47 protein-coding genes and 2 pseudogenes are annotated in these 57,671 nt (G+C 58.5%); 22 read left to right on the top strand and 27 right to left on the bottom strand.

The annotated features are described in order from the left end of the window. Window positions 1–104 precede the first annotated feature (104 nt). A complete protein-coding gene (locus tag GJ699_RS06300; RefSeq protein WP_154374245.1) occupies window positions 105–1,163 on the bottom strand; it encodes a hypothetical protein in 1,059 nt (352 codons plus the stop codon). 493 nt (window positions 1,164–1,656) lie between these two features. Between GJ699_RS06300 and GJ699_RS06295 the strand changes: the two genes are divergently transcribed. The 4 genes from GJ699_RS06295 to GJ699_RS06280 all read left to right on the top strand — a co-directional run bounded on the left by GJ699_RS06295 (window position 1,657) and on the right by GJ699_RS06280 (window position 6,113). Then, a complete protein-coding gene (locus GJ699_RS06295; protein WP_154374243.1) occupies window positions 1,657–3,258 on the top strand; it encodes an ABC-F family ATPase in 1,602 nt (533 codons plus the stop codon). Between the two features lie 6 nt (window positions 3,259–3,264). Continuing rightward, window positions 3,265–4,419 carry a quinolinate synthase NadA gene (nadA, locus tag GJ699_RS06290; RefSeq protein ID WP_154374241.1) on the top strand — a complete coding sequence of 385 codons (1,155 nt, stop codon included), beginning with the start codon at window positions 3,265–3,267 and terminating at the stop codon, window positions 4,417–4,419. After that, entirely contained in the window at window positions 4,416–5,282 is an 867-nt protein-coding gene (nadC, locus tag GJ699_RS06285; RefSeq protein WP_154374239.1) for a carboxylating nicotinate-nucleotide diphosphorylase, read from the top strand. Before nadA ends, nadC begins: the two co-directional genes overlap by 4 nt. Before the next feature lie 108 nt (window positions 5,283–5,390). Then, window positions 5,391–6,113, top strand: coding sequence for a substrate-binding periplasmic protein (locus GJ699_RS06280; protein WP_195763472.1), 723 nt, complete (start codon window positions 5,391–5,393; stop codon window positions 6,111–6,113). On the opposite strand, the gene GJ699_RS06275 is transcribed toward GJ699_RS06280, so the two are convergent. Together GJ699_RS06275 and nadB are read right to left on the bottom strand one after the other, a co-directional pair. Next, a complete protein-coding gene (locus tag GJ699_RS06275) occupies window positions 6,100–6,639 on the bottom strand; it encodes a GNAT family N-acetyltransferase (RefSeq protein ID WP_154374235.1) in 540 nt (179 codons plus the stop codon). The two genes, GJ699_RS06280 and GJ699_RS06275, sit on opposite strands and share 14 nt — an antisense overlap. Then, window positions 6,636–8,249, bottom strand: a complete 1,614-nt coding sequence (gene nadB, locus GJ699_RS06270) for an L-aspartate oxidase (RefSeq protein ID WP_154374233.1) — start codon at window positions 8,247–8,249, stop codon at window positions 6,636–6,638. Before nadB ends, GJ699_RS06275 begins: the two co-directional genes overlap by 4 nt. A gap of 205 nt (window positions 8,250–8,454) precedes the next feature. Here nadB and GJ699_RS06265 point away from each other — a divergent pair, with 205 nt between their 5' ends. Next, window positions 8,455–9,165, top strand: coding sequence for a hypothetical protein (locus tag GJ699_RS06265; RefSeq protein ID WP_195763471.1), 711 nt, complete (start codon window positions 8,455–8,457; stop codon window positions 9,163–9,165). Here the strand turns inward: GJ699_RS06265 and GJ699_RS06260 are convergent. From GJ699_RS06260 to GJ699_RS06210, 11 genes are all read right to left on the bottom strand, one after another. After that, the gene (locus GJ699_RS06260; protein WP_229261970.1) at window positions 9,162–9,989 is read right to left on the bottom strand and encodes a P-loop NTPase family protein; all 828 of its coding nucleotides are present in this window, start codon (window positions 9,987–9,989) and stop codon (window positions 9,162–9,164) included. The genes GJ699_RS06265 and GJ699_RS06260 overlap by 4 nt on opposite strands. Before the next feature lie 84 nt (window positions 9,990–10,073). Continuing rightward, a complete protein-coding gene (locus tag GJ699_RS06255; protein WP_154374232.1) occupies window positions 10,074–10,982 on the bottom strand; it encodes a LysR family transcriptional regulator in 909 nt (302 codons plus the stop codon). A gap of 71 nt (window positions 10,983–11,053) precedes the next feature. Next, window positions 11,054–11,470, bottom strand: coding sequence for a hypothetical protein (locus GJ699_RS06250; RefSeq protein WP_154374230.1), 417 nt, complete (start codon window positions 11,468–11,470; stop codon window positions 11,054–11,056). A gap of 355 nt (window positions 11,471–11,825) precedes the next feature. Next, window positions 11,826–12,209, bottom strand: coding sequence for an Hpt domain-containing protein (locus GJ699_RS06245; RefSeq protein WP_154374229.1), 384 nt, complete (start codon window positions 12,207–12,209; stop codon window positions 11,826–11,828). 56 nt (window positions 12,210–12,265) lie between these two features. After that, window positions 12,266–13,141, bottom strand: coding sequence for a proteasome-type protease (locus tag GJ699_RS06240; RefSeq protein ID WP_154374227.1), 876 nt, complete (start codon window positions 13,139–13,141; stop codon window positions 12,266–12,268). 42 nt (window positions 13,142–13,183) lie between these two features. Then, window positions 13,184–13,984, bottom strand: coding sequence for a transglutaminase family protein (locus GJ699_RS06235; RefSeq protein ID WP_154374225.1), 801 nt, complete (start codon window positions 13,982–13,984; stop codon window positions 13,184–13,186). Window positions 13,985–13,997: 13 nt separating this feature from the next. Then, window positions 13,998–14,945 (bottom strand): alpha-E domain-containing protein, encoded by a 948-nt coding sequence (locus GJ699_RS06230; protein ID WP_154374223.1) that lies wholly within the window; start codon window positions 14,943–14,945, stop codon window positions 13,998–14,000. Between the two features lie 2 nt (window positions 14,946–14,947). Beyond that, window positions 14,948–16,378, bottom strand: coding sequence for a circularly permuted type 2 ATP-grasp protein (locus GJ699_RS06225; RefSeq protein ID WP_154374221.1), 1,431 nt, complete (start codon window positions 16,376–16,378; stop codon window positions 14,948–14,950). A gap of 75 nt (window positions 16,379–16,453) precedes the next feature. Then, window positions 16,454–17,185 carry a transporter substrate-binding domain-containing protein gene (locus GJ699_RS06220; protein WP_154374220.1) on the bottom strand — a complete coding sequence of 244 codons (732 nt, stop codon included), beginning with the start codon at window positions 17,183–17,185 and terminating at the stop codon, window positions 16,454–16,456. Between the two features lie 44 nt (window positions 17,186–17,229). Then, entirely contained in the window at window positions 17,230–18,291 is a 1,062-nt protein-coding gene (locus GJ699_RS06215; protein ID WP_154374218.1) for an ABC transporter substrate-binding protein, read from the bottom strand. Window positions 18,292–18,400: 109 nt separating this feature from the next. Then, complete coding sequence (locus tag GJ699_RS06210) at window positions 18,401–18,934, bottom strand: PRC-barrel domain-containing protein (protein ID WP_154374216.1); 534 nt, start codon at window positions 18,932–18,934, stop codon at window positions 18,401–18,403. A gap of 186 nt (window positions 18,935–19,120) precedes the next feature. Between GJ699_RS06210 and GJ699_RS06205 the strand changes: the two genes are divergently transcribed. Next, window positions 19,121–19,915 (top strand): ferritin-like domain-containing protein, encoded by a 795-nt coding sequence (locus GJ699_RS06205; RefSeq protein ID WP_154374214.1) that lies wholly within the window; start codon window positions 19,121–19,123, stop codon window positions 19,913–19,915. Here GJ699_RS06205 and GJ699_RS06200 read toward each other — a convergent pair whose 3' ends face one another. From GJ699_RS06200 to GJ699_RS06180, 5 genes are all read right to left on the bottom strand, one after another. After that, entirely contained in the window at window positions 19,916–20,845 is a 930-nt protein-coding gene (locus GJ699_RS06200; RefSeq protein ID WP_154374212.1) for an alpha/beta hydrolase, read from the bottom strand. Continuing rightward, window positions 20,845–23,259, bottom strand: coding sequence for a TonB-dependent receptor (locus tag GJ699_RS06195; RefSeq protein WP_154374210.1), 2,415 nt, complete (start codon window positions 23,257–23,259; stop codon window positions 20,845–20,847). The genes GJ699_RS06200 and GJ699_RS06195 overlap by 1 nt, the downstream gene beginning before the upstream one ends. Before the next feature lie 91 nt (window positions 23,260–23,350). Next, window positions 23,351–24,334, bottom strand: coding sequence for a FecR family protein (locus GJ699_RS06190; protein WP_154374208.1), 984 nt, complete (start codon window positions 24,332–24,334; stop codon window positions 23,351–23,353). Then, window positions 24,325–24,831 (bottom strand): sigma-70 family RNA polymerase sigma factor, encoded by a 507-nt coding sequence (locus tag GJ699_RS06185; protein WP_308495504.1) that lies wholly within the window; start codon window positions 24,829–24,831, stop codon window positions 24,325–24,327. Before GJ699_RS06185 ends, GJ699_RS06190 begins: the two co-directional genes overlap by 10 nt. A gap of 82 nt (window positions 24,832–24,913) precedes the next feature. Continuing rightward, window positions 24,914–27,280, bottom strand: a complete 2,367-nt coding sequence (locus GJ699_RS06180) for an acyl-CoA dehydrogenase (RefSeq protein WP_154374205.1) — start codon at window positions 27,278–27,280, stop codon at window positions 24,914–24,916. Between the two features lie 131 nt (window positions 27,281–27,411). Between GJ699_RS06180 and GJ699_RS06175 the strand changes: the two genes are divergently transcribed. Next, window positions 27,412–27,618, top strand: a complete 207-nt coding sequence (locus GJ699_RS06175) for a ParD-like family protein (RefSeq protein ID WP_154375061.1) — start codon at window positions 27,412–27,414, stop codon at window positions 27,616–27,618. A 1-nt stretch (window position 27,619) separates the two neighbouring features. Further along, on the top strand, window positions 27,620–28,387 hold the full coding sequence (gene map, locus GJ699_RS06170) for a type I methionyl aminopeptidase (protein WP_154374203.1): 768 nt from the start codon (window positions 27,620–27,622) through the stop codon (window positions 28,385–28,387). 20 nt (window positions 28,388–28,407) lie between these two features. Here map and GJ699_RS06165 read toward each other — a convergent pair whose 3' ends face one another. From GJ699_RS06165 to GJ699_RS06150, 4 genes are all read right to left on the bottom strand, one after another. Beyond that, complete coding sequence (locus GJ699_RS06165) at window positions 28,408–28,767, bottom strand: hypothetical protein (protein ID WP_154374201.1); 360 nt, start codon at window positions 28,765–28,767, stop codon at window positions 28,408–28,410. Between the two features lie 33 nt (window positions 28,768–28,800). Further along, the gene (locus GJ699_RS06160) at window positions 28,801–30,825 is read right to left on the bottom strand and encodes a M13 family metallopeptidase (RefSeq protein WP_154374199.1); all 2,025 of its coding nucleotides are present in this window, start codon (window positions 30,823–30,825) and stop codon (window positions 28,801–28,803) included. A gap of 95 nt (window positions 30,826–30,920) precedes the next feature. Continuing rightward, window positions 30,921–31,916 (bottom strand): hypothetical protein, encoded by a 996-nt coding sequence (locus tag GJ699_RS06155; RefSeq protein ID WP_154374197.1) that lies wholly within the window; start codon window positions 31,914–31,916, stop codon window positions 30,921–30,923. 85 nt (window positions 31,917–32,001) lie between these two features. After that, window positions 32,002–35,280, bottom strand: a complete 3,279-nt coding sequence (locus tag GJ699_RS06150; RefSeq protein WP_195763470.1) for a DUF8487 domain-containing protein — start codon at window positions 35,278–35,280, stop codon at window positions 32,002–32,004. A 568-nt stretch (window positions 35,281–35,848) separates the two neighbouring features. Between GJ699_RS06150 and GJ699_RS06145 the strand changes: the two genes are divergently transcribed. The 5 genes from GJ699_RS06145 to GJ699_RS06125 all read left to right on the top strand — a co-directional run bounded on the left by GJ699_RS06145 (window position 35,849) and on the right by GJ699_RS06125 (window position 44,216). Further along, window positions 35,849–36,661: an N-formylglutamate amidohydrolase gene (locus GJ699_RS06145; RefSeq protein WP_154374194.1), complete on the top strand. Its 813-nt coding sequence runs from the start codon at window positions 35,849–35,851 to the stop codon at window positions 36,659–36,661. A 101-nt stretch (window positions 36,662–36,762) separates the two neighbouring features. Then, window positions 36,763–38,718, top strand: a complete 1,956-nt coding sequence (locus GJ699_RS06140; RefSeq protein WP_154374192.1) for a C2 family cysteine protease — start codon at window positions 36,763–36,765, stop codon at window positions 38,716–38,718. Window positions 38,719–38,933: 215 nt separating this feature from the next. Further along, window positions 38,934–41,891, top strand: coding sequence for a phosphatidylinositol-specific phospholipase C domain-containing protein (locus GJ699_RS06135; RefSeq protein WP_154374190.1), 2,958 nt, complete (start codon window positions 38,934–38,936; stop codon window positions 41,889–41,891). A gap of 61 nt (window positions 41,892–41,952) precedes the next feature. Then, the gene (locus GJ699_RS06130; protein ID WP_195763469.1) at window positions 41,953–43,185 is read left to right on the top strand and encodes a ComEC/Rec2 family competence protein; all 1,233 of its coding nucleotides are present in this window, start codon (window positions 41,953–41,955) and stop codon (window positions 43,183–43,185) included. Window positions 43,186–43,430: 245 nt separating this feature from the next. Then, a complete protein-coding gene (locus GJ699_RS06125) occupies window positions 43,431–44,216 on the top strand; it encodes a hypothetical protein (protein WP_154374186.1) in 786 nt (261 codons plus the stop codon). Between the two features lie 60 nt (window positions 44,217–44,276). Here the strand turns inward: GJ699_RS06125 and GJ699_RS06120 are convergent. Then, a pseudogene (locus GJ699_RS06120) lies at window positions 44,277–44,708 on the bottom strand (DDE-type integrase/transposase/recombinase); the annotation flags it as partial. 56 nt (window positions 44,709–44,764) lie between these two features. Here GJ699_RS06120 and GJ699_RS06115 point away from each other — a divergent pair. The 6 genes and pseudogenes from GJ699_RS06115 to GJ699_RS06090 all read left to right on the top strand — a co-directional run. Continuing rightward, window positions 44,765–45,106: a hypothetical protein gene (locus GJ699_RS06115; RefSeq protein ID WP_154374184.1), complete on the top strand. Its 342-nt coding sequence runs from the start codon at window positions 44,765–44,767 to the stop codon at window positions 45,104–45,106. 985 nt (window positions 45,107–46,091) lie between these two features. Then, window positions 46,092–46,691, top strand: a complete 600-nt coding sequence (locus tag GJ699_RS06110; protein WP_154374182.1) for a hypothetical protein — start codon at window positions 46,092–46,094, stop codon at window positions 46,689–46,691. 2,137 nt (window positions 46,692–48,828) lie between these two features. Further along, window positions 48,829–50,445 carry a hypothetical protein gene (locus GJ699_RS06105; RefSeq protein ID WP_154374181.1) on the top strand — a complete coding sequence of 539 codons (1,617 nt, stop codon included), beginning with the start codon at window positions 48,829–48,831 and terminating at the stop codon, window positions 50,443–50,445. Further along, entirely contained in the window at window positions 50,445–51,011 is a 567-nt protein-coding gene (locus tag GJ699_RS06100) for a hypothetical protein (protein ID WP_154374179.1), read from the top strand. Before GJ699_RS06105 ends, GJ699_RS06100 begins: the two co-directional genes overlap by 1 nt. Before the next feature lie 33 nt (window positions 51,012–51,044). Next, window positions 51,045–51,416: a hypothetical protein gene (locus GJ699_RS06095; protein WP_154374178.1), complete on the top strand. Its 372-nt coding sequence runs from the start codon at window positions 51,045–51,047 to the stop codon at window positions 51,414–51,416. A 156-nt stretch (window positions 51,417–51,572) separates the two neighbouring features. Then, a pseudogene (locus tag GJ699_RS06090) lies at window positions 51,573–51,903 on the top strand (DDE-type integrase/transposase/recombinase); the annotation flags it as partial. Here the strand turns inward: GJ699_RS06090 and GJ699_RS06085 are convergent. After that, window positions 51,904–52,110, bottom strand: a complete 207-nt coding sequence (locus GJ699_RS06085) for a hypothetical protein (RefSeq protein WP_154374176.1) — start codon at window positions 52,108–52,110, stop codon at window positions 51,904–51,906. It lies immediately after the preceding pseudogene. Beyond that, window positions 52,107–52,793, bottom strand: coding sequence for a hypothetical protein (locus GJ699_RS06080; protein WP_154374174.1), 687 nt, complete (start codon window positions 52,791–52,793; stop codon window positions 52,107–52,109). Before GJ699_RS06080 ends, GJ699_RS06085 begins: the two co-directional genes overlap by 4 nt. Before the next feature lie 543 nt (window positions 52,794–53,336). Here GJ699_RS06080 and GJ699_RS06075 point away from each other — a divergent pair. The 3 genes from GJ699_RS06075 to GJ699_RS06065 all read left to right on the top strand — a co-directional run bounded on the left by GJ699_RS06075 (window position 53,337) and on the right by GJ699_RS06065 (window position 55,292). Further along, window positions 53,337–54,086: a DEAD/DEAH box helicase gene (locus GJ699_RS06075; RefSeq protein WP_154374172.1), complete on the top strand. Its 750-nt coding sequence runs from the start codon at window positions 53,337–53,339 to the stop codon at window positions 54,084–54,086. 162 nt (window positions 54,087–54,248) lie between these two features. Then, window positions 54,249–54,884, top strand: a complete 636-nt coding sequence (locus GJ699_RS06070; RefSeq protein WP_154374170.1) for a hypothetical protein — start codon at window positions 54,249–54,251, stop codon at window positions 54,882–54,884. Between the two features lie 24 nt (window positions 54,885–54,908). Further along, window positions 54,909–55,292: a hypothetical protein gene (locus tag GJ699_RS06065; RefSeq protein WP_154374168.1), complete on the top strand. Its 384-nt coding sequence runs from the start codon at window positions 54,909–54,911 to the stop codon at window positions 55,290–55,292. Between the two features lie 226 nt (window positions 55,293–55,518). Here the strand turns inward: GJ699_RS06065 and GJ699_RS06060 are convergent, their stop codons facing one another. Continuing rightward, on the bottom strand, window positions 55,519–57,522 hold the full coding sequence (locus GJ699_RS06060) for a DUF4238 domain-containing protein (RefSeq protein ID WP_371867498.1): 2,004 nt from the start codon (window positions 57,520–57,522) through the stop codon (window positions 55,519–55,521). Between the last annotated feature and the right edge of the window lie 149 nt (window positions 57,523–57,671).

Here is a 57,671-nt window from a genome sequence, read left to right as displayed (position 1 = left end):
TTGAGGTGGCTCAAACATCTCGCGTGATCCTTGTAAGGCGTTGTCGGAGTTGCAGACGCGAGCCACCTCAGGGGTTTACCATTATTTGTAAAATATCGAAATCATTAGGATGAAGGCGGCGGTTTCGTTTCTTTAGTTTCCTTGGTTTCTTTGTATCTAAGACCTTTTCCCTTTTTATAGTCGTTGTACTTTTTCATTTTTCTTCTGAGTGCATCATCTTTGGCCTTCACAGTAGGTAAGCCGAATTGTTCATTAAATTCGTCTCGCGTTCGTACTACATACTTCTCATTCGCCGGCTCTACAAAGTCAGAAATATGAGCGTCGCCAACCTTCCAGACCCCAGCTTGAGGAGGCAGGGATGCTGCACTTTGTTCCATATGAATAGATCTTTCATACGCGATATCATTTTTATTTCGGCGTTTTAGTTCCTCGTCTAATCCAGCAACTGCCGTTCTGAATTTTTCTGATGTGGATGCGGATGTGATAGTGTCGTTAATCACCTCCGATACAATGTCTCTTATATTGCAGACAAAGTAAGATAATTTTAATTTTGGCCCCACATCGTGCATGTTTCCATAAGAATGGTAAAAATCTACGCTGTGCTGTACTATTTCCTTAAGTATTTTTATGTTACTCTCAACTAAAATCATCTGTTGCCCAGAAACTCGCTCTTCAAGCTTAGCTTCGATAAATGCGGAGTACCTACGACAGATCTTAAGCATGAAGGCAGCGAATTGATCAACAAGTAGCGCTGGTGAATCTCCTCGAGTGCGCTTGTCGTCATAACAACAAATTGTAATACAATTGCGAAGATCCTCTCCCAAAACATCCCCTTCCTGCCAATAGCCACCGCCGACGTGCTCGGCGCAAATCTCCCTCTCTAATTCGCGACGAGCATCTGATTCACCATGCTCTTCTCCAACCACATTCAGTTTACCTGCGACCAAAGCCCTGAGTTGAACTGGCGTAATGGTGGGGGTGAAATTTTCAGATTTTTTAGCAATAAAACTCTTAGTTCGCATTAATTGCTTTGACTGCGGGCTGTTGTCTGCCAGAGCTTGAAGCGCGCGCAGATGCCCGTACCCCGTTGCCGTGTGTTGAGGGCGGAATTCCCGCTCATTTCCATTTTGTGAATCTTTGACTTTTTTATCAAAGGACTTCATTGTTCACCTATGAAATTCGTTTTACTCTCAGGTTGCACTTGATTATTGCAGTGAGCAGACTTGATTGAAAGTTCCGTTTGTAGCACAAACGTGTTACATGGCACTTCTTCGAGCGGTCCAACGAGCGCTGGCTGGCCGGCCTGCACGTCAGCGCGGCGCACGAAGACCGCACCGAGCGGCTGGAGCGCTGCGGTGATCTGTACGTCGCACCATCTGTTCGAAATGGATGTACAATGTAACAACACCCTTCACAAGGCATCGTTCTACCTCAGCGTTTGGGTAGAACGGGGCGCGCTAGTTTTCTCTCCAAAAAACGTGGGCCAAATTTGGGCGAAAATCTGGACCAAACGAGGCTTTTCCAGAGAGCCCAGCGAAATGCCAATACGGCAATTGGCCTTGTCTCATGCGGTCTGCGACGGTCTAGAAATTCTATCTAGGCATTGCTGTATAATTTCGCCTTTCCGCTATACCTAATCTGCAAAGCCCAACACACATGCTCTCTACAGCAAACATCACGATGCAATTCGGCGCCAAGCCGCTGTTTGAAAACATCTCCGTCAAGTTCGGCGATGGCAACCGCTATGGCCTGATCGGCGCCAACGGTTGCGGTAAGTCGACCTTCATGAAAATCCTCGGCGGCGATCTTGATCCGTCGGGTGGTAACGTGATGCTGGACGTGAACGAGCGCCTGGGTAAGCTGCGTCAGGATCAGTTTGCGTACGAAGAGATGCGTGTGCTGGACGTGGTGATGATGGGCCACACCGAGATGTGGGCCGCGATCTCCGAACGCGACGCCATCTACGCCAATCCAGAAGCCACCGACGACGATTACATGAAAGCCGCCGAACTGGAAGGCAAAGTGTCCGAGTACGACGGCTACACCGCTGAATCGCGCGCTGGTGAACTGCTGCTGGGCGTGGGTATCAGCATCGATCTGCACCAAGGCCCGATGAGCGCCGTGTCGCCAGGCTGGAAGCTGCGCGTGCTGCTGGCGCAGGCGCTGTTCTCGAATCCGGACATCCTGCTGCTCGACGAACCGACCAATAACCTGGACATCAACACCATCCGCTGGCTGGAAGATGTGCTCAATGAGCGCAACTCCACCATGATCATTATCTCCCACGATCGCCACTTCCTGAATCAGGTGTGCACCCACGTGGCCGATATGGATTACGGCACGCTGAAGATCTACCCAGGTAACTACGACGACTACATGCTGGCGTCGACTCAGGCCCGCAATCAGCAGCTGGCCAACAACGCCAAGGCGAAAGAGAAGGTCGCCGAGCTGCAGGACTTCGTGCGTCGCTTCTCGGCCAACAAGTCCAAGGCCCGTCAGGCGACTTCGCGCGCCAAGATGATCGACAAGATCAAGGTTGAGGACATCAAGCCATCGTCGCGCGCCTATCCGTTCGTGCGCTTCGAAGGCGAGAAGAAGCTGCACCGCCTGGCGGTGGAGGCTGAAAACCTCAGCAAGAAATACGACCGTCAGCTGTTCAACAATTTCAGCATCATGGTGGAAGCGGGCGAGCGCATTGCGATCATCGGCGCCAACGGCGCGGGCAAGACCACCATGCTGCGTTGTATCGGCGGTGACGACATCGCCGGCCTGCACGCCGATCACGGTATGGTCAAGTGGGCTGAAAACGCCAACGTCGGCTACATGCCGCAAGATCCGACCGAGGACTTCGCGACCGATATCAACCTGACCGACTGGATGGGCAAGTGGACCAAGGAAGGCGACGACGATCAAGCCGTGCGTTCGATCCTGGGCCGTCTGCTGTTCGGCGGCGACGAGGTGAAGAAGTCGGTGCGCGTGCTGTCCGGTGGTGAAAAGGGCCGCATGATGTACGGTAAGCTGATGCTGGGCCGTCACAACGTGCTGCTGCTAGATGAACCGACCAACCACATGGACATGGAATCGATCGAGTCGCTGAACATCGCGCTGGACAAGTACGCCGGCACCCTGATCTTCGTCTCGCACGACCGTGAATTCGTGTCGTCGCTGGCCAACCGCATCATCGAGATCAAGGACAACGAAGTGGTCGACTTCCGTGGCGGCTACGAAGAATATCTGACCAGCCAAGGTATCGCTTAAACCATCATGCAAGCCATCGAGATCAAACCCGTCGAGTACGAGCATCCACAAGACGGCGCCAGCTGCGTAGCCCATGCGTGGGCGCGTACGCCAGCCACTCCCAGCGCCGAGCAGCGCGTGGAGCTCAAGGAGCGCATCAAGCGCCTGTTGAAGGAAAAGCAGGCGGTGCTGGTGTCGCATTATTATGTGGACGCCGATCTGCAGGATCTGGCCGAGGAAACCGGCGGCTGCGTCTCCGATTCGTTGGAGATGGCGCGCTTCGGTCGCGATCACGCCGCCAAGACGCTGATTGTGGCGGGCGTGCGCTTCATGGGCGAAACCGCCAAGATCCTGAGCCCGGAAAAACGCATTCTGATGCCGGACCTGGACGCGACCTGCTCGCTGGACCTGGGTTGCCCGGCCGATGAATTCACCGCTTTCTGCGATCAGCATCCGGACCGTACGGTTGTGGTGTATGCCAACACCAGCGCCGCCGTCAAAGCGCGCGCGGACTGGATGGTGACCTCGTCGATCGGGTTGGATATCGTCAAGCACCTGCACGAGCAGGGCAAGAAGATCCTGTGGGCGCCGGATAAACATCTGGGTTCCTATATTCAGAAGCAGACTGGCGCCGACATGCTGCTGTGGCAGGGCTCTTGCCTGGTGCATGATGAATTCAAGGGCGTGGAGCTGGAGCTGTTGAAGGCCGAGTACCCGCACGCGAAAATCCTGGTGCACCCGGAGTCGCCGGCCAATGTGGTGGCGCTGGCCGACGTGGTGGGTTCGACCACGCAGATCATCAACGCCGCCGTTGAATCGGATAGCGATACCTTCATCGTCGCCACCGACAACGGCATCCTGCACAAAATGCAGGCCGCGGCGCCGAACAAGCGCTTCATCGTCGCACCAACCGCCGGCAACAGCGCCACCTGCAAGAGCTGCGCGCACTGCCCGTGGATGGCGATGAACGGTCTGCAGAATCTGGCCGATCTGCTGGAGAACATCGATAGCCCGGCAATCAGCGCCGCGCACGAGATCTTCGTCGATGCTGCCATTGGCAAGCAGGCGGTGACTTCGATCACGCGCATGCTGGACTTTGCGGCGGCCAAGAAGGCCAAGGTGCAGCCAGGTCCGGATCTGGCAGAAGAAGCTAAACTGTTTTCGGGAATCGGCCCTGCATGAGTACTCTGATCAACAAATTTGCGCCGTTCGACGATGCGTTGAAGTCGGCGTTTGAAGCGAATCTGTTGTCCGCGTTGCTGGAAGACGTGGGCAGCGGCGACCTGACTGGCCTGCTGGTGCCGGAAGGTGGCCGCGCGCAGGCGCGCGTGATCGTGCGCGAAGACGCGGTGCTGTGCGGCGCGTCCTGGTTTGAAGGCATCATGAACTGCATGCAGGCCGGGATCGAAATCGACTGGAAGTACGCGGAAGGCGATTTGATGAAGGCCGACAGTGTGGTTTGCACTATCGAAGGTCCGGCGCGCGCGCTGCTGACTGCGGAACGCGGCGCGCTGAATTTCATGCAGCTGCTGTCCGGCGTGGCCACCGCCACCCGCAAATACGTGGACGTGATCGCCGGCACCCGTGCCGCGATTCTCGATACCCGCAAAACTTTGCCTGGCCTGCGGCTGGCGCAGAAGTACGCGGTACGTGTGGGCGGCGGTCAGAATCAACGCCTGGCGCTGTACGACGGTATTCTGATCAAGGAAAACCATATCGCGGCGGCGGGCGGCATCACCAATGCGGTGGCGGCGGCCAAGGCGCTGAACAAGGGTGTCAGCATTCAGGTGGAAGTGGAATCGCTGGCCGAACTGCGTGAAGCGCTGGACGCGGGCGCGGTGTCGATCCTGCTGGATAACTTCGACACTGGCATGATGCGCGAAGCGGTGACCATCAACGCCGGCCGCGCGCTGCTGGAGGCGTCGGGCGGCATCAACTTCGATACCGTGCGCGCCATCGCCGAAACGGGTGTGGACCGCATCTCGATCGGTAGCCTGACCAAGGATGTGCGGGCCACCGATTATTCTTTGCGTATCGTCGGCTAATCCGCGTAGAATAAATCGCAGGAGGCCGGAAATCCGGCAGGGGAGACCCGCTTGCGGCAGGCACGTAGACATTGTCTTACTAGCTTGTGCGGCGCGGCGCTAAGCGCTGTGCCGTTGCTTTCATGGGCGCGGCCACCGGCCGTGCGCGAACTGGTGGCCGCCGGCACCCGCAATGAGGCCATCTTCGAGCGCCTGCCCAATGGCCAGTTCACCGGCTTAGGCACGGATCTGGTGCGCTTGCTGGCGCAACGTCACGGCTACCAGGTTCGTTTCGAGATTTATCCCTGGCGGCGCGCGTTGGAGGTGGTCAGCGGCGCCAATTCCGACATGCTGGTCGCCGCCTACCGCTCCGCCGAGCGTCAGCGCGTGATGCGCTTCAGCGAGCAGCCATTTTTCCGTGACGATGTCGTGTTTTACGTGCGTGCCGACAGCATGCCGGTGTGGGAAGGCGACTATGCGCTACTCAAGGGGCGCCGCATCGTGGTGATCAACGGCTGGCATTATGGCGTCGCCTTTGCCAAGGCGCTGCCCCAGCTGCGCGTCAGCGTCACCAATACGGTGGAAAATGGCTTGCGCATGCTGGCCTACGGCCACGTCGAACTGTTTGCCACCAACCGCCGCGATACCGAGCCGGTGGTGAAGACGCTGGGCTTGCAGGACAAGGTGCTGCCGCTGGCGCCGATGATCGACATGCAGGATGCTTACTTCGCCTATCCGCTCAAGCCGCGCTATCCGGAGCTGTCGGCGCAGATGGACCGCATGCTGCTGGAGTTGAAGCGCAACGGCGAGCTGCAGAAACTGGCGCGCCGTTACGGCGTTACGCTGCCTTGATCTGCTTGCGCATTTTCGCCAGTGGCACTAGCACTTCGCCCGGCAGCGTGATCTCGATCGGCTCCACAATCTCGAAGCCGCACGCCTGATACAAAGGCACGCCCGGCATGGTGGCCGCCAGTTCCAGCGTATTGAAGCCGCCGGCCGCCGCCGCGTCGGAGCAGTACTGCAGCAGCATGCGGCCTAGCCCCTGGCGCGCCGCCGATGGATCGACGAAGAAGGCGCGAATGCGCGCCGGTTCGGTGCTCGGGTCCAGCAGCGGATCGGCGCCTTGCTTGGTGCGGTCGGCGCCGAACAGGGTGCTGCGCTTGCTCCAGCCGCCGCATGCCGCCAGACTGCCATCCTTCTCGATAACGAAATAGGTTTGATCCGCCACCAGCTGCGTATCCACGCCGAACACATGGCGCGTGACGGCTTGCGCCTGTTCGGGCGTGTAAAACCCTGCGCTCAGCTCTATGCCGGAACGTGCGATCAGCGCTTCCATGGCGGGGATGTCGGCTTGCGTGGCGTGGCGGACTTGTATCATTTGCGTCGCGGTGGGGTCAGGATGGTGGGCAGGGCTTTGGCCAGCGTCTCCGGATAGTCACGGCTGAAGTGCAGGCCGCGGCTTTCACGGCGCAGCAGCGCGCTGTTGACGATCAGGCTCGCCACCTCGACCAGGTTACGCAGTTCCAGCAGGTCGTGGGTGACGCGGAAGTTCTGGTAGTACTCGTCGATTTCTTCCTTCAGCAGCGCGATACGGTGCTGGGCGCGCTCCAGGCGCTTGCTGGTGCGGACAATGCCGACGTAGTTCCACATGAAGCGGCGCAGCTCGTCCCAGTTATGGGAGATGACCACTTCCTCATCGGCGTCGCCGACGCGGCTTTCATCCCAATCCGGCAGATACGGCACTTCGCCTTTTTCCTTGGCGGTGATGTCAAGCGCGCAGGCGCGGCCGATTACCACGCATTCCAGCAGCGAGTTGCTGGCCAGGCGGTTGGCGCCGTGCAGGCCGGTGCAGGCGGTTTCGCCGACCGCGTACAGGCCGGGCAGGTCGGTGCGGCCGTGCATGTCGGTGACCACGCCGCCGCAGGTGTAGTGGGCGGCCGGCACCACCGGGATAGGTTCCTTGGTGATGTCGATGCCCAGCTCCATGCAGCGTGCATAGATGGTCGGGAAGTGCTCGATCAGGAATTCGGGCGATTTGTGGCTGATGTCCAGATGGACGTAATCCAGGCCGCGTTTCTTGATCTCGAAGTCGATGGCGCGCGCCACCACGTCGCGCGGCGCCAGTTCGGCGCGCTCGTCGTGGGCCAGCATGAAGCGCTGGCCGGCGGCGGTGCCGGCTTCCGGCGGCAATTTCAGCAGACCGCCTTCGCCGCGGATCGCTTCCGTGATCAGGAAGGATTTGGCGTAGGGGTGATACAAACAGGTCGGGTGGAACTGGATGAATTCCATGTTGGCCACGCGGCAGCCAGCACGCCATGCCATGGCGATGCCATCGCCGCTGGCGGTGTCTGGGTTGGTGGTGTACAGGTACACTTTGCCAGCCCCACCGGTACACATCACCGTGTGTTCCGCCGCGCAGGTATGGACTTGACCGGTATGCTCATCCTGGACGTACAGGCCGTAGCACTTCGGTTGTGCGCTGCCTTTTTTGTAAGGGTCCAGCTTGTCGGAGGTAATCAGGTCGATCGCGCAGTGGTGTTCGAACAGCGTGATGTTCGGATGCGCGCGTACTTTCTGTTCCAGCGTGGTCTGCACCGCGTTGCCGGTGGCGTCGGCGGCGTGGATGATGCGGCGCTGGCTGTGGCCGCCTTCGCGCGTCAGGTGGAAGCCCAGTTCCGCCGATTCGTCTTTGGTGAACGGCACGCCCTGTTCAATCAGCCATTCGATCGCTTCGCGGCCATGTTCGACGATGTAGCGGGTGGCGCCTTCGTCACACAGGCCGGCGCCGGCGATCAGGGTGTCGTCGATGTGCTGGGTGTGGCTATCGCCGGAATCGAGCACTGCGGCAATGCCGCCCTGGGCCCAGTTGCTGGCGCCGTCCAACAGCGCGCGTTTGGAAATAATGGCGACGGTACGGGTTTCGGCCAGGTGCAGCGCGACAGACAGGCCGGCCAGTCCGCTGCCGACAATTGCAACATCAAATTTCATGATTACACGGGTGGAATGCACTAAAGAACCATGACTATAGACTATTTGTCATAGTCGCGTCACAAATAGCCCTTTTAACGTGGGGGATTGCGCGACGATTGTGGGCGCTCAAAACGGCTGGCTTCGGGCTTACGCATGATGAAAGTTCCGTCGGGAGCGTGCCATGATCAGGATCTTTCATCACTATGTATCGAAAATAGCTTTTATGCTGTTGTTATTGGAGTTGTCGATACTGCTGGCGGCGGCCGTTGCCAGCGCGCCATTGTGGTTGTCCCATCCGGGCCAGCAGTACTGGCCGGCGCTGGCGTTTGCGCTGGTGATGGTGTTCTGCATGGGCACTCTGGGCATGTACCAGCACGATCAGTCGCGCGAAGATATTAAAAGCATCTTTTTGCGGATTACGCCGTCCTTCATGCTGGGATTTGGCTTGATGCATTTGCTGGCGATCCTGCTGCCGGCGATGCAATTCGGGCGTTCGGTCAGCATGGTGTTCCTGCTGGGGGGCGGCGCGGTGCTGCTGGCGCGGTTGGTGGTGTTCACGTCGGCGCAATCGAGCATGTTGGAGCAGCGTTTGATTATCGTTGGCGATGGTGCGATCGCGCGCGAGTGTCTGGAGCTGGCGGCCAGCAGCATCGGTTTTCATCCGTTTCGCGTGGTGGGCTTTGTGCCGGTGTCCGGCGAGATGCGCGCAGTGCCGGCGGCGATGCTGCTGCCGGCCGATCTGCCTTTGCTGGCATTGGCGCGGCGTTATGCGGCGGATGAAATCGTGGTGACGGTAGGCGATCGGCGCAACGGCGCTTTTCCGGTGCGTCAACTGCTGGAGTGTGCGCTGGGTGGTGTGCCGGTCACCGACGCGGCGACTTTTTTTGAGCGCGAGGCGTGCCAGATCCGGGTCGATTCACTGCAACCGAGCTAGAGGAACTCGCGCTTGACCTTGAGGATTTCGATCATTTCCAGCACGCCCCGGCTGGCCGCATACACGGTGCCGGACCACGACCACGCGCGCGGATCGCCTTCGTCGCCGTATTCCGCCACCCGCGACAGGTCGACCGAGCCGACCAGATCGGCAATGTCGGCGGTGTTGGGGTCGTGTGGCGCATAGGTGCCGATGGCGCTGCGGCCGGCCTCGGAGACGAAAATGCGCTCGACCGGCATGCGCAGGAAGTCGCCATCCAGCTCCCGCTCCAGCCGCGCCCGGCAATGCGGACACAGTTCACCCGCCGCGTCGACGCCATAACTGTCGCGGAAACCGGCGCGCAAGGTGTGCGGCACCAGATGCAACGGCGACTCGCGCACCGGGCAGCCGGCGATGCCGTACATGGCGCCTGCCTCGGTGTAGCTGTATTCTTCCAGTCCGCGCTTGAGGCGGATCACCAGCGTCGACTTGCCACCGGATGGCGGTCCCAGCAGCAACAACAGGCGGCGACCGACTTCCGAGCCGGCCGCTGCCGCCTTGAAGTAATCCGCTACGCGAGCCAGCGCGTGGTCGATGCCGAACAGCTCATCGGCAAACAGGCTGCAGCGCAGCTTGCCGTCGTCGCTGGCCTGGCCGCTCCAGCGCAGCATGTCCCAGATGTATTGGTGCGAGCTGCGCGCGAACTGGGCCGGCGCGGCGGACAATACCTGCTCCAGAAATTCAGTAAAGCTGCCGCTCCAGTGACCGGCCCGGTGCTGGCGCGTGAAGGCGCGCAACTGGTCCCGAAACTGTTCCTGAGATTGGGTCTGCTCCGCGTTTTCCATCGTCGCCTTCCTCCACAAGATGGGGAGTATCGGCGCTGGCGGCGTAAGTCCGGGTGATCTGCGTCAAACGAGAAAACGGAACTTTTAGCCTTCCGCGTCCCACGGCGCGCCAGCCAGCTCCTGCGCCAGGAAATCGATCATCACCCGCACCTTGGCGCTGAGGTGGCGGCGGCTGGGGTAGACGGCCAGCACATCCATGTCCGGCAGACGGTAATCCGGCAGCACCCGTTGCAGGCGGCCGGCGCGCAAATCGTCGCCGATCAAAAAGGTCGGCTGCCAGATGATGCACATGCCGCCCAACGCGGCGGCGCGCGCGGTGTCGCCGTTATTGGTGTGCATCACGCAGCGCACCTTGACTACTTGCGGCTGGCCTTGCTGGTCCAGCATCTGCCATTCGTCGGCGTTGGCGGCGTAGCTGTAGCCGATACAAGCGTGATCCAGCAGATCGGCCGGCGTGAGCGGCATGCCGTGCTGCTGCAGATAGGCCGGCGCCGCGCACAGCACGTTGCGCGAGGTGGCCAGCTTGCGCGCCACGTTGGAGGCCGAACCGGAGCGCGAGATGCGCACCGCCATGTCATAACCTTCGTCGACGATGTCGACCACGCGGTCGATCAGTGAGACATCCAGCTGCACCTCGGGATACAGACGCATGAACCTGGCCCACAGCGGTGCCAGGTGCAGCACGCCAAAGCTGAGCGGAGCATTGATGCGCAGCACGCCATGCGGCTGCAACGCGGCCGCGCCGACGATGGCTTCCGCCTCGGCCACATCATCGAGAATGCTGCGCGCGCGTTCGTATAGCGCCTCGCCGCTGGAAGTCAGCGACATCTTGCGCGAGCTGCGGTTCAGCAGCCGGGTTTGCAGATGCGCTTCCAGATCGCTGATATAGCGCGTGACGTTGGCGGGCGAGGTATCCAGCGCGGCGGCGGCGCGGGCAAAGCCGTCGCGCTTCACCACTTCCACAAATACTTCCAGCGCGCGCAGCCTGTCCATTCCTCACTCCCAAGAAAAAAGCCGCGACACCATGGGGTGGGCGGCTTGTGGTCTTAATCCGGGTTTAAAACTCAGTGGGCAATATAGTTGGCGGTCGCAGCTTCCTTGATGACGCGGCCGGCGCTGAGCGCGCCAGCACTGCCACCACCGGGACTGCGGTCATGCGCCATGCCGATCAAACCGACGGCGGCCTGCGCATCGCCGGCGCTGGCGGCACGTTCAAACAGTTGCATCGCTTCGCCACGTCTTTCCGGTTGCGACAGATAACGCAAGGCCAGCTCCCGCTGCGCCACCGGCGACCCCTGTTCAGCCCATTCCTGCAGGCGGCGCTCGGCGGCCGGCTGGCCATTCGGCCCGATCTGCATAGCGGCGGCTTCAATCACGGACGAGGAAGGAATCGCATCTTCCTGAGCCTGGCAGGCAATCAAAGCGCCAATACTGACCAGCACCGCAGACACCAACACACCAGACTTGTTGAATAATTCCATAAATTAAATACCCTTGATTAAAGCTACAGCGCGAAAGCCAGCATAAACTCGATGCATCGCACCATTATACTTGCGCCTTGGCAAATTATCAATTACGCAATAAGTCACGCAACAAAGAATCGCATCCGGATTCTACAAAGTCAGCGTAACTCACGGCGCACGCTCAGCTTTTAGATCTGAACGGCAATTGATGGCGATATTAGCATGAAGGGTTTTTACAACTTGTAGAGAGATGCGCCGAGCCGGTAAAAAATGTAACCATTCGTTAACCGCGCAAAAACGGCAGGCGGCGCAATTCCCGCTGTGCAGTGCAGCAAAGTGGAAACTTCAGTAAAAATGAACGATTGAAATCCGCTTAAGCGGGAGGGGGATTCAGCTGCAGCCAGTCGTCGGCGTGGCGCAGCACCAGTTGGTATTCGGCTTCCAGGCTGGCAAACAGCGCTGGAATGGCGGCGCTGTCCTGCGCGGCAATGGCGCGCTCCAGCGCCAGCGACGCCGTCACCAGGCGCTTGGTGCCCAGCGTGCCGATCGACCCGCGCAGGCTGTGCAGGATTTTGCCGGCGTCGTGCAGACGCTGTTCGCGCAGGGCGGTACCAGCCTGTTCCAGCGGCGCCATCCGTGGCGCGCAGGCGTCACGGACGATTTTGGCGACGATGCCACGGGCTTTGTCGTCATTCCCCATGTATTTGATCAGGGTATCGACGGTGAAGATGGACTCTTCGGATTGCGCTGCGCTCATGCTTGCTCCAGAACAGGTTGCTTTTATCCTATCACAGGTGTCCTGGACACGGCGTCTTACTGCTGCCCATCGTGGAACTGTTGCGACAGCGTTTGCAACGGTGCACTGGACACCACGGGCGCGCCGACACTAGCCGGCGGCGCCACCCGCACCGGCTTGCTGCCAGTGTTGGTTGAATGCAACACTGTGCCCGGTGTTTCCGGCGCGGCGTTCCACACCGGCGCTTCCAGCCCCTCGAATACGCTCTTCAGCTGGTGGCCCCAGGTGCTGCGGATCATCTGGAAGTACTCGTTGCGTTCATCAATTGTTACAAAATGAGTGACTGCGAGGCGGTCAGCTTCATAAACCAGCAAATCTAATGGCAGACCAACCGAGACATTGGAGCGCAGCGTCGAGTCCATCGAAATCAGCGCGCACTTGGCGGCGTCGTCCAGCGAGGTGGCCGGCGTCACCACGCGGTCGATGATGGGCTTGCCGTATTTGGCTTCGCCGATCTGGAAATAAGTGTTTTCATCGTGCGATTCGATGAAATTGCCGGCCGAGTAAATCTGGAACAAGCGGCAACGCTCGCCCTTGATCTGGCCGCCAAAGATGATGCTGACATTGAACTCGATGCCGAACGCCGACAGCGCCTCGGCATCACGCACGTGCACCTGGCGCACCGCCTCGCCCAGGATGCGCGCCGCCTCATGCATATTGGGCGCGGTCCAGATGCTGTGCCCGGCTTCGGTCTTGAGATCGGCGGCCATCTGGCGGATCGATTGCGAGATCGACAGATTACCGGCCGTCATCATGACCATCATGCGGTCGCCGGGGACTTCAAACACACTCATCTTACGGAACGTTCCAACCTGGTCCACGCCCGCATTGGTCCGCGAATCGGATAAAAAAACCAGCCCGGCATCAAGGCGCATGCCCACACAATAGGTCATCGTTGCAAATTATTGATTTAAAGTATCGTTATTTTACACCGCTCACTGTGGCACGATCTGTACGTCCACGCTCATAGACTCGGTGCCGCCGCCGCGCCGCATGCCGCGCACTGGTGCCGCGCTGTCGTAATCGCGGCCGATGGCGAGCCGGCAATAGGCATCCGTCATTAGGCGCGCATGGGTGACGTCGATGCTGACCCAGCCGATGTAATCCTTGTCCTCGACCCAGGCGTCAACCCAGGCGTGGCTGGCGGCATGGCCGGTATTTTCCGGATCGATATAGCCGGACACGTAGCGCGCCGGGATGCCATGCGCATGGCAACACGACAGGAACAGGTGCGCATGGTCCTGACACACACCCTGGCCCAGCGCCAACGCGTCGCTGGCCGTGGTGCTGACCTCGGTCGCACCGCTTTGGTATCTGACCGCACCAAATATGTGCTCTGCCAGGCACATGACATCGCGTGTTTGCGCCTTGCCGTCCGGCAAGCACGACGCCGCCAGTTCCAGAATGCCGGGCGTGGCCGCCGTCAAGCGGGTCGGCACCGTGAAGATCAGCGGCGACAACGCGTCGGCAATGATGCGGCCACGGTCCGGCGCCACCGTTTCCACCACGCCGCTGGCCACCAGCGACAGCGCCTGGTGCGGCATGTCCATGGTCAGCATGTGCGACAGGTTGCCGTAGGCGTCGGTGTAGGCATGCACATGGCCGGGCGTGGACAGCTGCCAGGTCAGCACATGCTGCTGCGGCTCGACCCGTGGCGTCAGGTGCATCTGCTGGATGGTGTAGGCCGCCGGCAGGGTGTAGGTATATTTGGTTTCGTGCCGTATGGTCAGTTGCATGGAAAACCTTTCGCTATGCCGCCAGCGGCACCAGGAAGTCGCGGCTGACGCGGTTGCCCAGCTCGTAAATGTCGGCCAGGAAGCGGGTCAGCGTATCGTGCAGGCCGGCTTTCAGGATGTCGTCGATCTTGCCGAACTGTAGTTCGGCGCGCAGCCGGCCGGCGAAACGTTCGGTATCGGCGGAGACGTCGTTGCGCACCTCGTGCAGATTCTGCACCACTTCGTCCATGCAGGCCAGCAAGGAACGCGGCATGTCGCCGCGCAACATCAGCAACTCGGCAATCCGCGCCGGCGTGATGACGTCACGATACACCTTGCGGTAGATCTCGAAACCGGACACCGAGCGCAGCATCGCGCCCCAGTAGTAGAAATCGCGCTGGCTCATGCCTTCCTGCGCCTCGGGTGCGCCGCCGTGGTATTTGACGTCCAGAATCCGCGCGGTGTTGTCCGCGCGCTCCAGGAAGGTGCCGAGGCGGATGAAATGGACCGCCTCATCGCGCAACATGGTGCCCAGCGTGACGCCACGTGACAAATGGGAACGATACTTGACCCATTCGAAAAATTTGCTGGGATCGGTTTCCAGCAGATCGCTTTTCAGGCGGCGCTGCATGTCCAGCCAGGTCTGGTTCTGGATTTCCCACACTTCGGTGGTCAGCGTGCCGCGCACGGCGCGGGCGTTCTCGCGCGCAGCCGTCAAACAGGCCACGATCGACGATGAATTGCCGGGGTCGCGCACCATGAAATCGATGACTTCACGGCCTTCCAGCGACTGGTATTTCTGGTCAAACGCGTATTGCAGCTCGGAGATGCCGAGCAGGGCGCGCCAGCCCTGGGCGTTTTCCGCGTCCGACTGCGGCAGCATCGAGGTTTGCACATTGACGTCCAGCATGCGCGCGGTATTTTCGGCGCGCTCGGTGTAGCGGGCCATCCAGAACAGGTGATCGGCGGTACGGCTCAGCATGATTATTTCTCCAGTATCCAGGTATCTTTGGTGCCGCCGCCTTGCGACGAGTTCACCACCAGCGAGCCTTCCTGCAGCGCCACGCGGGTCAGGCCGCCCGGCACCATGGAAATCGTCTTGCCGGACAGCACAAATGGCCGCAGGTCGATGTGGCGCGGCGCGATGCCGTTTTCGACGTAGGTCGGGCAGGCCGACAGGGCCAGAGTCGGCTGGGCGATATAGCCGTCCGGCTTGGCGATCAGGCGGCGGCGGAAATCTTCGATCTGCGCCTTGGTTGAAGCCGGGCCGACCAGCATGCCGTAGCCGCCGGCGCCGTGCACTTCCTTGACCACCAGGTCCGGCAGGTTGGACAGTGTGTATTCCAGATCCTCTTTCTTGCGGCACTGGTAGGTCGGTACATTGTTCAGCACCGGTTCTTCCGATAAATAGAACTTGATCATGTCCGGCACATACGGATAGATCGATTTGTCGTCCGCCACGCCGGTGCCAATGGCGTTGGCCAGCGTGACACGGCCGGCGCGGTAGACCGACAGCAGGCCCGGCACGCCCAGCGAGGAATCCGGGCGGAACGCCAGCGGATCGAGGAAATCGTCGTCCAGCCGGCGGTAGATCACGTCCACCCGTTTCGGCCCGCGCGTGGTGCGCATGAATACCGTGTTGTCGCTGACGAACAAGTCCTTGCCCTCGACCAGTTCCACGCCCATCTGCTGGGCCAGGAAGGCGTGTTCGAAGTAGGCCGAGTTGTACATACCCGGCGTCATCACCACCACGGTTGGATCGTTGATGCCCATCGGCGCCACCGAGCGCAGGTTATCCAGCAGCATGTCGGGATAATGGTCGACCGGGGCGATCTTGTTGCGGGCGAACAGTTCAGGGAACAGCCGCATCATCATCTTGCGGTCTTCCAGCATGTAGGAAACGCCGGATGGCACCCGCAGATTATCTTCCAGCACGTAAAACTCGCCCTGGCCGGCGCGCACAATATCGACCCCGGCGATGTGGGCGTAGATGTCGGAGACCACGTTAATGCCCTGCATCTCAGGCCGGTACTGGGCGTTCTGGTAGATTTGCTCGGCCGGGATGATGCCGGCCTTGATGATGTTCTGCTCGTGATAAATATCGTGAATGAACATGTTCAGCGCCTTGACGCGCTGGACCAGGCCGGTCTGCAACTGTTTCCATTCAGCCGCCGGAATAATGCGCGGGATGGTATCGAAAGGAATCAGCCGTTCGGTGCCGGCGTCGTCACCATACACGGCAAACGTAATGCCGACGCGGCGGAAGGTCAGATCGGCCTCGGCGCGCTTGCGTTCGATGGTTTCCGCGGACTGGCGCTGCAGCCAGCCGCAGAACTCGCGGTAGTGTTCACGAATTTCAGTACTGGCAGTGTGTGCCAGACCGTCTGCGGTCATTTCATTGAAGAATTTTGCCATATCGAACATTCCCAGTTGAGCACGTTTAATGTTCTATCAAGAAACGTGCCAGAGGTTTTGCCCGATTTTGGTGCGCTATTCCTTCAACGCTTGCTGGCGATAGCGTTCAATAACGCCGCTTTCGCGCATCTTTTTCAGTACCGCAGCCAGACGCGGCGCCAGCTCGGCGTGCTTTTCGTTCAGATACGCGTGGATCGGCCCGCGCTCCAACACCGCCGCCTGATGGATGCCACGGAATTCGGGCCGACTCAGGAACACGTCGACGGTGTCGGCCATGTCGACGTAAATATCGGAGCGGCCCAACAGCAGTTTGCGCAGGCCGGTCTCGGCATTGCGCACGCCGCCCAGCCGATCGGCCGGCACCACCGCCGCCAGTTTGCGACCGATCACCGGATAGCCCTGGCGGAATTCAACGCGATAGCGGGTGTCACGCAGACTGTCCCAGCCGGGCTTCAGGCGGATCTGCTCGTCCTTGGTATAAGCGACGGTGTTGGCGATAAAAGTGGGTTCGGGGACGCGAATCAGCTTGGGCTGGACGGCGCCATACTCCTGACTGCGCCCCAGCTCGCCGTCGACGTGGCCGGCGGCTGCCTCGGCGCTGGCGCGCGCCGCTGGCATTACCTGGATTTCCAGGGTGAGGCCGAGTTGAGAAAAAGCATCGTTATAAATCAATTCCAACCAACGGGCGGTAAAACCTTCCTCGGTGCTGACCAGGCTGGCCATGACGATACGATTTGGTTCTGCCGCCTGCAGTCGCCCGGCAAGCGCTGACAAAGCAATGCCGGTGACAAATTCCCTGCGCCGCATAGCGGCTCCTGTACTGAGTCTGTGACGCGTCCAGTATAACAAGTTTATTTAGTCATATCGATTTGCCAAAACCCGTTGCCGACCTCGGTCTTGCGCGCGGCCAGCGCCGGCGGCAACGTCACCTGCAACGCTTCCAGCCGCGCCGGGTCGACCATCACCGTTGGCGCCTGCTGGCGCAGGATGGGCAGCACGTCCGGTTTGGTGTGGCGCTTGAGGATTTTGGCGGCCTGGGTGCCAGCCAACTGGCCGACCTGGCGGAAATCGGCGCCCACGTACAGTGCCGCGCCGGGCACGCGCACCATGGCCAGGGTCACCACCGGCAGCTTGTGTTCGATGCCGAAGTCACCCAGATCCATCGACGCTTCGTAGCGATGCAGGCCGTAATAAGTGTCCAGCGGCACCGCGAACATTTGCACCCCGTCCGCGTACAACTCTTTCAGCGCTGGTGCGATATGCTGGTTTTTGTCGATCAGGCGGGCGCGCACGTCCAGCGCCAGCGGCTTGCCTTCGGTGACCGCAGCCGCGACGTTGGCGACACCGTTTTCATCATCGCTGTGGATCATGCCGATGCGGCGCACCGCCGGGAATACATCGCGCACCAGCCGCAACGAATCGCCCATATCGGTGTACAGCGTGGAACCGGTGGCGCCTTCGCCGCCGTCCACCAGCGACACGCAGCCGGCGTCCTTGGGATCGGCCACGGCGGTGAACACCAGCGGAATGTGGGCGTCGGCCATCATGCCGCGCGCGTATTTGGTGGCCGGGGTGCCGATGGTCAGCACCAGGTCCGGGCGCGCTTCCACGATGCGGCCGGCCTCCTGGCGAATCCGCAGCAGCACGCCCAGCTTGCTCCAGAAGCCACCATTTTCGACATCGAAGTCGATCACGGCCTGATGTACGTTGAGGTTTTTTCCTTCGACCAGACCGCTGGCGCGCAGCGAGGCGATAAAACCGGTGAGGGCGTCGCGATAGGGTTCGATATCGGTCACCTGCAGTACCTCGACCCGGAACACGCGGGTGTCGTCCATGGTTTCCGGCGGCAGGGGTTCAAAGGCGGAGACGGGAAGGGCTAGCGCCAGTAGCAGCGCGGCGAAGGTTTTGTGCATGGCTGGTGGTATCGCTATCGATGCAGCGATTAAACCAGAACGGCCCGCCAGGCATGCCGTTTATCGCATGCCTTGGCGAGCCAATGTGTGCGCCGGACGGGCCAGCGGCTTAGTAGCTGTCGCTGCGCGAGCCGGTGGTATTGCCAGCGCCGCCGCCGACGCTGCTGCCATAACCCGGATCGCTCTGCAGGCTACCGGTGCCGGTGCCCATCACGCTGCCGCTGGCGGTGACGCCGCCGGGCACGTTCTGGCGGGTGCCGTAGAAGCTGTGCAGTTCGGTATTGAACTCGATGCTGGCCATGTCGGGCCAGTCATCCTTATCGAAGCCAGGGGCGTTTTTCAGGTGTTCCTTGGATACATCCAGCAGGAAACGCTTGTTGTCGGTATCCAGTTGCAGCGCCTGCCAAGGCACGGCGAACAGTTTGTCGCCCATGCCCAGCCAGCCGCCGAAGGACAGTACCGCGTAGGCGACCTGGCCATTGCGCATGTCGAGCATGATTTCCTTGATATCGCCCAGATCTTCGTCCTGGCGGTTATAGACATCTTCGCCGATCAGCGTGTCGGCGCCCATCAGGCGCGGGCCGGGGCCGGTGTCCTCATCGCTGCGATAGATGCCATAGGTGTCGCGGTCTAGGTAGCTCATGGTGGTCTCCAAATGGTTAGTGAAGTCCCGCGCCCGCTGGCACGGTGACAGCAGTCATCATGGCGCTCAGCCGTCGCCTCAGGTATCGGTGCACGCGCAATGCGGATGTAGGAGAGGGATGAGTTCCTGAGGAACCATGGCGCCGGATTTGTTACACTACCGCCCTCGCAATTTGGAACAAGACTGATGGAACTCCGCGCCCGCGCCCTGCAATGCCTGACTGAGACCGATCCCGCCGCCAAGGTGGCCGCCGTGTATGCGATGGCGGACGCCTCGGCGCTGGGCGCCTGTGCGCCCGATCCGCAGGCGGAATTGGCTGCGGACGCCGCCATTCCCGGCCGCCCGGCCCAGCCGGAGCTGGTGTCGCCGCGCTTGCTGGGCCGGCGTGGGATGAATACGGCGGAAGGCCGGGCGATGCTGATCCACGCGCTGGCGCATATCGAGTTCAACGCCATCAATCTGGCGCTGGATGCGGTGTGGCGTTTCCCCGGCATGCCGCTGGCGTACTACACCGACTGGCTGCAAGTGGCCAAGGAAGAGGCTTACCATTTTTCGTTGCTGGCGGAGCATCTGCAGACGCTGGGCTACCGTTACGGCGACTTCAATGGCCATGACAGCCTGTGGGAGATGGTCGAAAAGACTTCGGACGACGTGCTGGCCCGTATGGCGCTGGTGCCGCGCACCATGGAAGCACGCGGGCTGGATGCCAATCCGCCATTGCGCGCCAAGCTGGCCCAGGCCGGCGACATGGCGGCCGCCGGTATTCTGGACATCATTCTGCGCGATGAGATCGGTCACGTGGAGATCGGCAACCGCTGGTACGGTTTTCTGTGCCGCCAGCGCGGTCTGGAACTGCGCGCCGCCTATGCCGACCTGGCGGCGCGCTATCATGCGCCGACGCTGCGCGGACCATTCAACCTTGAAGCGCGCCGACAAGCCGGCTTTACCGAGGAAGAGCTGGAAGCGCTGCAGCGCGGCTGATCACTCCAGGAAGAACTCCATCCCCCGCGACAGCGCAGGGAACAGCGCCGAGCCGTGATTTTCGCGCGGCAGTTCGATTGAGCGGACCCGTTCCAGGCCATATTCCTGCCGATGTGCCTCCAGCTGCGCCGCCAGATCTCGTACTTCATCCACCATGCGCTTTTGGGCCAGTACGGCGGCGCGGTCAGTGGGCTTGGCGGTCGGCGGCGCGGCCGCCTGCTCCAGCTCGCCAACTGTTAGCAGTACGCTGGCGGGCAGCGTGCGCGCGGTCTTCAGCCCTGCCATTTCGCTCAGGATGTAGCGCTCCGCATACCAGATCGACGGACTGGCGGCGATCCAGGTCTGGAACGCGGCTGGGCGGGTGAACAGCGCGTGCAGGGTCAGCAAGCCGCCATAGGAGTGGCCGAACAGCGCCTGGCGCTGCGGGTTGACCGGTGCTGTGGACTGAATCAGCGGTTTCAGCTCCAGTTCGATGAAGTCGAGGAACAGGTCGGCGCCACCTTCGCCTTTGCCGGCCTTGCCGCCAGCCACCGGCGTGTAGTCGCGGGCACGGGCGACGCTATCGTAATCCTCGCCGCTGGCATAGCCGATGCCAACCACCACCGGCGCCGCGCGTCCGGTGACTTTGCTGCGCCGCGCGGCGGTGCGGGCCATCAGCGCAATGCTGGGAAAGGCGGCGTTGGCGTCCAGGACGTAGATCACCGGATGGCCACCGGGCGGCGGTGCGGTCTCCGGCACGCTGAGGAAGATGCGGTAACGCTGCCCTGTACGGGCCGACGCCAGGTCAAGCCGACGCACCTGCGGCAGCACCACCGGCTGCCAGTCGCTGCCCGAAGCCGCAGCGGCTGCGGCGGCTGGCTCGACGGCGCGCGCTGGCAGCGCGGCACCGGCCAATGCGCCAGCGACGGTCGCAAGGAAGGCGCGCCGCATCAGAAGTCCACCGATGCCGACAGTTTGAACGTACGGCCAGCACCCTGCGTCACATAACCATCGTTGAACGAACCTGCCCAGTAGCTCTTGTCCGCCACATTCTCGACGTTGGCGCGCAGCTGCACCGGGTGCCCCTGCACGCGCAGGCCGTAACGCGCGCCGACATCCAACCGCGTCCAACTGTCGATCATCTGCGTGTTCGCGCTGTTGACGTACTGGCTGCCGGTGTAGATCACGCGTGCGTTCAGCACCAGTCCATCCGCGCCTGGAACGCTCCAGTCGCCGCCCAGGTTGGCCTTCCACTTCGGCGTGCCGTAGATGGTTTTACCGGTCAGCGCGGCGGTGGCGGCGCGGGTCATTTTCGCGTCGGTGTAGGTAACGCCGCCCAGCAAGCGCAGTTGGCCGCCGAGCTGGCCGAAGGTATTCCACTCCACACCGCGATTGCGCTGCTGGCCATCGTCGGTGTAGGTATTGGTGGCGGTGTCCTTGATCATGCTCGGACGCTCGATGCGGAACACGCTGAAGGTGTTACCGTATTCGCCCTGATCCCATTTGACGCCGCCTTCCAGCTGCTTGCTTTTATACGGCGCGAACACCGTGCCGTAGTTGGCGGCGGTGGTATCAGTCACCGAGCCGCCCTGGCTCAGACCTTCGATGTAGTTGGCATACAGCGAAACGGCCGGCGACCATGGCTTGAGCACCACGCCGACCGACGGCGTCAGCGCACGCTTGTCGTAATTGGCGGTGATCGCGCCGGTGCTGCCGTTGTAGGTGCGGGTTTTCACCTGCTGCGAACGGGCGCCCACGATCAGCAGCAGCTTGTCATCGGCAAAAGACAAGGTATCGGCCAGCGCGTAGCTGTGCAAGGCGGTATCGCCCACTTTCAGCACCGCGCCGGGATCGGAGGCCAGCGTCGGCGTCACCGGATTGTAGATGTTCGAATTGTAGCTGGCGCTGGTGCTCACGTTGGCGCGGCCGGTATCGTATTCCAGCGAGGTGTAGCTGGCCACCATCTGGTGCTTCACCGGCCCGGTGACAAAGCGCGCGCGCAGACCCACTTCGCCCGAGGTGGTGTCCACCGTGCCGCGCTGATTATAGGTCGCGCCCTTGTAGTCGCCGGCCGCATTGGTGATCGAGGCGCGGGTGCCGTTGATATAGCCGTCGTAGCGGTAATTCAGCTGGCCCAGCGCCGCATAAGCGGTGAAGGTATCGTCGATTTCATAACTGCCGCGCAGCAGTACCGCCTTGTTGTCCAGCGAGCCGTCAATGCCGCGTAGCAGATTGGTGCCGGTTTTGGGCGGCGCGATCACGCCAACGGCGCTGGCGAAAGACGCCATCCATGAGCTGCCGTTGTCGATTTCCTCGCGGTCGGTATAGGCGTCCAGCGACGCGGTAAGCTGCGTGCCGCGATAATCCAGTGCGATTGCGGCCAGCTCGCGTTTCTTTTTCTGATCGTCGACGCCGGCCTTGCCATCGCGGTAGCCACCGTTGAAGCGCACGCCGTATTCGCCATGCTCACCGAAACGGCGGCCGGCATCCACCTGCACGCCATACTGCGCATCCGAGGTGTAGTCGGTGGTCAGGCGCAGCAGCGGCTTGTCGCCGGCCCGCTTCGGAATCAGGTTGATGACGCCGCCGACACCGCCCTGTGGTGACATTCCACCCAGTAGCGCGCCCGGACCTTTCAGCACTTCGACGCGCTCGATGAATTCGGTCGGCGCGTGGCCGTAGGGCGACAGGCCGTACAAGCCGTTGTACGCCAGCTCCTCGGCGTTGATATCGAAGCCGCGAATGCTGAAGTTTTCGTAAATATGGCCTTCCGAGGTGGTGAAACGCACCGATGGATCGTTCAGCAGCACCGCGCCAACGGTGGCTGCCTGCTGGTCTTCGATCAGTCCCGCCGTGTAGGCGGTGATGTTGAACGGCGTATCCATGGTGCTGCCGCTCCCCAGGATGCCCAGTTGCGCGCCGCGCGCGACCTGGCCGCCGGCATAGGCCGCGGGCAGTTCATCGGCCAGCAGCGTGGAATTGACGGTCACCGGCGCCAGCGCCTGGTCGCCGCGCGGGGCGCTGGACTGGCTGGCCGGCTTATTTTGCAGCACATAGCCGGCACTGGTTTTGCCGATCACATACGGCGTATCGCGCAGCAGTGCGTTGAAGCCTTCTTCCACGCTGTAGCTACCTTTCAGGCCGGGGCTACGCAGGTCCTGTACCTTGTCCGCATCCAGCGCGATGGCGACGCCGGACTGCTGGGCAAAGCGGTTCAGCGATTCCATCAACGGACCGGCGGGAATATCGTACTGCGCTGGCGCGGTCTGGGAGTAGGCGCTGGTGGCAGCGGTCAGCGCGATTGCGCCGCCAAAAGCGAGACGCAGGGCCAGGGTGAGGGGAGCGAGCTTGGTATGGGTAGACATGGGTTTCGGCTTTCTATGGGTCTGTTTGTTTGCTTTACACAGACCTTGACGCGCTGGCTGCGCCAACCGGAACCAGATATCGCAAATATTTTTATCCCGGTGGCGCATCCACCAGCACCACGTACGGCGTCAGCGTGCGAATGCGCAGCTTGGGGAAGCTATTCAGCAGCAGGTGCAGCGCGCGGTCGGTGTCGTCCAGCGGCAGCACGGCACTGACGCGCATGGAGGCGATCTGGCGCTCGTCATACTGGATGATGCCGCGATGATGGCGGGCCAATTGGTCCAGCACCTCGGCCAGCGGCCGTCCCTGCACCACCAGTTGGTGATCGCGCCAGGCGTCCGCTATGCTGGCGACATCGACCGGCGTCACCGCACCGACGCCATCACGCGTGAAGCGCACCTTTTCGCCGGCGCTGACCACGGTCGGCACTGCCGGATGGTCCTGCGTCCGCACCTCGGTTTTCGATTCCAGCATCGCCAGCTCGGTCGCCTTTTCGCCGCGTTCGACGGTAAAGCGGGTGCCGAGCGCACGAATGCTACCGTCGCCGGTCTGCACCAGGAATGGTCGCGACGGATCGCGCGCCACCTCAACCAGCACTTCGCCGCGCAGCAAGCGCACCACGCGCTGCTCTTCGCTGAATGCCAGATCGACTGCGCTGCCGCTACTGAGCGTAATGCGGCTGCCATCGGCCAGCACGCGGGTTTGCCATTCGTTGCTGCCGGTGCGGATGTCGGCCAGCAGCAGCGACGGCTGCGTCAGCGGCACGCCCAGCGCCAGCGCGGTCAGCAGCGCCGTCACCATCAACGCCGCTGCCGCGCGGGCCAGCGGAAGTTTGCGCGATACACGGCCGGCGCTGGCCAGCGCGGCGCGGGCCGGACTGCCGCCGTAGGCATCCAATTGCCCCAGCATCGCTTGCATGCGCTGCGCAGCGGCGGCGTGACGGGGATCGGCCTGCTTCCAGGCCTCAAAACCGGCCTGCAGGTCCGGGCGTTGGTCGGCATCGTCGGCACCGAGCGAGATAATCCACTCGGCCGCCTGCTCGGCGATGCGGCTTCGTTCCTGGTCTACAGGCATGGCTGACCAACCGCCGCGTCGCACAGGACCAGCGCCTGCACCAGGTATTTATGCACCATGCGGGTAGACACGCCGAGACGCTCGGCAATCACCGCATGGGCCTCGCCATCCAGGAAATGCATGACAAACGCCTCGCGCGGACGTGCCGGCAACTGCTCCAGCGCATCGGCGATGCGGGCCAGCGACTGCACGGCGATCAGAATCTCGTCCGGCGCGGGGAAGCAGGGCAGTTGTTCCGCCAGCAGTTGTAGCTCGGCCAGATACGCCTGCTCAACCGCCTGGCGCCGACTATGATCGATCAACAGCCGCTTGGCGGTGGTGGTCAGAAACGCGCGCGGCTCCGCAAGGGGCGGCAATTTCTCCCCCACCGCGACCAGCCGCAGGAAGGTGTCCTGCGCCACATCCGCCGCAAAGTGCGCACAGCCCAGCCGCTTGCGCAGCCATCCCAGCAACCAACCGTGATGCTCGCCGTACAGCGATGCCAAGTCTGCTTGCAAAGGATACTTCACGGTGGTCATGCTGCAATGGTGAGAATGAGAATTATTCCTATTCTACATTAAACTCCGTGAAGCAAGCAATTCAGGCCTCCACCTGCTCCGGCCGAGGCACCATCAGGCGGCGCTGGTCGGCGTCGGCGGCGGCGTTGAGATCGGGCGGGAAGTCGTCGACGTGGACGGACAGATCGGTGTAACGCACGAAGTCGGACATGGCGCGGCGTTCTTCCGGTGTCATCATGCCAAGCGCGGCGGCGTTGGCGATCCAGCGTTCCATTTCTGGCAGGCTTTGCGGCACCGGTGGCAGCTGGCCGGCTTTGATGGCCGGTTTGAGGCGGTGTTCGATGCTTTCCACCATTCCCAGCAGGCCGAAGGCGAGTTCGCCGCAAGCGACCGGGTCGCGCAGGTCGTCGGCCACGTAGCTGTCGGCCAGCAGACGCTCGCGGGCGTCGCCGTGGGTTTGCATGGCGACGGCGATCTCGCCCGCCAGACGGTCGGACGGCGGCGCATATGGCAGGCCGAACGGGAAGGCCAGTAGCCGTGCCAGCACGGCGGCTGGACGGCTGGGGAAGTTGTCCAGCACGCCATCCAGGGCGGCCTGTGCCCGCACCAGCGCATCCTGCACCGACCAGTGGACGTAGGGGGCATCGGCTGGCTGCCGGCCCTCGTCTTCGTAGCGCTTGAGGGTGGCGCTGATCAGGTACAGCATCGACAGCGCGTCGCCCAGCCGCGATGAAATGCGTTCGCGCCGCTTCAACTCGCCGCCCAGCGTGAACATGGACAGGTCGGTCATCAAGGCAAACGCGGTGGACAGGCGGCCAACCGCGCGGTAATACGGTGCCATCTGCTGGTCGGCCCGATCGGGCACCGGCGCAGTCAGGCCGCCGGTCAGGCTGTACCACAGCGCGCGCACGGCATTGGCGCAGGTGAAGCGCATATGGCCAAAGAAGGCGGCGTCGAAATCATGCAGGCCACGACGGTGATCGGTATCGGCGGTGGCGCGCATTTCCTTCAGCACGTAGGGATGGGCACGGATCGCGCCCTGGCCAAAGATGATCAGGCAACGCGTCAGGATGTTGGCGCCTTCGACCGTGATTGCGATCGGGATCTGCTGATAGGCGCGCGCCAGGAAGTTGGACGGCCCCATGCAGATGCCCTTGCCGCCCAGGATGTCCATGCCGTCGTTGACCACCAGCCGCCCACGCTCGGTGACGTGGTATTTGGCGATGGCCGAGATCACGGCCGGTTTTTCGCCCAGATCCACCGCCAGCGCCGACAGCCGGCGCGCCGCATCCATCATGTACAGATTGCCGCCCATGCGGGCCAGCGCTTCCTGCACACCTTCGAACTTGCCGATGGCGGTGTTGAACTGGCGCCGGATCGCACAATAGGCGCTGGTGCCGCGCACCGCCAGCTTGGCGGTGCCGACGCTGGCCGAGGGCAACGAGATCGCGCGGCCGGCGGCCAGGCATTCCATCAGCATGCGCCAGCCCTTGCCAATCTGCTGCGGGCCGCCGATGATCCAGTCCATTGGAATGAAGACGTCCTTGCCGCTGGTCGGGCCGTTCTGGAACACGGCGTTCAGTGGCCAATGGCGGCGGCCGATCACCACGCCCGGATGACTGGTCGGGATCAGCGCGCAGGTGATGCCGGGCTTGGCGTCGGCCGGCAGCAAGCCATCCGGATCTTCAACGCGGAACGCCAGGCCGAGTAGGGTGGCGACTGGTCCCAGCGTGATGTAGCGCTTGTTCCAGCTGACGCGCAGACCCAGCGTCGCGCGGCCATCGTGCCAGCCTTGGCAGACCACGCCCACGTCCGGAATGGCGGCGGCATCCGAGCCGGCGTAGGGACTGGTCAGCGCAAAGCAGGGAATTTCTTCGCCGCGCGCCAGACGCGGCAGGTAGTAGTCCTTCTGCTGGTCGGTGCCGTAATGCAGCAGCAACTCGGCCGGCCCCAGCGAATTGGGTACCATCACCTGAACCGCCAACGCAGAACAGCGCGTCGACAGCTGCATCACCACCTGCGAATGCATATAGGCCGAAAACGCCTTGCCGCCGTAATGGCGCGGAATAATCATGCCGAGGAAACCCTTGTCGCGGGCAAACTGCCAGGCCACTTCCGGCAGGCCCTGCCAGACTTGGGTAGCCTCCCAGTCGTCGACCATGTCGCACAGCTGGCGCACCTCGTTGTCCATGAACGCCTGTTCCTCGACGGTCAGCGCGGCACGTCGCAGTTGCAAAAATTTGTCCCAATCGGGACGGCCGGAGAACAAGTCGGCGTCCCACCAGGTGGTGCCGGCTTCCAGCGCGTCGCGCTCGGTGTCCGACATCGGCGGCAAGATGCGCTTGAACAGCGCATAGATGTACGGTGTGATCAGACTGCGCCGCAGCGGTGCGGCGGCAATGACAATAATGATGATGGCCAGTATGGCCAAGACTATCCACAAGATCATGGCACGCTCCCTGTTGTTGGCCTGACGATAACGCGCGTTGCGGCGCGTAACCGTACGGTAGCGCGCATAGATGGTCCACCGGAGTCGTCATCATGATATGATACGTATACGATCTATATACGGAGCATATGATGGGTATTGTAAATATCGAAGAAGAGCTGCACGACCAAATCCGCAAGGCGAGCACGGTATCGTGCCGTTCGATCAACGCGCAGGCCGCGTTCTGGATCAAGATCGGCATGCTGAGCGAAATGAATCCCACGCTGAGTTTCAACGAAATCATGGCCCGCGAGCTGCGGGCGGCCGGCCTGGCGCCGCAACACGTCAAGGCGGCCTAGCATGACCAAGCGCCCGGAAGAAATCGCCCTGATGGCGGAGGCTGGCAAGCTGCTGGCCGGCGTGTTTGCCTACCTTGACCAGTTGGACCTGATCGGCATGTCCACCATGCAGGTCAACGATCTGGTCGATAGCCACATCGTCCACCAGCTACAAGCCCGACCGGCCAGCAAGGGCCAGTACGGCTACGCTTACGCGCTGAATGCGTCACGCAACAATGTGGTGTGCCACGGCGTGCCGTCGGAGAGCGATATCTTGCAGAGCGGCGACATCGTCAATTTCGACATCACGCTGGAAAAGCATGGCTACATTGCCGACTCCAGCAAGACCTATTTAGTTGGCCAAGTCTCGCCGCAGGCACAGCGTCTGGTGCAGGTGACTTACGAGGCTATGTGGAAAGGCATCAAGGCGGTGCGACCAGGCGCCCGACTGGGCGACATCGGTCATGCGATTGAACGGCACGCGCGCCATCACGGTTATTCCGTGGTGCGGGATTATTGCGGTCACGGCATCGGCCGCGAGATGCATGAGCCGCCGCAAGTGCTGCACTGGGGCCGTCCGCAGACCGGTTTGATGCTGCGCGAAGGCATGGTATTCACCATCGAGCCGATGCTGAACCAAGGTCATTATGACGTGCACACCGAGGACGATGGCTGGACGGTGGTCACGCTGGACGGCCAACTGTCGGCACAGTTCGAGCACACGGTGGCTGTGACGCGCAGTGGGGTGCGGGTATTGACCTTGCGCGCGGAAGAGCGCGTACAGCATTAACAATTAACGTAACGCGTTACTTATTTTGCGGACATTTTCTGTAACGCGTTACGGATTTGTGTTTTAAGCGCTGCATTTTCGCGGCGGGAGGCGGTTAGCGCCTCAGCTAGCTCGGCATTTTCGCGGCGCAATTCGTCCACCGTTTTTTGCGCCCGATCCAGTTCCAGTATCAGCCGGCGCGGCGAGCCGTCGTCTGGCGGCAATTCCTGTGACGCGTTACGCGAATTGACGATGGCGACTTTTTCCTCGCGCTTGCGATCGCGATAGGCTTTTTGCCGCTCCGCGCTGCTCTGCGCATTACCGGTCACCGGGCGTCCACGGCCGCGCTTGGCGCCGGGCATGGGGAGTTCGAGAGTCTTGTTGTCAGTCGCCTGCTTCATGAATTCACTTATCAGTAACGCGTTACGATAATTTTACCAGATCTGAATCCGTGCCTGCTTCGGCAGAAATACCGCATCCGACGGCTTGACATTGAACGCTTTGTAAAATGCATCGTTATTGCGGACGGCACCGAATACCCTGAACGACTCCGGCGCATGCGTATCGGCCAGCGCTTCGTTGATGCGCTTGTCGCTATTGATTTTCTCCGCCGCCCAAATCCTGCCGAACGCCAGGAAAAAGCGTTGATCGCCGCTCAGCCCGTCCAACTTGGGCGCCTTGCGGCCACGCAGGGACAGGTGATAAGCATCATAAGCCACCGACAAGCCGGTGATGTCGGCGATGTTTTCTCCCACGCTGAGCTCGCCATTAAGGAACTTGCCCGGCGCGATGGCGTACTGGCTGTATTGAGCAACAATGACCTGGGCGCGTCGTTCGAATTCGGTGCGATCGGTGGGCGTCATCCACTCCACCCGCCGGCCCTCGCCGTCGTAGCGGCTGCCGGCGCGGTCGAATGCGTGGCTGAGTTCGTGGGCGATGAACCAGCCAAGCGCGCCGTAATTGGCGGCGTCATCGGCATCGGCCTGGAAGTAGGGCGGCTGGATCAGCGCGGCCGGCAGCACCACCTGGTTGCGGCTCACCGAATAGTAGCCGTTGACCGCTTGCGGCGTCATGCTCCACTCATCGCGATTGACCGGTTTCAGCATTTTCTCCATGTCGCGCGCGACCTGCCATCCGCGTGCGCGCAGCCAATTCCCGGCCGGATCGCTGGCGCTGGTGGTCAGATTGGCGTAATCACGCACCTGGCGGGAGGAACCCATGCGAATCACCAGATGGTCGAGCTTTTCCAGCGCGCCCTTGCGGCTGGCGGCGCTCAGCCAGGTAGATTTGTTGATGCGCTGGCGAAACGCTGCCACCACGTTGTCCAGTATGGCGTGGGCGTGTTGTTCGGCCGCTGGCGGGAAATGCTTGTCGACATAGATCTGGCCCAGTGCATCGCCCATGGTGTCGTCGACAAAGCCGACCGCGCGTATCCAGCGCGGTCGGCTGGCAGTGGCGCCGCGCAACTCCATCGAAAAGAACCGGTCGGCCTCGTTGCGGAATGGCGCCGGCAACATGCGGGCTACGTAATCCAGCAGCCGCAGTCGAAGGTAGGCTTGCCATACCGGCAGCGGCGTCGTGGTCAGCTGGTCGCCATATGCGGCATAAAAGGACGGCTGGGACAAGTTGAAATACTGGGCCTCGGCCGGAATGCCGAGCGCATCGCTGTAGGTGCGCAAATCCAGTCCCGGCGCGATATCCGCCAGTTGGGCACGACTGAAACGATGCGAGGTTGCACCCGGCACGCGGGTGGCGGTTTCGGTCCACTGCGCTTGCGCCAGGCTGGTTTCGAGGTCTACAACGGCCTTGGCGTCAGCGCCTGGATCGGCCGAGCCAGCCAGCGCCAACACACGTTCGATGTGACGCAGGTAGGCGGCGCGCACCGAGCTGAAACGCGGCTCGTCGCTGAGGTAGTAATCGCGCCCCGGCAGCCCAAGATCGGCCTGAACAAAGTCGGCCAGATAGCGGCTCGGATCCTGATCGTCCGGATGCACCCAGACGCCCATGCCGACGTCCAGTCCGTAGGCCGACATTTGCCCCAGCACGCGAGCCACGTCCGCCGGGTTATGGATGCGGTCAATCGCGTCCAGATAACGCTGCAATGGCGCCAGTCCACGACTATCGATGCCACTTTCGTCCATGTAGCTTGCGTACAGATCTGCCAGCTTGCGTTCGACCGGCTTCAGACTGGGCTGGACGCGCATGTTTTTCAGATCATCGTTGATGGCCTGATAGACGTTCAGTTGCAATTCGCGGTTGGTATCCCAGCCCGGCATCCAGGCTGGCGACTCCACGCGCGCCACCCAGCCACCGACGGCGTAGCGATAAAAATCATCCTGCGCACGCACGCTGCGATCGAGGTCATTGGCATAAATGCCGGAGACGATCGGCCCGGCCACGGCTGGCGTCAGCGAAAACAGGAAGGGGATGAGTAGCGCGGCAAGCCTGGAGGTGGACATCGACCTGACCCATGTAGTGAAAGGCAATGTGGAATATTCTGCAATGATCTCCAGGCGAAATCAACTGCAAAGTGTTTTCGTAACGCGTTACGATTTTATGCGAGCGAAGGAAACAGGCGACGACTCATCGGCCGCAAAGGCTTGGGAATCAGCTTATGAATCCATTTCTTTTGCTCATGGAAATCCACTTTAAGCCGGGAAGCCGCAGCGTCTTCCAGCGACTGCATATACAGGCAGAACGAACTATTCTGGAATAGCGCCTCGTGCGGCCGGCTATTTGTATAAATCGAATACGATAATCTATCCAGATAATCCATCGACAGCATATTCCGATTCACCTTCATAAAGATGACTTCGAATGGATGCGGCGTGCGGCCGAAATAGCCGAAATTACAATTGGCATCGCCGTGCGCCGACACGGGATTGATATTCGTGTGTTTAAGCCGGTAATCGATATGATTATATTCTGGCAGCAGGCTGCGTATATTCCAGCCCTGGCCCAGCACGGCCTGGCTAAGCCGGATTTCATAATCGCGGATCACCGCCGTCTTGCTGAGTTCCGCTTCAACGTCATAAAAACCGCTGTCATGCAGGTAGATCAGCACCGCCTGCGGCATCGCGTAGCACATGGTTTGCACATGCGAATACGGCGCCTGACCACCGTATTTTTGACCGTAGCCTATCGAATCCGGCGAATCCGGTGACAGCACGTTGATGGTGGAGCCGATCAGCCCGACTTCGGGATCAGCTTTCAGCTGATCGAGGAAATAGTTGGTCCAGCAAGTCTTGCTGTACGCGGCCGTGTAGGGACCGCGTACCGAGGAATTCACGAAAACATAGTATTCGTAAGCATGCAGATCGATGGCGGTTTTGATCGCGTGGCAGTAGCCGCCAAAATCGTTATTCTTATTTTCCGTGTAGAGATAGCGGACGTTCTCCAGTTGCGGGAGATTAACGCTGTGACCTCCCGCAATCACGATCAAATAATCCAGCTCCGCAGAATAGCCAAACGCCAAAAAATGAAAGAAATTCTCGATATACGAGCGATCTTTTTCAAAATAATGATAGATCACCAAAGTTTGCTTTTTCATTGCGAACCACGCAGTCAGACAGTGGTTCGAGTATATCTGCGTTATCCGGGCAATCGGCCCCACACAACTGCAAAGCCATGTAAAACTAGTGTAACTTCTTACCTCCATCAACCGGCAGGTTTTCGTCGACGTCCGGCGAGGCCGATTTCTGCTGTTTGTAGGTGATCGCGCCGGCGTTCGGCTGCAGCTTCGGACCGCTGTAGATCAGCGCCAGTTCTGCCAGCGCGGCGATCTGGTCGGCGCCAAAACCGGATAGCGGAACCAGGCGCAGATACCGCGCGCTGACCGACTGTCCCAGATCCACGGTTTGCTCAGCGTAAGTCGAGACCAGCGTGCCGCGTTTGACATCGCGCCAGTTGGAGCCATCGTCACTGACTTGCAGCAGATATTCCCGGATGTCGCCTTCATGGTCGCGGTGGTTCTGGCGCGGCATCAATACCAGTCCGGTGAACGAGACTGGCTGCGGGAAGGACAAGGTTAACGGCTGCTGGCGCTGGTTGTCGCCACTCCAGTACGTATTCGGATCGCCGTCAATGGCAGCGGCAGCATCCTTGCCGCCCTCGGCCTTGGTGGCCAGCTTTTTCATAACTTGGGTATCGAACAGAATACCGCTGCTCAGCGTCGCCGCATCGATGGCGGTGCGCGGATCAAAAGCCGGGCTGGCCATGTAATTCAGCACTGACAGACGCAGTTGACGCGCCACCACGCGCTTGCTCAGGTCGCTTACCAGATCGACGCTGGCCACCATCAGCTTGCCATTGCCGACCTTGGCTTCAAACAGCAGACCCAGCTTGTAGTTGCGATTCCAGTCATCAACCGGCTGCACGATGGGTTGCAGGCCTGCCGGCAAGCGGTCCAGATTGATCGCGCGGGTATTTTTCAGCAGCTCGTTCCACTGCCAGCCGTTGTAGCCGTCAGTGGGGAATTGCGCCAAAGCCGGATGATGCTGGTCCACCCACACCCCAAGCATGCGCCCCCACGCCGGACTCATCAGGCGGTTCCAGAACACCGGCACCGTATCCAGCGGCGGCGAACTCCAGTCCAAATCCTGCGGGGAGGGCAGATATAGCACCTTGCCGCCCGCTTGCAAGCCAGCTGCGGCCTCTTCCCAGTTGCGCGTAACCAGCACGTCGGATGCTTGCTGCGCCGCTGGCTTGGCGGGATAGACCCAGATGCGCCAATCGTTTTCCACCCGCGTGCCTTCAAGGCCGACCACTAGCCGGTAAGCTTGCGGTGCCGGGAGCGTCGTCAGCGGCAACGCGATCTTGCCGAGCGGGATATTTTTGCCGATGTTGATGGTTTTGCGCGGCCAATTGCCGCTGGCGGCGACGTGACCCGCCGCGTCCAACAACTTCCAGTAAGGCTGGGCATCGACCAGCGGCAGAGCGCCGAAATGGGCGATTTCCACCTCGGCAGACAAGGTTTCGTCGGCTGTATAGGTGCGCTGGGTCAAGCGTGCCAGCGGGACGGTTTCGCCATTGAAGCGCCGGAATTCGGCGGCCGTGACGTAGCCTTTTTCCTCCCAAAACGTGTCCAGCAAACCGACCAGCGCCGTGCCCTGGCCCAGATAATCGTGCAGATCCAGCAGCTGGAAGCCCATCATGCCGGGCGTGCGCAGATTGGCTTCGATTTCTTCCTTGTAGTTCTCCAGCTGGAACTTGCCGGAGGCCCAGGCAAAGTCCTTGTTGCGGTCCGCCATGCCGTGTTTGGCCAGCGAATCGCGGAAAATCTCATAATTGCCGGGACGCAGATAACCAGTGAATTTGCGGATCACATCAAAGTCCGGATACGCCACCCACTGGCCGGTTTCGTGCGACAACACCGGCACATTGATGCCATTCAGCGATTCACCGTAATCGCGGCCGAACCAGCCGCGCGCGCCACGCAGTGGCTTGGCGCCGATGCGTTGCATGACCAGATAGTCGGTGCCGGTCGCCAGATCCGGCACTTCGCGCTCAGTATGGCCGGTGCCATTGCTGTACAGCCGACGCGGATCGACCTGGCGATAATGCGCTATCCACTTATCGAACGCCTCCTTCCAGCGGCCCTTGGGTTCATTGCTCGGACTGAGCAGCACGAAAGAAGGGTGGTTGCCGTAGGCTTTGATGATGCGGTCGGTTTCCTCGTACAGCATTTTTTCCATCTCGGTGCCGGGCGATACGTCATTCCACATGCCTGGTTCCGGCTGCAAATAGATGCCCAACTCATCCGCCGCCTGGAACGCCGCTTCCGGCGGACAGAAGGAATGGAAGCGGATGTGGTTGATGCCCCAGTCTTTATTGATCTGGAAAATCTTGCGCCAGTACGCCACATCGGTGGGCGGATAGCCGGTGAGCGGAAAATCGCCGCCATGGTGGGTGCCGCGCAGATAAATACTGCGGCCGTTGAGCAGAAATTCGCGACCTTTTGCGCTGATGCGGGCGAAACCAAAGCTGACATTACGCGCGTCTTTCGCATCGCGGCCGGCCAGTTGCAGGCTCAGACGCTGCAGCGCGGGCGTGAATTCGTTCCATTCCTTGACGGTTTTTGGGTATTGCACGGTGATCTCGGCCGTGCCGCGCTGAGCGTCCCAGCGGACTGGATAAGGCTTGCCATTGGCGGTCAACGTGCCCTGGCCGGCGCGACCGCTGATATTGCCAATGCCAACTTTGACCAACACCGATTTGTCGGCATAGTTCGGGAACAGCTGAACATCATCCAGCCACACCGGACTGGTGGCGCGCAGCTCAATCTTGCCAACGATGCCGTTCCAGCTCATACCCAGCGAATCGGAAACGCTGTGGGCATCGGGACGGTAGGGCATCAGCATGCGATTGTCGACGCGCACCGAGATGCGGTGCTTGCCCGGCGCCAACTGGCCCAGATCGTACTCGTGTTCAGCCACCAGGCTGAGATTCGAACCGACCTTCTTGCCGTCAACCCAAAGTGTGGAACCCCAATGCGGTCGCTCCATGAACAGCACCACACGCTTGCCGCGCCACGAAGACGGCACCTCGATCTGGCGCTGATACCAGGCCGCACCCAAATAATGCTTGGCGGGTTGCGAAAGAAAGGGCACTTTGACGTTGCCGTCCTGCGTATAGGCTTGATAGTCCGCGCGCTGCGCCCAGTTCTTGTCGTACAGCGACAGCACCCACGGCGTATTCACGCTGATGTCGTCACCATAACCTTGCGCCTGCAAGATGCCAGGCAACGAAATCTTATCGCCCAGATCGCGTCCATACCAGGCTTGCTGGATGCCTTCGTCCGAGCGGTCGAGGGCGAATCGCCATTGGCCGGCAAGATCCTGAATGTCGGCGGCGTGAACCAGGGCACTCACGGAAAACACAAACATGGCGATGACGATGGAGGCTATGCGGAACATGGCAACCTTATAGGCCAGAAAAGAGTGCCAGATTATCCCGCAACTTACTGCCAGCATCTGCGCATCAGCTTGACTGATTTGCGAATAACCGTGGTGGACTTCAGCGGCGGCCTGCTGATCGGGATCTGTTTGTATCCGTTTGTTGTATTTTGTCTGCCAAGTTTTGGTAAAAATTCCCATCCCGGCTGCAGCAGCCAGCCGAAAATTTAAGCTATCCGCGTGCGACCAGCTATCCGCGCGTGGTGTCATCCGGGCCAACGACGCCCTAACTTAAATCCTCCCCATCAGCCTGGAGCGGGGACAGCCGAAAGACAAGATCAGCGCCACCGTCAACTGGAAGGGCTCGCGCTGGGGCGGCACCGTCAACGCCACCCGCTACGGCGAAGTGATCTCGGCCGGCTCCACCGCCGCCACCGACTTCGTGCTGACACCCCAAACCATTGTCAACGTCGAGGCGCGCTACCGCCCGATCGGACGTTACGTCTATGTCCGCGCGAACTACAAGTTCTGATTCCAGGACCGGCGCTGTGGCGCCGGTCTCCGCCTGCTTCATTTTGAAAGACATCTGATGAAAAAATTGACTATTTCCCTGCTCGCCGCCGTGCTGTGTGCGCTGTTCGGCAACGCCGCCCACGCCGCGCCCGCACTGGAGCCGATTGCGACTTACCTGACGATCGAATCCGGCGAATTGCCGGTGGTGCTGTCAGTGCCGCATGGCGGCGATGGCCTGGTCGATGGGGTTGCCACCCGCACTGCCGGCACCACCATGCGCGATGACCACGTCAACGAACTGGCCGCCACCATCCAACGTCAGTTGGTCGCCCAGACCGGCAAGCGTACCTATCTGGTCGGTGCCAAGGTCAGCCGCAAATTCGTCGACTTCAACCGCGACGTCGCCAAAGCGTATGAAGACCCCGCAGTCCAGCCGATTTACGATGCCTATTACGCTGCCTTGTGGCAGGACGTGGCGGCGTTGCGCGACAAGCCGGGCGCGGTGCTGTTCGATATCCATGGTCAAAACGCGGTGCGCGACGCCATCTTGCGCGGCACCAAGGATGGCCTGACTGCCGACAACAGCGTGTTCTACACGCAACCCGACGGTTTCTTCACCCGCGTGCAGGCGGCGGGCATCAAGGTGGTGCCGGCGTTTGTGAATGACGAAGAAAACCGCAGCTTTAACGGCGGCAATATCGTCCGTACTTTCGGGCGCAATGTTCCCGAGGGATCAACAGTGTGCAATTGCAGTTTGGCGCAAACTGGCGCGCCACGCCAGAGCGACTGGACAGCACTGCGAAGGCGGTGGCCTACGCGCTGGTGGCTTGGTTGCGCGCCAGCAAGGCGTTGTAAACCGGTCCGCACCTTCTGTGTAACTCCTGTGTAACGGTAACGACACTTAACTCGGGGAGTATCGCAATCTACATTAAGTAAATACTGGTAATAGATCAATCAGCGGTCGTATGGCCTAGACTCTTGGATACCTTAATGAAGACGCAGACCACGACGCAAGTCCGAGAAAATGACGCGTCTCTGTCATCGTATCCTCAGACTGAGACCAAAAAGCCGGTCGTCAAAGCGCATCCGGTACTGGCCGCGCAATTCGCACTGCAAGAGTCTGCAAATGGGAGCGCCCGCGCAAGGCACTATCAAGCGGTTGCAAAAGAGAGCGATATCAGTCCGCGTCAGATGAGAATGCGTGCCTTGTCGGATTTGGTCAACCAGAGCCCGCGCGCGGCTGTGCTGCGGAAGTCGCGCGATCTAATGTCCCCGGGCGTGGCGCGTGACGTCATCGGTGCCTCACCACTGGCACGCGACAAACCCATCCAATTGGTGTTGAATCAGGGCAGCGCTTACAAAGTTAATCAGGCGGAGCAAGGTAGGCGAAGAAATGCAAATGGTTCGGTAGCAGTGGTCCGACCGGGCGACCCGCTCACACAAGTAAATGAGGTGTACCTGGTAGCCGGGAACCGGAGGCAAGGCGGGGCCGATTACTTAAGACTAATTCCCCTGACTTATGCCGGGGACGAACTTTTCGTCCCTGTCGGCAATGACGGCCTGTACGATGTCGAGCCAACTCTTGCCGATACCGACACTTGGCAAAATACTGAATTGACGCGTGTCGCCGGAGACGCTTACAACGGACAAGCGCCGAATGCGGCCGCAATCTCGCAAGGCGCAATAGGGGACTGCTGGTTGATCGCCCCGATGATGGCCATGACGATGTCCCAGCATTGGAATCAGCATATTCAAGGACTGATTCAGCAACAGGGGCAGAACTATCAGGTGACTTTGGGCGATCCCGTGAATATTGGCGGACAGGGGGCCGCCACGCAGGTCGTAACTATTTCTGGATGGATTCCCACTTTACCTGCGGCGGATTCGAATACGAACGTTGCCGAATTTTTATATGCACAGCAAAAACTGGGGATGCCGGGTGCGATTGCGGGCGGAGCGCCATTCTGGCCTGCTTTGATCGAAAAAGCGGCGGCGGCCGGATTTGGCGGGGGCTCGTATCAGGCATTGGATGATCGACAAGCCGACGTGGGTTTTCAACTACTAGGACACGTGCAGCCGCAGACAATGCAAAATCCGGATGCTGCCAGCCAGCAATATGCAAACATGATGCCGATACTGCAAGATGGCAACACAGCGGGCACCGCTACAACCAAATTCGATAATCAGCAGCCGGTGGGCAGGCATTTGGCAACGGACGCGGCGGATCAGAACCTGATGCAAGCCGCATACCTCGGATTAATTGAGGATCATGTGTATGTCATCTTGCATACATCTACTGTCCAGAACCTCAGCCTGCATAACCCGCATGGAAATAACCATCCGACGGGGCCAATTCCCCAAGCAGACATCAACGGCGTGATTGCACGGATTGACTATCTGCCACAGCCGCAGATACAGCCGCCAGCTCAACAGAACGCCCAATTGCAAGTTCCGCAGCAAGCTCAACAGCAAGCGCAACCACAAGCTCAATTACAAGTTCCGCAGCAAGCTCAACAGCAAGCGCAACCACAGGCTCAATTACAAGTTCCGCAGCAAGCTCAACAGCAAGCGCAACCACAGGCTCAATTACAAGTTCCGCAGCAAGCTCAACAGCAAGCGCAACCACAGGCTCAATTACAAGTTCAGCAGCAAGCTCAACAGCAAGCGCAACCACAGGCTCAATTACAAGTTCAGCAGCAGGTGCAACAGCAATTGGTGCCTGTCCTTCTCCAAGCGCACCAACAGCTTCAGCAGCTCAATCAACAAGCGGTGTTGCAGGCTCAACAGCAGGTGCAGGCCTTACCTCCACAACAGCAGGCAATCGTGCAGCCACAAATTGCCCAAATTCAGCAACAGCTTGTGGCCCTGCAGCAGCAACTGCTCGCTCCACCCGTAGTGCAGCCTGGCGGTGGAGGTGGAAATCGAAAGCGGAAAGCGCCGCCCTGATCCGCGACAATCAGTTTACACGGCAAGCAAAATTACGTGCTGCGACGCCCGATTTGGCAGCGTGTGGTGGGACTAGGGCCAACTGTTGAGCAAATGGGGCAGGTCGATGGGCCCGATCCCCTTAACTTGCGCTTCGGGTAGAAGGGCTCTCATAGGTTGTCGGGCTACATCTCCAAGTATTTTAAATATTATTAATTTCTGGGATGGGAATTACTATGCACCATAAAATTGAGCACCGCTGCGAAATCAACCAATGCAACACCAACTCTACAAACCAACAAATAAATAGCGTCAATACGCCAAAGCAACACACATTGCGCCAATACCCATTAATTCGCCATTTATTAATGGTAGCTTTTATATTGTGGAGTTCTGCCGCAATCGCGCACAACCATGCTGGTTATTCCCACGACAGCGGCGTCAAAACGAACAATGCCTCTTGGATGAGCCGGGTCGATGGTACCAAAAAAATTGCCGAACTCAGCATTCCCGGCACACACGACACGATGACTTACAGCCTCTCCACTTTGGGACATGACATTGATAAAACCCAGTCCATGGACTTACAAGATCAATTGGAATCTGGCATACGCGCCCTGGATATTCGCTGTCAACTGACAGGAGACAATAAATGCGATATCTATCATGGCATTACTGACCTAAATGCCAACTTGGATCAGGTACTTAGTATAGTAACTGATTTCCTTAAAAATCATCCTTCTGAAGCCATATTCATGCGCTTAAATGCAGGGAATGAAAAAAGCCATGTCGATGTCGAAACATGGAAGGCTGCCTTTGAAACCTATATGGCCAAGCCAGAATATAAGGACTACATATGGACCAACACCCCTAACAATGACAACAACAACCCGAAATTGAATGAAGTGCGTCAACATCTCGTTATCATGCGCGATAAATTCGATTCCAAGACCCACAAGGGAATTAGCTACAACCTGATAGCAATCAACAAGCAAGATGACTATGAGCTAGCGACCAATTGGGACCTGTATTCAAAGTGGGAGAAAGTTAACAATCAATTGTCAGCTGCCAGCAAGGGGGATTCGGCTACGATCTATGTGAACTACCTCAGTGGTTCAACCGGCGCATTTCCCTATTTTGTAGCTAGCGGACATTCCAGCCCCTACACGGGCGCACCACGCCTCAGTACGGGCCTCACCACACCGCTCTCCAGCAGTTATCCAGACTTTCCGCGCACCACTTGTTTGTTCAGCTACATCTGCACAATTTCGTTTGAGGGAACAAACGTATTAACAACCAACAAGCTGTTTGACCCAGATGCCAAAATCGGCCGCGTTGGCTTCATCATGGCGGACTTTCCTGGTGGCGGACTGATCGATGCTGTTATTGGCCATAACCCCATAGATGGCGTTGCCGTATTTAGAGGCAAGTCAACGGTACGCGATGATCAACCGGACTGGGATTACGGCTACAACAAGGCATCCTGCGCCAAGAACGAAGCCATTATCGGCATCAGCGTCGTACCGACGGACCACATGGCGGCAACTGCACTATGTGGAAAAGACGAAACGTCTGCGCTGACGGGAGTAACGGCAGCTATCCTCATCCTTGAGAATGCTGATCAGCGTCGCGCGCAACGACTGAATGATTGGTCGCTTGGCTATTTCAAATTGGAATGTGGGTTTGGAGAGTACATTTCTGCAGTAAGCCAATACACAACGGACACGTTTCATCGCTTGCGGTGCGCCAAAGGAGATTTCGGCCCGGATGAGCATGGCGCCCCGGTAGTACGGATATTTGATAGCGGCAACGACCAAGGCCAAACATCGACGCTGGATTGGGCTCCTGGTCAGTACAAGGGCAGTTGTGGTGACAATGAAGTGGCGGTGGGCGTGAGTTTCTCACCACGTGATTACAGCCCGCATGCCCTGTTGTGCAGCCCAAGCCTCAAACGCTCGCTGATCGGGGCGGCCGTCTTCAGGGATGCCTCTAGCTTGAGGGGCAGCCAAACGGACTGGGACCCAAACTATGACAAAGCCGCTTGTGCGACTGGCGAAGCAATTACCGGCCTCAGTGTTAGCCAGTCTGACCATATGGGTCAAACAGCCCTGTGCGAAGAGGTCAGCACCACGGCGCTCACAGGTGCAGTAAGAGCCACGCTATTCATCACCGATGTTGATCGGCGCCGGGCGCAACGCGAGAACGATTGGTCACCCGGTTACCAAATCTTTGAATGCGGCATGGACGAATACGTCAGCGGGGTGAGCCAATCCGGCCCGCAGGAAAATCGTAAATTTCATGCTGTACAGTGCGCCGCTGGCGGGCCAGGGCTTAAACCGTCTGATTTGGCAACCGTGCGTGTCTTTGAAAACGGGGATGCCAGAGGCAAAACATCTACCGGCGAGTGGGCATTCCGGCAGCACAAGGGCGAGTGCGCGAATGGAGAAGTGGTTGTGGGTGTCAGTGTTGCATCCAATGGCCGCCCACATGCCATCCTGTGCAGCCAAAACCTACAACGCCCCCCCGTGAACAGCCTGCTTGGTCAGAAGTTCATGGGTAGCGGTGGCCTGGAAGAGTTCCAGGGAGAAAGCCTGGATGCATGCATCAATGCCTGTAGTCGCAAACCAGGAACCCAGTGTACCGGCGGCACTTACAACGCGACCGAGCAAATGTGCAGGCTTCGTAGCGGTGCAGGCATCTTCCAGCCGGGCATCCCCAACGATCAGGGATTCATGCTGCAAGTCATTTCAACGCGCACCGGGTGGGCACTTGGCGGCCTTAATTCAGAGGAAGAATATGACGATGTGCCGGATTTAGGTCGGTGCACGGAAATCTGCAAAGGCAAGGGCGCCTGCCTGGGTGCTACCTTCAACGCAAGCGACAAACAATGCCGGCTCCGATCCGACAACGGGTGGTTCACAACCTCGCAGCCAACCGACCAAGCGTTCCTGCTGAGAGCCAGTCAAGTGAGCAAAACGCAAACCGGTTGGACTTTCTGGGGTTCCGGCGCCACAAGCGAATTTGATACAACCACCCTGAGTAGTTGCATGGATACCTGCACAGCTACTGCCGCTTGCTCTGGCGGCACGTTTAATGAGAGTAAACATCACTGCTGGCTGCGCTCTGGTAATGGTCAATACACAACCGGTCTCCCAACAGATCAGGCTTTCATCGTCAGATCCACAACGCACTAGAACGTCCGGAGAAGGTCAGCAATTACGAGGCCGGCGTCAAATCACAATGGATGAACAATCGATGAACTATCATTTGGACCGCCGCCAGTTTGTGATGGGCATGCTGGTCGCGCCGCTGGCGATGCGCCCCTCGCTGGCGGCGGAAAACAGCCGCCTGCCGGCGTGGACTCCCGGTTGCCTGGACATCCACCACATTGCAACGGGACGCGGCAGCGCCACCCTGGTCATCATGCCCGATGGCACCAGTATGTTGATCGATGCCGGCGCCACCAACAACACGCTGGACGTATCGGCGGCGCCCAAGCCGAATGCGTCACGCCGTCCGGGCGAGTGGGTGGCCCGCTACGCCCAGCGTCATCTGCGCGCAACGGGCCGCCAGCAGTTGGACTATCTGCTGGTGACGCACATACACCCAGACCATTTGGGTGATGTGGACGATGCATCCCCCAAGTCCGCGCAAGGCGACTACCGTCTATCGGGCGTGACCGATGTCGCGGAGCTGATGCCGGTCGGCTGCCTGATTGATCGCGGCGCGCCATCATATGACTATCCGGTGCGTCCGACCGGGCGCTATGCCGAAAACTACTTTGCGTTCGTCAAATCGCGCCAGCAGCGCGGGCTGTCCGTGGAGCGTATCCGCCCCGGCAGCGCAAGTCAGTTGGTGATGCGTAGTCGGTCGGAGCTGTTCAGTGCGCGCGTCATAGCCGCCAACGGCGAGGTGTGGACCGGCAGTGGCGAACAGGCCAAGGCCATGTTCCCGCCACTGAAGACGTTGGCGAAAGCGGACTACCCGAACGAAAATGTATGCTCGATCGCGCTCAAGTTCAGCCTCGGAAAATTTTCTTACTTCACCGGGGGCGACCTGACCAGTTACACATACGACGGCGAAGTCCCATGGCTGGACGTGCTGGGTGCCGCCGCTCGCGTGGCTGGCCCGGTGAACGTGGCAACCGCCGACCATCACGGCATGTTCGATGGTCTGAGTGCCGATATCGTGCGCGCGCTACGGCCGCAGGCGTGGGTGATACCGACCTGGCATGTGGTTCATCCCGATATGCTGCAGATGGAGCGCATGCTGAGCCAGCGCCTTTATCCAGGTCGGCGCGAAATCTACGCCACGTCGCTCGTGGCGGCAAACCATCTGGCAAACCAGCGCCTCACTAGCCAGATGCGCAGCCGCGACGGCCACATCGTGGTAAGGGTAGCGCCGGGCGGGGAGGGCTACACGATATATGTGACGGACAATGGCGACGAGGAAGATACAGTGAAGTCGGTAAGCCGGCAGCAGACATAGCTTGGCGAGGACTACATCTAATTTGACGACGTTGACGCGGCGGAGGAGGTTGCAAATACCCGATACTCAACGCATTGCAACAATTGGAGAGAGTTTCCAATTCGATATCAAAGTAAGATGACTCTACGTTGCGCTCATCAATTCAAATTTGGTATATGCGTTCTCGGCACCCCATATGCCTCAACGGCGGTAATGGCACCTCCAAGATGGCGCCTGCTGGGCGTGCAAAAGGAGTGAAAGGTACAATGAAATCGATCCTTCCATGGGCAAGAAAAACCGTGACTCGGGTGGTGCAGGCTTGGCTGCCCTTCTGGATTAGGCAGCACGTGGCGCTAAGCCTGGCGGACGACGCCCCCCGCAGCGCAGCGTTGCTGGCCCTAGCTGCCGAGGTGGAAGCGCTTCATTGCCGGTTGCTGCGACATAGTCCGCGCCGTCACCTGGAACTGATCTCGATGCTGCGGGGAGCATTGACAGCGGGCGTCCTGGATGTGCAGGAGGGGCGACGCCTGCTGGAACTGGCGCGCACGCGGTTTCAAGCCGTAACGCAAACTCACAACCAGCTGCTTTACATGGCGGGTGCCGTGTTTGGTGCGCTGGCCGGCGTGATCGGCGTGTGGAAAGTCTTGTCTGCAGCGGGCACGCCCGTTCCGGCCTGGGCCCGCGAACAGGCTGATGCTGCCACTATCGCATCGCTGTGCCTGTATGGCTTGGCCGGTAGCCTGACCAGCATCTTCACGCGCCTGTCGCAATTACAGTTGGGAGAAATTGACAGCCCCACGACTGTGTTCACCACCGGATTTGTGCAGCCATTCATAGCCTTGGGCTTTGTCTCTGTGGTCTACATCATCTTGCGCTACGAGCTTCTGGGACTCGCCTTCAAAGTGCCGCCGGACGGCAAAATGGCTCCGATCTGGGTGGCCGCTTTCCTTTGTGGCTTCAGTGAGCGTTTTGCGCCGAGCATTCTAGACTCCTCCGGAAAACTGTTCGTCAACCGCAGCGCTGCCAAGCCGCCGGAGGGACCGGGTAATTGAGCGGGGGCAGTGCACCCGGTACTGAGTTCTGCCATGGCCAGCAGGACGATTAAGCTGACATTACCTAGGTGTCCACAGGCCCGCTTGTTCATAAACGCGTTTTACAAATAGATCAGGCTTCTGCTGCTGCCATTCTTTGAGAGCTTGGATGGGTGTCTTTGAGTCCATTGCGCGCTGCGCCCATTGAAGCGCTCGACCATGCCGTTGGTTTGTGGATGACAGGGCGGCGCCAGACTGTGTTCGATACCCATGCCGGCGCAGACTTTGTCGAACACATGCCGCCCGCTGGGTTGCTTGTCTTTGCTGGTGAAACGGTCCGTAAACTGCGAGCCATTGTCGGTCAGGATTTTGGCGATCTTGATGGGTGCAGCCTCCTTGAGGCGGCGCAGGAATCGATGCTCTGCTGGTGTCGCTCATGTCGTCATAGATGTGCAGAAAGACCCAGCGCGTGGCGCGGTCTATGGCCACGAACAAATAGCGGCGGCAAGTCTCGTATAGGCTTGGGGCGGTTTTACCTTCGACAGGTTGTCTAAACATTGGGGCGGTAAATGACTGAGTCGACAAAAAAACCGCGTATTCGGGTCGCGGAAGCACTCGAATCCAGCGTGGAAGGATTGCTTCACTTTCTATCCCGCTACTTTCGTACCGGGATACGTGTCATTGGCTCACCGCGTCGACGAATTTCTGACCTGCTTGCGGACCGTCATGCGGCACGAGTGAGGTTCGTCCTGCCTATGACGTACCTGTCCATTGGACTCTTTCTGCTTTCGCTGCTTGGTCAAGTGGCGGGAACTCAGATCTATGATTGGATATGGTTCTCGGATGACCTTGCCGAAAAAGTGACCGATACATTGAGCAAGGAGATTTCCTTATTAAAGGTTGCTGTTTAGGCCTTGCCAGGTGTCTTGGTTGTTGTCGTGCTCTCTGTGGTGCTGAGAACGATGCTCGCTAAACGCGCGCCCCGGTCACGCCGACTGGTGCCCTTCCTCTTAAGTTATGCATTCGGTGCGCAGGCGTGGCTCCTGTTTTCGTTGGTCTTTGGCTTTGTGGTTCTTGCGACGGTCGTAGGTAAATGGGAGCCCCCAGGAGGAGCCATTGGAGCCAAGTTTTTTGGCGCGATGTTCTACATTGCTATTTTTACCGGTTTGGTCGCTTCGCTGGTATGCCCTCTGATTTTCGTAGTCAGCGGGTTGAGACTTAGGTTGCTTTGGCGACGTAAGAAGTTGATGGCGACAGTAATAATGGTCACTACTGGAATGTCGATGTTATTCGGCCACTGGGCCATACTGCACGCTACGATCCTACCCACGCAAGTAATCAAAGCTGCCAAGGGATCGACGGCACCTCGACTTGACGTACGCGATATCGAATACTCGATAGCCGGCGACACTGCCAACGTTAGCATAAGCATGCTAATGGCCAATCCGGACACTACAGCTTTTGGATGGGAGACTGAAAAATTTGATTTGTACTTGTACCCACAAACAGGTGCAGCGAACGCTCGTGATTGCAAAGGCGACTCGTTGCACTTTCGGGGCATTCGCGTAATTGACAGCACCAATGTGGTTCGAAGATACGTCACGATAGAACCTGGCCAGACTCAATGGTTCGAAGTCACTACAACACTCGAAACAAATGAACTGATGCGGCAATCCATACAGCGTACAACTGAGTGGGGGATATCCGCGACAGCTAGTCTTTCAAAAAAAGAAGTACGGGTAGATTGTGCGGTTCAAAAAATGCCCCGGTCTACAAGGTGAGAAGACGTTGGAGACAAAGTTTCGAAGTCCTCAAAATTCACTTCAAGAATTTTCATAAGAATCCCAGATCACATGCAATCTGTTTAATTAATTCACAACCCAAGGTCAAAAAAATATGAATAAATTAAGAACTATTTTATCTGCACGCAGAGGGCGCTTTGGACTAGTTGGAATAGCATTTTTTTTGATATCTCAGTCAGCGTTCCCTGCAGAGATTATCCTGGAAGAAACTGCTGTTCTGAAGTTGCTTAAGCAGGCACTGTTCACTGGGCCGGAAGGACGCATGTATCTTGCTTCCGGCGTATGTTATACATATCTCGAAGAACCTTCTGTAAAGCTCTCGAGCGGGCGACTATTTTTAAGTGGACACCTATCTTCTCGATCAGGTATCGTGGTTGGCAAGGATTGCTTGGGCGTCGGTCTAGCTTCGGATTTCACTGTCTCAGGAAAACCTGCGTTCAGAGGGAATATATTACTAATCGAAGATCTTAGGGTCGACCGCGTCGAAGACAAGCTGACGGAGATGTTAAAGCAATTATTTATCCCAAAACTACCTACAGCAGTTCAGTTCGATGTTCGACTGGCTGTGGAGGACATGTTTCATAGCACGCCGGGGCAGTTGCAGCCGGTGCTGGACGCTATCGCAATAACGCGCGTCACTGCTGAAAATAAGCAACTGGTGACTCAATTTGACTTTAAAGTGAGAGCAAAATAATCAATGAATGAGAGCTCCTATTTGAAGATGTGGTCCTGGATGGCTGTGCTGTACGTGACGCTGGTTGGAAAATTATTTGCGCGCACGACGGCTGGAGGGGCATCTATTGAGCTGTTCGGCTTCCTTTCAAACATAACCGCATCAACGGTTCCGGCTATTGGGGTACCGGTGGACTTACTTAGCGGTTTACTTATGCTCACGTTGACTTTTATGTGGTGTTACCCGCGCCGTCGAGATGCCAGGTTATCAAGAATTCCTTGTTTTCATTTTACGAACGCGGAGATCGATATCTCGAAATTGGATGGAAGAATCTACAGAATACTTACCATTGTAGTGGTTCATATTGCCACACTCTTAGCGACCGGCCAAATGCTCGTAAGGTATTTTGGTGAATCTGTCTATCGTTGCGAGGGCAGGGCGGTAACAAGCGGATCAAGTGATCACTTCAATTTTGAATTGCTTAGCAAAGCGGCCCGTAACGGTATGCTTTGCTTCGGAGCTCCGAGAGCGCCAGAGACGTTTGCTTGGCTTCCATGGGCCTACGTAATGCTTACAATTCTGTTCGTCCTGGGGTGGATGGCAGTTGCTTGGTATATTATTCGACCCACTTCATCCCCCTCTGCAGTAACCCCGTTCCCGCAACTCGATCGCTAAGAATTTTGTAGTAAGAATCGATTCTCAGCTATTGATGCAAATGCGATACAGTGAATAAGCTACTTGGATGATTACGGAGGAGAACCGATGTCTAGGATACTGATTTTAGCGACACTGCTTTTTTCGTTTCACACGGTAGCGTTGGGAGACAACCTTCGAGCAAATATAGATGAGGAGGTCATTCAACAAGACTATATGTTCAGGGTAGTATTTTCTGACCAAAGCTCAGAGAAATACATAGTTTTCTACCGTGGTTTTGTCAACCAGAAAGTCCTCGAGAGCGGCGGACCCGCCATTCCCTTGAAGGGCAGACAAATACCCTAAGAAAAATTGTCAGTCCTCTGGGAGTCTTCGCTTACGAACCAAGGGATTGACCTTAAGATTGTCTCGCTCCGTACAGAAAACTGCAATGATGCCATGCCTCGTTTTGAAAGCGACGTGAAAGATACTAAACAAGCGCTAAGGGTGGAGTTTCAGAAACGACTACAGCCGGATTTCACTTCCCTTAAAAGTCAAATGAGTAAAGAGCTCAAAGGAATAACCACGCGGAAATAAAGGGATAGGCCCATCGAGCGCATGTTCAGCCACATGAACATGCATTTATTTACCCGGCAGTGGGAGTTCCGGCAGGGTCGGGAACGAACGGTAACCGGCTTTCTTGCGCGGTTCGACGCCATCTTTACGCTCAATCAGGACCAACTGCTCGAACAACATTATCGTCTAGAGCTGGAAGTGCCATTCGGCCGCCCGGCCTGGCATGGTTTGCAGTTGCCCGGGGCCACACGGCAAGCGGAGCATGCGGCCAACGTCGCCGGTAGCCAAGCGGGACCGCGTTGGCTAGTGCGTGATGTGGAGAAACCTGCGCGACATTCTAGGACCTGACGAGGTCGAGTACCGCAAGGTCATACGGTTCTTCGAGGAATAGACGGACCATTCACGGTTCTGCGCTGGCGCCTAAGCCTTAACGACATGGCTGATCAAGCTAACTCCCGAGGTGATCGCTAGCAAAGCAGGGGCACAGCAAATCGTCACACATTTGCTTCATAGCGCGTCGTTCAAACCATGCCGGTCGTACGATGAAGCAAAAGTGTGACTCCATCGTTTCCTCTCGTCCGCTCTGACCTACCCACTTATAGTTCATTCAAAGTCACACTTTTGCTTCATATCCAATTGAAGCAAAAGTGTGACTTTACAAATGCGGATTTTTTGCTGACCAGCTACTTTTTCCCCACCAAGAATTTTATCTCAAGCCCCAAGAGTCCTTGAAAAGCAGGCGTATCAACACTGATGCGAAGTCTGCGTAGTGTCAGAAATACCACGCAAGACCACATCCCCTGTCAAAAAGGCGTACTTTTTGGCTAATTTTTGACAGCGTGATTTTTGGATAGATTTTTAGACATGCAAATAATACATCATTGTTCATGTAGGATAAGTCCTACGCAAATTAGGTCAAACCCGAAATCCTCCGAACGGATGGTCACCCATGAATCTCGTTCCAACCTCCAAAATCCATTTGGGAAAGATCTTTCACACCATTTCAGTTGCGAGCCTGCTTGTGAGCCTCACAGGCTGCGGCGTTTTTTATAGCGAAACACGCGATAAACAAGGTCTGGCGGCTAAAGCAGCCTGGGAGAAAGTAGACCTAACTACACAGATCAGTCTCGCCAGGAAAAACCATACGGCGTTGCTTACTGATCAGCTTAAGGCTACCGATGAGCTGGCCGTTGCGCAAGCGACGCTAGCCGCTCGCCAGTTGGCAATTGACGGTGAGGGAACAATTAGAACGACGCTGTTAGCCCCGTTAGACAGCGAGCTCAAGAAACTAATCACCAAGGAAGCAGAAGCTCCAACGTGGTTGGATTACTTAAGCAAACAGCAAAAAGCAAATAATGGCGTCGCCTTTCAAGTCCAAGAGTTCAGGCAACTTGGTCTGAATCCGGCCGGTTGTGATGAAGCTTTAAAGAACTTGGTCGTAATTGCCGATATTCGTAAGGTTGATACCGCTAAGGCCGATCGCTTAACGGAAGTTCAAAAGGAATATACGCGGGAATGCGCCGGGCTAACGCAATTAGACCCCGAGCCGACATTGAGCAAAGGCCTCTTGGCGGATGCCATTGCCGCACGAAACTCAGCGAAGACGAGGGTTAAGGCGGCGTCAACTGAGACAAAGTTAGTCCGCGAGGATTTTCAAGCTGCTCTGAAGGCATACAACGATGCAGTAAGCAAGCAAGCTGCCGATGCGAAGGGGCTTGGCGAAAAACTCACCGCCGCAACCGACCGTTTAAAATCCGCCATAGAGGAGGCCGACAAAGATGGAAAACAACTTAATAGCGCGTTGGGCGTAAAACTACTGTCGGATGCAGAGCAGACATCAGTTGACCGCTTTTTGGCGAGCTTTGTTGAAGACGACGGAAAAACTAAGGTAGATAAATCGCACCAAGTTGAGGTGCTGCTGAAACTGTCAAAGTTTGCCGGCGAAACTAAGGCTGAATGGACCAACGCGGAAAAGCCGAATCTTGTCCCCCTACTGCTGGCAAAAAATCTGGCCCAAGCAAAATCAGACGCTGCCGCTCGCGAAATCAAGATTCGTAATCTTGAACTGGCGCTGCGCGAGCAGCGGGTGCTTGCGCTAACAAAGAGATATAAGCAGCTCCTCTATGCAAAGGCTTGTCTCGTCGGGCAGCCTGCTGAAATGCACAACGGAGAGGTGATAAGGGCTGCTACGTCACCAGTCCCCTTAGATGAAAGCGTTATTACGGCGTTTGCTCCAGTTAGCACGCGACCAACGAAGCCTGGTGAAGTGAAAATTTGGACGAAGCAAGTCGAGAACAAACAGCGCACATGGGATGCGGCGACAAACTACCTAGATGACATAGTGCGCCTGCAGCCGGAATCCACCAAACCGGTGTACCAAATTGACGCCTTGGCTCATGAGCGATCTCTTTCTCTCGCAGAATCCAATCTCGCTTTGTGGACTGGCGTGATTAATTCTGTCATCGAGCAATCGGCCACCTCTGCGGCCTCAGGCATTAAGCCGACTGACATCCAGTCCCTGCTTAACAGCGCCACCCTGGTTTGGATAGGTAAAGGAGTCAACTAATGGGCAAGCTCATGATTGTGCTTACGGCCTTTGCACTTACTGGCTGCTCAACGCCGCATATCGCACAACAGTCGGCAAACTTCGGGGTCGGTGTGATCGGCGAAATGGAAGCCGCCCTCAGTGATTTTCGTACCAGTGAGCTGGAGTCGTACAAAGCACGCCAGGACTCGCTCAAGGAGCAACACAAACTGGCGAAGTCCGCTCTCGCGAGCCTAGCAAACAGCAGTCGTATGCGGGAATCCGCTGGCGACTACCAGGCACAGAGCATTACGCAAAAATTGCTGGCTAACGCGAATGCCGTGGCGACAGATGAGGCTGCGCTTACAGCAGCTGACAATCTACAAGACCAGACGGTCACAGCGCTGGTTACCACTTTACCGAGCACGAAGAAGGCCACTGAAGATGCGCAGAAGTCATTAGCTGCACTGGGCGCGGGATTATCTGGCAAAGAACATTACAGCGACATCCATCTTTTCGTCACGACTCTCAAGGAGACGGTAAAGACTAACAAAGAAAAAATCGCAGAAGCTAAGAAGTCGGCTGAAGATGGTGTGCCCGCCAAATAGCGTAGTTACAAACCCTTTTAATGGAGGCATAAAGTGGCAAATAATTCCGATGGATTCTGGCACGCATTCTCGCAGGCCTATTTAGCACTCCAAAATGAAATGGAATATTTCGAAAAATTGGCGAAGAATTCCATCATAGAGTCCGACAAAGTTCGATTCTTCCGCGCCGCGTTGTCGATGGAGGATTTGCTGGCACAAATGAAGTCAGCTAATCAGGCAGACATCGACGCTTTCAATAAAACTGCGCTTAAGGGGCCGGACGATCAAACGCTCCAGGAGGCTCAGGACTTGGCTACTGCATTTGCGAAGAGCATTACTACCACTGCAAAGGCGGAGTCAATCGTGTCCCTGGCTGCAAAATTCCTAGCGGCCTGGTCAAAGTTTGGCAGTGCTTCACCCGCCTGAGCGAGGCTGACTGTTTTGAAGTCATACGATGTGCGGTCAGTGAACTTGTTCTGTCCCTAATGAACTCTTCAAAGAAAAAAGTGGCAATGGTCGAACGGTTTCGCTTGGCCTCCGGAGCAATGCGGCTGATGGCGACTGCCCGATACATAGCGGCTAACGAAGCAAGGTTTTTTCTATGTGGCCTTTGTGATTGATGTCTTGCCTGGCGCGGGCTGGCGTGTCAGCAGTTCGATGCGCACTGACTTCGTTCTTGATGCCTTGGAGCAGGCGTTGTACGCCCGCCAGCCCGAGCGTGACGACGCCTTTTCATCATAGCGACAAGGGCTCGCAATAGGTTTCCATCCGCTACAGCGAGCGTTTGGCGGAAGCCGGAGTTGAGCCCTCTGTGGGGAGTAAGGGGGACAGCTGTGACAACGCGCTGGCCGAGCCCATCAATGGCTTGTACAAAGCGGAGTTGATACATTGCCGCGCTCCCTGGAAGAGCAGGCTAGGTCGCCTGACTCACACTGGTGAGGTGATAGCCGTAGGTGGCGACGGTTTCCGGCGAATTGCCGCGCCCGCGGCTGGCGATCGCTCGCAGCCAGACCTGGGCCGCCTCCCAGTCATCGGCCACAGGCCCAAGCCCGTGCGCAATTGGGAGATTGGGCAGGGCGGCTGGCGCCTGTGTCTCGTCGGGTATGGTCATCTGGTTCATCGCCTTTTGTCCTGGCGCAGTAGGTCGGGGATCTCCGCGCCGGCCCGGTAGGCCTTCTGGCGAAAGGTCTCAAGCAGGCGCGCATCGAGTTGCCGCTGGGCCTCCAGCACGACGCTGCGTTCCTTCCATACCCGCGCTTCGCCCCTGGCCTCGTCGATCGAGCGCAGTGCGAATAGGCGCATCTCGGTCACCTCGGCGGCGAGTTTGGCGACTGCGTCGGCTTCCAGCGCCAGGGCCGTGCCGGTGCGCTGGGCGTCCCGCTCATGGTGATCTGCCAGTTGCCGCGCGAGCGCTAGATCCGTCGCGAGGCGCGCGGCCTGTTCACGCACCGCCAGCAGCTGCTGTTCGGTTTCGCTTAATCGCGCCGCATAAAACGCCAGCTGGCCGCCATTGCCGCCGGCCGATCGCGCGAAACGGACCATGCCGGCGTCGATGGCATCGGTGACGGCCAGGCGCAGCTGCTCGACGTCAATGGTTTGAAGCGCCAGCACATCAACGATCTCGCAGTCTTCGGCGCGGGTCGCAGACTGCTTGGCTTCTCCGGCCAGCGCCTGTTTTTCGGCGGCGAGGGTGGCAGTCGACGGCCGTCGCTCTGGCGCGACCGCCGCCAGCAGCCGCTGGTAAATCGCGGGGCGGTAGAGCTGTCCGGTCGCGTCCCGCACCGCACGCAGAAAGGCGCGCACGAATGGCCGGTGGTTGCGCGGATCGAACGGGTAGGCGGCCTGACGCGGCTAGAGTGGCGATCGCACACGCCCTGGAACTGCATCCAACGCCGGGCGCAATCATCGACCTGTCCGTGGAACCTACCGTATCGCGGTGGCCGGGGCGGCTCGACGTCGTGGCCTGAGTTAGGTGAGCTTTTGCGGGAGGCTGGTCGTCAATTTCATGCTGAACACCATATTCGGTAGTTTTGCAAATGACCTGTGCCGCAGCTTGCTGTCGCCGCGTGTGCTCGACTAGGGCTATCAATCTGGCGTGTTTATTTCGGCGGAAGATAACGCGGCGCTACAAATGCCTTTTCTCGATGCACTGGCCGGCAAACTGGGCAAGGCGGGCGCCCAGATTCCACTCGAGCCAAGGAACGAAAGTTTTTATCAGCGAAGGGGCATTAAAAGCAGGGAAGCAAGGCTTTAGGCACAAATGGTTTATTGCTAAATTCTCACCAAAATTGCGGAATGTCTGAATGTTTGCTTCCGCGCAGATGGTGTGCACATAAGTCCATCGACTTGCGCGTTGCGCCGCCCGAAGTCCAATGGATCCGCCTCGATGCGGCCACTGCCGATCAACAACGCATCCAGGCCGCGAGGACTGCGGCGCCCGTGCCACACGGGACGGTTCTTGTCATCGGTGACAGCATCAATGCAACCGGCCGGCGGCAAATGGCCAGCCAGACACCAGGCGCGACCTTGGTCGAAAAAGCAGATCTGGAAGATCTGACTGAGTTTGCACGCACATTTACGGTCAATGCGGCCGACGCAGCCCAGCGCCTGATCGTTTTTCTCGCGGACATCATGACCAATGTCGGCGCCGCCGAATTGGTGCGTCGGCTAGACAGCTTGCTGCGCGGTACAGCCCGCAATCCCCCTACAGCGGCGGAGACGGCTTTGCTGGCATTGATCCGGGCGCCCGGTTATGCGGCGGCACTGCAAGCGGTCATTGCTGTTCGTGAGCAGCCGAACGTCCGCGTTTACCGTCCAGAAGTACTGAATGCCTTCATCAACGCCTTGCGGATGGCGCAGCAGGGGGCACAGACGTTTTATGAGGCGGCGCTAGCCGAGCGCGAACGGGGCCGCCACCATGGCCGCCTGGTGACGCAGCGCGCGGTGGGAAGCCCCCTCTTGCTCAAAGGCTTGGAGGCGGATGTGGGTGTAATCCTGTATCCGGAGCGCATGGATGCGAAGCACTTATATGTAGCGCTTACCCGCGGCGCACGCCGGGTGGTGATTTGCTCTCATCATCCGCTGATCGGCGCCTGAATCGTTGCGGCAGACGAAGAATAGAGAGGACGCGCGGCGCGAGGCACCGGCGTGCTCACCTCATCAGCTGAGGAATTCGTTGCAAATCGAAATGGCATAAGTTTCTCTTAAGAATTTGAGAATGCCGTAAGGCAATCTTATTGTTGTTTTAAAGGTGCCATTTTGTATAGTGAACAATTTGCAAAAGCTCAAGAATTCACGCGGTCGCTGGGCTTTGACTTCCCAAAAATGTCTGCCGTGAGTGGAGAACTCGTGACACCCTCCAATGGTGAAAAGGTGATGGCGCAAGTCAAGGCAGCTGGCATTACCAGCCTGGAGGATAGTGCGCTGCAGTGTCTGAAATGGAGCCACGCTCTGCTCCCGCACGTGGAGGCGGGCCTCGGCTGTGAAGTAACGCTGACAGTTGGCCAAGTGCATACCGGGGAGAGGGCGATCTTCGATCCGTCCCAAGCTGATTTTGCTCGCTGGGGCAAGGCTGGTATTGGCGTAAATGACTTCGTCGACAGGCAGGGTTTCAATTTCCACGCGTGGTACACCCTACCGAATCTGGAAGTGCTCGATCTGACCTTGTGGTCTTCGTTAGCCGTAGCCTGGAATAAACCTGAGTTATCCGGGCAGGTAGTCGGTGGATGGCCGGACGCGATTGCACCGCACCCCACCTACATCCCGATGGTACTTGGCGCTGAGTATGTTGAACACGTTCACAGTATCAGCGAAGTTCCACTGCTCAGTTTCGAAGTGTCCCAGCGGGCGTTGTCGCAGCTACCGACAATGCTGCTCAAGTTAAAGCGCAACTAACGCGAACAATTTAGGGTTGAGAGAATGAACAAAGACGCGAAGCTGGAACTTGCACTGAAGGCTGCCTTCACAGCCGAACCGATAAGTAAAATGGTGGTCGATCAGTTGGAGTCTTTATCCGGCAATTCGAACGGAACGACCTTTGCCCAAGGGGCGAGCGGCAAATCGGTCTGCCTGGACGACAGCACACGCTTGCTGCACGAGGGCTTAAAGCAACTCGAATCGGTGATGGGACAATGCACTCGGTCGCAATCGATCCTGGAGATGGATGTGTCTGTCAATGGCATCGACTATTGCCTGTCAATGACTGGGCCACCGACGACAGATGGACCGTCCTGGACGGTAACACTTCGCAATACTGTGGACTCGAGCGCTCAACGTCCTATTGCAGCATCGGTGTGTATCTGAAGGCGAGACTGTAGAGACTGCCTAGTGCCGGCGGCAGGCTGGTTTGGCACATCGAATGAAGTGTGGAGCAATACCATAGCTTGAGCCGCGTAGAACACCCACTTTTTTACACGCGCGCTCAAGCGCTTCTCGGTCAATTCCTGGCACTGCGAAAAAGACAGGCTATCCGATCTCGCTGATGCGATTATCTTGCCGGCCAAGGGAAGTGACCGGCAAGATGGTTCGATTACTGCGAGAGAATGCGGCCGACAAAGGCCACTCGATCCTCATCGCCAACTTGGATCTTATACAACTCCCCAAACGGAATGCCCGACACGCCAATTGTCCAGAGAATCCGCTCAGCATGTTCCGCAAGCTGGTTTAGGTCAGCTGCCGAGCTCCAATACGCACGCTGTTCATAGTGCCGAGCCAAGTCCTTAGCAAACAGGATGGCCCAATCTAATAGACCTACTTTAGCTAAGTCGATCGCGGCCTTCGGATAATCATTGAGAGTACCTTGTTCGGCAGCGGCAAAGCCTGCCAATGCAGCGACGGCATTTAGCAGCGCCTCCAGCGGGCCAGCCGCGTCCCGCGTCAGTTGATCGACATCCTGATGCACTGAATATGCCGCGCGCACATGCGGCAATAAACTGAGTCCCAAGCGAAGGCCGGACACTAATTCGTCTTGCGCCTCATCGTCGAGCAAACGCGGCGCCATTCCGTCACGGCTCGCCAGCGCTCCCGCATACTGCGACGCTGCGCCAAAAGCGACCTTGCATAGCATGTCGCGCCAGAGAGTAGGCTGCGGATGCTCAAGAATGGCGGGATACTGACGCGCCCAGCAACCTAAGTAGAGCGCACGACCCAGGTTTATTCTGATCACCCTTCGGGCAAGGCGCCGCTTATCGGACTCCGTATTGGGCAATAAGGCCTCCGCCATGCGGCGAGTGATAATGATACGCGATTGCCAGCGTGCACTTCGGATAGGTAGCGCCAGGCCAGCCTCAGCAGTTCGCAGTTCCAAATCACTGGGCATTCGTTGCATAAGCGATTGTAATGTGGCCCTCATGTCTGGGGTCACGATCACCGATTCAATCGTGGAAAGGACGGGCGCGTCAACAGTCTCGCGAACAACCGCTAGGATCTCTCGCTTAACGGCACGCCCCGTTTTATCAGGCGGAACCTGAATGTGTAGTCCGGCCTCGAAGTGCGCAGCTAACACAGGTTCAGGATTAGGCTCGAAACCGTCTTCCGGCAGGTTTATATTCATCCCAGCGGCGAAATGACCGATCCGCTGCGCATGCTGCGCCACATCATCGCCCTGGCGCGAGCTGATCACAAAGTTCAGGCTACAGTCAGCAAAATAGCCGTTAAGATTTTCCTGTGGTACTTCGTTCAGACCGCCAACCAAGAGTTGTCGCGGCGATAAAGGCATCACGACGGTCGTGATATCCTCAAACCCCATCATCGCAAATGGTAAGAAATCGCCTGTCGCGTTCGTGCAACCGATGGCCACACAGTCGGGCAGTATGAAACACCGCTCGCTCGTGTCAGCGGCAACTACACGCCACTGAAGCTTTTCCAATGCCTGGAACCGCACGTTAGATACCAATGATTCGGACAACGAGCGCTTATGAGTTTGCGCGATGGTGTCAGGCATACGGCCCATCATCGCAGTCAATTCTGTCTTCACTGCACCTGTTGCATTTTCAAAGAGCACATCGAAGCGCTCCCTGAGCCGGAAGGCAATCATACGCTCAATCGTGAAACGATCATCCTGCGACAGGGAGTCGAGTCCAACGGCGCTTAATGAAGACTTGATCTCTTCTTGAAGCCGGGTGTCGCTGGACGAATCAATCCCGATGAACTTTCGCACCGACTCGGGTTCGTCGACGATCGCTCCCATTTGGTCTGCGGCTGACTGGACCAAAGACTGGAGCGTTCCTCGCAGGTGAGCAGTGCGGACTGTCAAATGTGCGATGATGAGTGCAGCCTTCCCTGGATCGACAGGTCCATGCTTGATGGCCCGTAGTCCGATGAGAACCTCATTGAGTTCATCGAGCTCAAAATCGGTAATGCGGTCGTCGAGCGTGTCTTTGGAATGTGGCTCCGGGGTAGAATAGAAGTCCCTTTGCGCACCCACGCCTTCCGTTGAGGTCAAATATGGTGGGCGATCTTTGTGGTAAACATACACTTGCGTCTTGAGCCCCGTGCGCTTCGCTTCGAATGCGCGCTGCACAGACTGAGGTATGTAGTGTTGTTTTCTTCCGGCCTGTTAAGTTGCACTGAAATCTGACCCACCTTTCCCACGAATTTGCAACGGAATCTGACCCACGTTAGTAGCACAATTCCCCCTGTCTTTTCGGCAGGAGATCGGAGTGATCGACGTGGCATTGCTAG

The sequence above is a fragment of the Duganella guangzhouensis genome, assembly GCF_009674535.1.
In the GTDB taxonomy this organism is placed as follows: domain Bacteria; phylum Pseudomonadota; class Gammaproteobacteria; order Burkholderiales; family Burkholderiaceae_D; genus Rugamonas; species Rugamonas guangzhouensis.
This window is presented reverse-complemented; position numbering and strand designations above follow the sequence as displayed.

Bases quoted from the DNA above. Each gene is read 5' to 3' on its own strand.
- GJ699_RS06065 (WP_154374168.1), top strand. From the start codon at position 54,909: ATGAACAAAGACGCGAAGCTGGAACTTGCACTGAAGGCTGCCTTCACA.
- GJ699_RS06225 (WP_154374221.1), bottom strand. From the start codon at position 16,378: ATGGCAAAATTCTTCAATGAAATGACCGCAGACGGTCTGGCACACACT.
- nadB (WP_154374233.1), bottom strand. From the start codon at position 8,249: ATGAAATTTGATGTTGCAATTGTCGGCAGCGGACTGGCCGGCCTGTCT.
- GJ699_RS06220 (WP_154374220.1), bottom strand. From the start codon at position 17,185: ATGCGGCGCAGGGAATTTGTCACCGGCATTGCTTTGTCAGCGCTTGCC.
- GJ699_RS06145 (WP_154374194.1), top strand. From the start codon at position 35,849: ATGAAAAAATTGACTATTTCCCTGCTCGCCGCCGTGCTGTGTGCGCTG.
- GJ699_RS06150 (WP_195763470.1), bottom strand. From the start codon at position 35,280: ATGTTCCGCATAGCCTCCATCGTCATCGCCATGTTTGTGTTTTCCGTG.
- GJ699_RS06175 (WP_154375061.1), top strand. From the start codon at position 27,412: ATGGGTATTGTAAATATCGAAGAAGAGCTGCACGACCAAATCCGCAAG.
- GJ699_RS06210 (WP_154374216.1), bottom strand. From the start codon at position 18,934: ATGAGCTACCTAGACCGCGACACCTATGGCATCTATCGCAGCGATGAG.
- nadA (WP_154374241.1), top strand. From the start codon at position 3,265: ATGCAAGCCATCGAGATCAAACCCGTCGAGTACGAGCATCCACAAGAC.
- GJ699_RS06085 (WP_154374176.1), bottom strand. From the start codon at position 52,110: ATGAACCAGATGACCATACCCGACGAGACACAGGCGCCAGCCGCCCTG.
- GJ699_RS06190 (WP_154374208.1), bottom strand. From the start codon at position 24,334: ATGCCTGTAGACCAGGAACGAAGCCGCATCGCCGAGCAGGCGGCCGAG.
- GJ699_RS06250 (WP_154374230.1), bottom strand. From the start codon at position 11,470: ATGGAATTATTCAACAAGTCTGGTGTGTTGGTGTCTGCGGTGCTGGTC.
- GJ699_RS06240 (WP_154374227.1), bottom strand. From the start codon at position 13,141: ATGACCTATTGTGTGGGCATGCGCCTTGATGCCGGGCTGGTTTTTTTA.
- GJ699_RS06160 (WP_154374199.1), bottom strand. From the start codon at position 30,825: ATGTCCACCTCCAGGCTTGCCGCGCTACTCATCCCCTTCCTGTTTTCG.
- GJ699_RS06100 (WP_154374179.1), top strand. From the start codon at position 50,445: ATGGGCAAGCTCATGATTGTGCTTACGGCCTTTGCACTTACTGGCTGC.
- GJ699_RS06140 (WP_154374192.1), top strand. From the start codon at position 36,763: ATGAAGACGCAGACCACGACGCAAGTCCGAGAAAATGACGCGTCTCTG.
- GJ699_RS06110 (WP_154374182.1), top strand. From the start codon at position 46,092: ATGAATAAATTAAGAACTATTTTATCTGCACGCAGAGGGCGCTTTGGA.
- GJ699_RS06230 (WP_154374223.1), bottom strand. From the start codon at position 14,945: ATGCTGAGCCGTACCGCCGATCACCTGTTCTGGATGGCCCGCTACACC.
- GJ699_RS06135 (WP_154374190.1), top strand. From the start codon at position 38,934: ATGCACCATAAAATTGAGCACCGCTGCGAAATCAACCAATGCAACACC.
- GJ699_RS06105 (WP_154374181.1), top strand. From the start codon at position 48,829: ATGAATCTCGTTCCAACCTCCAAAATCCATTTGGGAAAGATCTTTCAC.
- GJ699_RS06295 (WP_154374243.1), top strand. From the start codon at position 1,657: ATGCTCTCTACAGCAAACATCACGATGCAATTCGGCGCCAAGCCGCTG.
- GJ699_RS06165 (WP_154374201.1), bottom strand. From the start codon at position 28,767: ATGAAGCAGGCGACTGACAACAAGACTCTCGAACTCCCCATGCCCGGC.
- nadC (WP_154374239.1), top strand. From the start codon at position 4,416: ATGAGTACTCTGATCAACAAATTTGCGCCGTTCGACGATGCGTTGAAG.
- GJ699_RS06265 (WP_195763471.1), top strand. From the start codon at position 8,455: ATGCTGTTGTTATTGGAGTTGTCGATACTGCTGGCGGCGGCCGTTGCC.
- GJ699_RS06235 (WP_154374225.1), bottom strand. From the start codon at position 13,984: ATGCAACTGACCATACGGCACGAAACCAAATATACCTACACCCTGCCG.
- GJ699_RS06125 (WP_154374186.1), top strand. From the start codon at position 43,431: ATGAAATCGATCCTTCCATGGGCAAGAAAAACCGTGACTCGGGTGGTG.
- GJ699_RS06205 (WP_154374214.1), top strand. From the start codon at position 19,121: ATGGAACTCCGCGCCCGCGCCCTGCAATGCCTGACTGAGACCGATCCC.
- GJ699_RS06195 (WP_154374210.1), bottom strand. From the start codon at position 23,259: ATGTCTACCCATACCAAGCTCGCTCCCCTCACCCTGGCCCTGCGTCTC.
- GJ699_RS06215 (WP_154374218.1), bottom strand. From the start codon at position 18,291: ATGCACAAAACCTTCGCCGCGCTGCTACTGGCGCTAGCCCTTCCCGTC.
- GJ699_RS06200 (WP_154374212.1), bottom strand. From the start codon at position 20,845: ATGCGGCGCGCCTTCCTTGCGACCGTCGCTGGCGCATTGGCCGGTGCC.
- GJ699_RS06180 (WP_154374205.1), bottom strand. From the start codon at position 27,280: ATGATCTTGTGGATAGTCTTGGCCATACTGGCCATCATCATTATTGTC.
- GJ699_RS06255 (WP_154374232.1), bottom strand. From the start codon at position 10,982: ATGGACAGGCTGCGCGCGCTGGAAGTATTTGTGGAAGTGGTGAAGCGC.
- GJ699_RS06155 (WP_154374197.1), bottom strand. From the start codon at position 31,916: ATGAAAAAGCAAACTTTGGTGATCTATCATTATTTTGAAAAAGATCGC.
- map (WP_154374203.1), top strand. From the start codon at position 27,620: ATGACCAAGCGCCCGGAAGAAATCGCCCTGATGGCGGAGGCTGGCAAG.
- GJ699_RS06130 (WP_195763469.1), top strand. From the start codon at position 41,953: ATGAACTATCATTTGGACCGCCGCCAGTTTGTGATGGGCATGCTGGTC.
- GJ699_RS06275 (WP_154374235.1), bottom strand. From the start codon at position 6,639: ATGATACAAGTCCGCCACGCCACGCAAGCCGACATCCCCGCCATGGAA.
- GJ699_RS06260 (WP_229261970.1), bottom strand. From the start codon at position 9,989: ATGGAAAACGCGGAGCAGACCCAATCTCAGGAACAGTTTCGGGACCAG.
- GJ699_RS06300 (WP_154374245.1), bottom strand. From the start codon at position 1,163: ATGAAGTCCTTTGATAAAAAAGTCAAAGATTCACAAAATGGAAATGAG.
- GJ699_RS06245 (WP_154374229.1), bottom strand. From the start codon at position 12,209: ATGAGCGCAGCGCAATCCGAAGAGTCCATCTTCACCGTCGATACCCTG.
- GJ699_RS06115 (WP_154374184.1), top strand. From the start codon at position 44,765: ATGACTGAGTCGACAAAAAAACCGCGTATTCGGGTCGCGGAAGCACTC.